The 56292-nt window shown below is 63.1% G+C and carries 52 protein-coding genes and 1 riboswitch (1 of these 53 only partly in view); of the genes, 31 read left to right on the forward strand and 21 right to left on the reverse strand.

Features of this window, described 5'->3' with window-relative positions; translation table 11 throughout:
* Both BLX42_RS04680 and upp read right to left on the reverse strand, forming a co-directional pair.
* Window positions 1-727: uracil-xanthine permease family protein (locus BLX42_RS04680; RefSeq protein WP_306092917.1), on the reverse strand; the 727-nt coding region annotated here is incomplete at its 3' end.
* A 2-nt stretch (window positions 728-729) separates the two neighbouring features.
* Complete coding sequence (gene upp, locus BLX42_RS04685; protein ID WP_011532223.1) at window positions 730-1368, reverse strand: uracil phosphoribosyltransferase; 639 nt, start codon at window positions 1366-1368, stop codon at window positions 730-732.
* Between the two features lie 160 nt (window positions 1369-1528).
* On the opposite strand from upp, the gene BLX42_RS04690 reads away from it, so the two are divergent.
* From BLX42_RS04690 to BLX42_RS04705, 4 genes are all read left to right on the forward strand, one after another.
* Window positions 1529-2086 (forward strand): hypoxanthine-guanine phosphoribosyltransferase, encoded by a 558-nt coding sequence (locus BLX42_RS04690; protein WP_012316248.1) that lies wholly within the window; start codon window positions 1529-1531, stop codon window positions 2084-2086.
* Between the two features lie 2 nt (window positions 2087-2088).
* Complete coding sequence (locus BLX42_RS04695) at window positions 2089-2562, forward strand: WbuC family cupin fold metalloprotein (protein WP_161871246.1); 474 nt, start codon at window positions 2089-2091, stop codon at window positions 2560-2562.
* Between the two features lie 54 nt (window positions 2563-2616).
* Window positions 2617-3087: a hypothetical protein gene (locus tag BLX42_RS04700; RefSeq protein ID WP_046784550.1), complete on the forward strand. Its 471-nt coding sequence runs from the start codon at window positions 2617-2619 to the stop codon at window positions 3085-3087.
* Between the two features lie 67 nt (window positions 3088-3154).
* Window positions 3155-3445, forward strand: coding sequence for a PA4642 family protein (locus tag BLX42_RS04705; RefSeq protein ID WP_119687769.1), 291 nt, complete (start codon window positions 3155-3157; stop codon window positions 3443-3445).
* Window positions 3446-3555: 110 nt separating this feature from the next.
* Here BLX42_RS04705 and mqo read toward each other — a convergent pair whose 3' ends face one another.
* Complete coding sequence (mqo, locus tag BLX42_RS04710; protein WP_119687768.1) at window positions 3556-5061, reverse strand: malate dehydrogenase (quinone); 1506 nt, start codon at window positions 5059-5061, stop codon at window positions 3556-3558.
* 604 nt (window positions 5062-5665) lie between these two features.
* Window positions 5666-5899 carry a hypothetical protein gene (locus tag BLX42_RS04715; protein WP_161871247.1) on the reverse strand — a complete coding sequence of 78 codons (234 nt, stop codon included), beginning with the start codon at window positions 5897-5899 and terminating at the stop codon, window positions 5666-5668.
* Between the two features lie 204 nt (window positions 5900-6103).
* Here BLX42_RS04715 and BLX42_RS04720 point away from each other — a divergent pair, with 204 nt between their 5' ends.
* On the forward strand, window positions 6104-6688 hold the full coding sequence (locus BLX42_RS04720; protein ID WP_039603065.1) for a YajG family lipoprotein: 585 nt from the start codon (window positions 6104-6106) through the stop codon (window positions 6686-6688).
* A gap of 74 nt (window positions 6689-6762) precedes the next feature.
* On the opposite strand, the gene BLX42_RS04725 is transcribed toward BLX42_RS04720, so the two are convergent.
* Entirely contained in the window at window positions 6763-6969 is a 207-nt protein-coding gene (locus BLX42_RS04725) for a hypothetical protein (protein WP_046784546.1), read from the reverse strand.
* Window positions 6970-7129: 160 nt separating this feature from the next.
* On the opposite strand from BLX42_RS04725, the gene BLX42_RS04730 reads away from it, so the two are divergent.
* On the forward strand, window positions 7130-7390 hold the full coding sequence (locus BLX42_RS04730; RefSeq protein ID WP_012316240.1) for a hypothetical protein: 261 nt from the start codon (window positions 7130-7132) through the stop codon (window positions 7388-7390).
* 31 nt (window positions 7391-7421) lie between these two features.
* Here the strand turns inward: BLX42_RS04730 and BLX42_RS04735 are convergent, their stop codons facing one another.
* Window positions 7422-8591 carry a 1-acyl-sn-glycerol-3-phosphate acyltransferase gene (locus BLX42_RS04735; RefSeq protein WP_161871248.1) on the reverse strand — a complete coding sequence of 390 codons (1170 nt, stop codon included), beginning with the start codon at window positions 8589-8591 and terminating at the stop codon, window positions 7422-7424.
* Window positions 8592-8713: 122 nt separating this feature from the next.
* On the opposite strand from BLX42_RS04735, the gene BLX42_RS04740 reads away from it, so the two are divergent.
* The 4 genes from BLX42_RS04740 to BLX42_RS04755 all read left to right on the forward strand — a co-directional run bounded on the left by BLX42_RS04740 (window position 8714) and on the right by BLX42_RS04755 (window position 10708).
* Window positions 8714-8899: a CPXCG motif-containing cysteine-rich protein gene (locus BLX42_RS04740; RefSeq protein ID WP_012316238.1), complete on the forward strand. Its 186-nt coding sequence runs from the start codon at window positions 8714-8716 to the stop codon at window positions 8897-8899.
* The gene (locus BLX42_RS04745) at window positions 8899-9159 is read left to right on the forward strand and encodes a putative signal transducing protein (RefSeq protein ID WP_115273872.1); all 261 of its coding nucleotides are present in this window, start codon (window positions 8899-8901) and stop codon (window positions 9157-9159) included. The genes BLX42_RS04740 and BLX42_RS04745 overlap by 1 nt, the downstream gene beginning before the upstream one ends.
* A 15-nt stretch (window positions 9160-9174) precedes the next feature.
* The gene (locus tag BLX42_RS04750; RefSeq protein WP_046784543.1) at window positions 9175-9795 is read left to right on the forward strand and encodes an SOS response-associated peptidase; all 621 of its coding nucleotides are present in this window, start codon (window positions 9175-9177) and stop codon (window positions 9793-9795) included.
* 97 nt (window positions 9796-9892) lie between these two features.
* Window positions 9893-10708, forward strand: coding sequence for a M48 family metallopeptidase (locus tag BLX42_RS04755; RefSeq protein WP_012316235.1), 816 nt, complete (start codon window positions 9893-9895; stop codon window positions 10706-10708).
* 65 nt (window positions 10709-10773) lie between these two features.
* Here BLX42_RS04755 and BLX42_RS04760 read toward each other — a convergent pair whose 3' ends face one another.
* The 3 genes from BLX42_RS04760 to BLX42_RS04770 form a co-directional block, all read right to left on the reverse strand.
* Complete coding sequence (locus tag BLX42_RS04760; RefSeq protein ID WP_174141606.1) at window positions 10774-11355, reverse strand: TMEM165/GDT1 family protein; 582 nt, start codon at window positions 11353-11355, stop codon at window positions 10774-10776.
* A 91-nt stretch (window positions 11356-11446) separates the two neighbouring features.
* Window positions 11447-11566: riboswitch (yybP-ykoY riboswitch) on the reverse strand.
* Between the two features lie 42 nt (window positions 11567-11608).
* The gene (locus BLX42_RS04765; protein WP_046784542.1) at window positions 11609-12604 is read right to left on the reverse strand and encodes a class I SAM-dependent methyltransferase; all 996 of its coding nucleotides are present in this window, start codon (window positions 12602-12604) and stop codon (window positions 11609-11611) included.
* Window positions 12605-12657: 53 nt separating this feature from the next.
* On the reverse strand, window positions 12658-13623 hold the full coding sequence (locus tag BLX42_RS04770) for a 2-hydroxyacid dehydrogenase (RefSeq protein WP_046784541.1): 966 nt from the start codon (window positions 13621-13623) through the stop codon (window positions 12658-12660).
* Between the two features lie 160 nt (window positions 13624-13783).
* On the opposite strand from BLX42_RS04770, the gene BLX42_RS04775 reads away from it, so the two are divergent.
* From BLX42_RS04775 to BLX42_RS04810, 8 genes are all read left to right on the forward strand, one after another.
* Entirely contained in the window at window positions 13784-15466 is a 1683-nt protein-coding gene (locus BLX42_RS04775; protein ID WP_161871249.1) for a fatty acid--CoA ligase, read from the forward strand.
* A gap of 331 nt (window positions 15467-15797) precedes the next feature.
* Window positions 15798-17717, forward strand: coding sequence for a DUF1302 domain-containing protein (locus BLX42_RS04780; protein WP_046784539.1), 1920 nt, complete (start codon window positions 15798-15800; stop codon window positions 17715-17717).
* A 25-nt stretch (window positions 17718-17742) separates the two neighbouring features.
* Window positions 17743-19107 (forward strand): DUF1329 domain-containing protein, encoded by a 1365-nt coding sequence (locus BLX42_RS04785; RefSeq protein ID WP_046784538.1) that lies wholly within the window; start codon window positions 17743-17745, stop codon window positions 19105-19107.
* 273 nt (window positions 19108-19380) lie between these two features.
* Window positions 19381-22098: a LuxR C-terminal-related transcriptional regulator gene (locus BLX42_RS04790; protein WP_161871250.1), complete on the forward strand. Its 2718-nt coding sequence runs from the start codon at window positions 19381-19383 to the stop codon at window positions 22096-22098.
* A gap of 159 nt (window positions 22099-22257) precedes the next feature.
* The gene (locus BLX42_RS04795; RefSeq protein ID WP_046784536.1) at window positions 22258-23865 is read left to right on the forward strand and encodes a tetratricopeptide repeat-containing response regulator; all 1608 of its coding nucleotides are present in this window, start codon (window positions 22258-22260) and stop codon (window positions 23863-23865) included.
* Complete coding sequence (locus BLX42_RS04800) at window positions 23862-24554, forward strand: sensor histidine kinase KdpD (RefSeq protein WP_046784535.1); 693 nt, start codon at window positions 23862-23864, stop codon at window positions 24552-24554. The genes BLX42_RS04795 and BLX42_RS04800 overlap by 4 nt, the downstream gene beginning before the upstream one ends.
* A gap of 116 nt (window positions 24555-24670) precedes the next feature.
* Window positions 24671-25315, forward strand: coding sequence for an MBL fold metallo-hydrolase (locus BLX42_RS04805; protein ID WP_161871251.1), 645 nt, complete (start codon window positions 24671-24673; stop codon window positions 25313-25315).
* Window positions 25316-25424: 109 nt separating this feature from the next.
* Window positions 25425-26147 carry an OmpA family protein gene (locus tag BLX42_RS04810; protein WP_012316222.1) on the forward strand — a complete coding sequence of 241 codons (723 nt, stop codon included), beginning with the start codon at window positions 25425-25427 and terminating at the stop codon, window positions 26145-26147.
* A 121-nt stretch (window positions 26148-26268) separates the two neighbouring features.
* Here the strand turns inward: BLX42_RS04810 and pta are convergent, their stop codons facing one another.
* Window positions 26269-28356, reverse strand: a complete 2088-nt coding sequence (pta, locus tag BLX42_RS04815; RefSeq protein ID WP_119687765.1) for a phosphate acetyltransferase — start codon at window positions 28354-28356, stop codon at window positions 26269-26271.
* A gap of 31 nt (window positions 28357-28387) precedes the next feature.
* A complete protein-coding gene (locus tag BLX42_RS04820) occupies window positions 28388-28690 on the reverse strand; it encodes a DUF3565 domain-containing protein (RefSeq protein WP_080952066.1) in 303 nt (100 codons plus the stop codon).
* Here BLX42_RS04820 and BLX42_RS04825 point away from each other — a divergent pair.
* From BLX42_RS04825 to BLX42_RS04835, 3 genes are all read left to right on the forward strand, one after another.
* Entirely contained in the window at window positions 28689-29174 is a 486-nt protein-coding gene (locus BLX42_RS04825; RefSeq protein WP_012316220.1) for a peptidylprolyl isomerase, read from the forward strand. The two genes, BLX42_RS04820 and BLX42_RS04825, sit on opposite strands and share 2 nt — an antisense overlap.
* A 141-nt stretch (window positions 29175-29315) precedes the next feature.
* Window positions 29316-29798 carry a glutathione peroxidase gene (locus BLX42_RS04830; protein ID WP_046784531.1) on the forward strand — a complete coding sequence of 161 codons (483 nt, stop codon included), beginning with the start codon at window positions 29316-29318 and terminating at the stop codon, window positions 29796-29798.
* Window positions 29799-29922: 124 nt separating this feature from the next.
* Window positions 29923-31026, forward strand: a complete 1104-nt coding sequence (locus tag BLX42_RS04835) for an NADH:flavin oxidoreductase (protein WP_161871252.1) — start codon at window positions 29923-29925, stop codon at window positions 31024-31026.
* On the opposite strand, the gene BLX42_RS04840 is transcribed toward BLX42_RS04835, so the two are convergent.
* Window positions 30995-32209, reverse strand: coding sequence for a glycosyltransferase family 1 protein (locus BLX42_RS04840; RefSeq protein ID WP_046784529.1), 1215 nt, complete (start codon window positions 32207-32209; stop codon window positions 30995-30997). The genes BLX42_RS04835 and BLX42_RS04840 overlap by 32 nt on opposite strands.
* A gap of 174 nt (window positions 32210-32383) precedes the next feature.
* Here BLX42_RS04840 and BLX42_RS04845 point away from each other — a divergent pair, with 174 nt between their 5' ends.
* Complete coding sequence (locus tag BLX42_RS04845) at window positions 32384-33700, forward strand: PAS domain-containing methyl-accepting chemotaxis protein (RefSeq protein WP_161871253.1); 1317 nt, start codon at window positions 32384-32386, stop codon at window positions 33698-33700.
* A 102-nt stretch (window positions 33701-33802) separates the two neighbouring features.
* Here BLX42_RS04845 and cysZ read toward each other — a convergent pair whose 3' ends face one another.
* Window positions 33803-34531, reverse strand: coding sequence for a sulfate transporter CysZ (cysZ, locus tag BLX42_RS04850; RefSeq protein ID WP_012316215.1), 729 nt, complete (start codon window positions 34529-34531; stop codon window positions 33803-33805).
* Window positions 34532-34860: 329 nt separating this feature from the next.
* Between cysZ and trxB the strand changes: the two genes are divergently transcribed.
* The gene (gene trxB, locus BLX42_RS04855) at window positions 34861-35823 is read left to right on the forward strand and encodes a thioredoxin-disulfide reductase (protein ID WP_003247318.1); all 963 of its coding nucleotides are present in this window, start codon (window positions 34861-34863) and stop codon (window positions 35821-35823) included.
* Between the two features lie 74 nt (window positions 35824-35897).
* On the opposite strand, the gene nadC is transcribed toward trxB, so the two are convergent.
* On the reverse strand, window positions 35898-36746 hold the full coding sequence (gene nadC / locus BLX42_RS04860) for a carboxylating nicotinate-nucleotide diphosphorylase (RefSeq protein WP_046784526.1): 849 nt from the start codon (window positions 36744-36746) through the stop codon (window positions 35898-35900).
* A 243-nt stretch (window positions 36747-36989) separates the two neighbouring features.
* Between nadC and BLX42_RS04865 the strand changes: the two genes are divergently transcribed.
* The 4 genes from BLX42_RS04865 (at window position 36990) to BLX42_RS04880 (ending at window position 42755) form a co-directional block, all read left to right on the forward strand.
* The gene (locus BLX42_RS04865) at window positions 36990-39155 is read left to right on the forward strand and encodes a DUF1631 domain-containing protein (RefSeq protein WP_161871254.1); all 2166 of its coding nucleotides are present in this window, start codon (window positions 36990-36992) and stop codon (window positions 39153-39155) included.
* An 85-nt stretch (window positions 39156-39240) separates the two neighbouring features.
* Entirely contained in the window at window positions 39241-39813 is a 573-nt protein-coding gene (ampD, locus tag BLX42_RS04870) for a 1,6-anhydro-N-acetylmuramyl-L-alanine amidase AmpD (RefSeq protein ID WP_046784524.1), read from the forward strand.
* Complete coding sequence (gene ampE / locus BLX42_RS04875) at window positions 39810-40640, forward strand: regulatory signaling modulator protein AmpE (RefSeq protein WP_046784523.1); 831 nt, start codon at window positions 39810-39812, stop codon at window positions 40638-40640. The genes ampD and ampE overlap by 4 nt, the downstream gene beginning before the upstream one ends.
* 102 nt (window positions 40641-40742) lie before the next feature.
* Window positions 40743-42755 carry a methyl-accepting chemotaxis protein gene (locus BLX42_RS04880; RefSeq protein ID WP_161871255.1) on the forward strand — a complete coding sequence of 671 codons (2013 nt, stop codon included), beginning with the start codon at window positions 40743-40745 and terminating at the stop codon, window positions 42753-42755.
* Window positions 42756-42761: 6 nt separating this feature from the next.
* Here BLX42_RS04880 and BLX42_RS04885 read toward each other — a convergent pair whose 3' ends face one another.
* Window positions 42762-43538 (reverse strand): TatD family hydrolase, encoded by a 777-nt coding sequence (locus BLX42_RS04885; protein ID WP_046784521.1) that lies wholly within the window; start codon window positions 43536-43538, stop codon window positions 42762-42764.
* A 2-nt stretch (window positions 43539-43540) separates the two neighbouring features.
* On the reverse strand, window positions 43541-44536 hold the full coding sequence (gene cra / locus BLX42_RS04890; protein WP_012316208.1) for a catabolite repressor/activator: 996 nt from the start codon (window positions 44534-44536) through the stop codon (window positions 43541-43543).
* Between the two features lie 296 nt (window positions 44537-44832).
* Here cra and ptsP point away from each other — a divergent pair, with 296 nt between their 5' ends.
* The 3 genes from ptsP to BLX42_RS04905 are packed head-to-tail and all read left to right on the forward strand — an operon-like array spanning window position 44833 to window position 50369.
* Window positions 44833-47685, forward strand: coding sequence for a phosphoenolpyruvate--protein phosphotransferase (ptsP, locus tag BLX42_RS04895; RefSeq protein WP_161871256.1), 2853 nt, complete (start codon window positions 44833-44835; stop codon window positions 47683-47685).
* On the forward strand, window positions 47686-48633 hold the full coding sequence (gene pfkB / locus BLX42_RS04900) for a 1-phosphofructokinase (protein ID WP_161871257.1): 948 nt from the start codon (window positions 47686-47688) through the stop codon (window positions 48631-48633).
* Window positions 48630-50369, forward strand: coding sequence for a PTS fructose-like transporter subunit IIB (locus tag BLX42_RS04905; RefSeq protein WP_115273890.1), 1740 nt, complete (start codon window positions 48630-48632; stop codon window positions 50367-50369). The genes pfkB and BLX42_RS04905 overlap by 4 nt, the downstream gene beginning before the upstream one ends.
* 118 nt (window positions 50370-50487) lie before the next feature.
* Here the strand turns inward: BLX42_RS04905 and BLX42_RS04910 are convergent, their stop codons facing one another.
* Window positions 50488-50709 (reverse strand): DUF3820 family protein, encoded by a 222-nt coding sequence (locus BLX42_RS04910; RefSeq protein ID WP_012316204.1) that lies wholly within the window; start codon window positions 50707-50709, stop codon window positions 50488-50490.
* A 200-nt stretch (window positions 50710-50909) separates the two neighbouring features.
* Between BLX42_RS04910 and BLX42_RS04915 the strand changes: the two genes are divergently transcribed.
* A complete protein-coding gene (locus tag BLX42_RS04915) occupies window positions 50910-51386 on the forward strand; it encodes a PA2169 family four-helix-bundle protein (protein ID WP_046784517.1) in 477 nt (158 codons plus the stop codon).
* Here BLX42_RS04915 and BLX42_RS04920 read toward each other — a convergent pair.
* The 4 genes from BLX42_RS04920 to BLX42_RS04935 form a co-directional block, all read right to left on the reverse strand.
* On the reverse strand, window positions 51383-52879 hold the full coding sequence (locus BLX42_RS04920) for a diguanylate cyclase (RefSeq protein WP_161871258.1): 1497 nt from the start codon (window positions 52877-52879) through the stop codon (window positions 51383-51385). The two genes, BLX42_RS04915 and BLX42_RS04920, sit on opposite strands and share 4 nt — an antisense overlap.
* Window positions 52880-53054: 175 nt before the next feature.
* Window positions 53055-54389: an OprD family porin gene (locus BLX42_RS04925; protein ID WP_161871259.1), complete on the reverse strand. Its 1335-nt coding sequence runs from the start codon at window positions 54387-54389 to the stop codon at window positions 53055-53057.
* Window positions 54390-54593: 204 nt separating this feature from the next.
* Window positions 54594-54815, reverse strand: a complete 222-nt coding sequence (locus BLX42_RS04930; protein WP_161871260.1) for a hypothetical protein — start codon at window positions 54813-54815, stop codon at window positions 54594-54596.
* Window positions 54816-54946: 131 nt separating this feature from the next.
* A protein-coding gene (locus BLX42_RS04935) for a heavy metal sensor histidine kinase (RefSeq protein WP_046784513.1) crosses the window boundary here: on the reverse strand, window positions 54947-56292 show its 3' portion. The gene runs 67 nt beyond the window's last position; 1346 of the gene's 1413 nt are visible here — the last part of the coding sequence; the start codon falls outside the window, past its right edge; the stop codon is at window positions 54947-54949.

Raw genomic sequence — 56292 nt, forward strand, 5'->3', positions numbered from 1 at the left:
CGCCGATATGTTCGATCGCCGGGGCCAGGGCGACCGGTACGATGAACAGGATGGCCTGCCAGTTGAACGCTGGTGCGGTGAAATTAGGGATCTCAAGCCAAGGCGCGGCGGCAATCTTAGCGGTATCGACCACGCCAAAGGCGAACGCCAGGGCAAACCCTACCAGCACCCCGGAAATGATCGGCACCAGGCGGAAGATGCCTTTGCCAAATACCGCGACGATCAGGGTGGTGAGCAACGCCGGCATGGAAATCAGCATGGCGGTCTTGTACGGCATAAGTACCGCGCCGTCACCGCCCTTGCCCATTGCCATGTTGGCCGCGATCGGTGCCATGGCCAGGCCGATGGAGATGATCACCGGGCCGATCACCACGGGCGGCAGCATGCGGTCGATGAAGCCGGTGCCCTTGATCTTCACCATCAGGCCCATGAAGGTGTACACGAAGCCTGCGGCCATCACGCCGCCCATGGTCTCGGCCAGGCCGAACTGGCCTTTGGCGAGGATGATCGGAGTAATGAAGGCAAAGCTCGAGGCCAGGAATACCGGGACCTGACGGCCGGTGACCAGCTGGAACAGCAGGGTGCCGATACCCGCGGTGAACAGCGCGACGTTAGGGTCCAGGCCGGTGATCAGCGGCATCAGCACCAGCGCGCCAAATGCCACGAAGAGCATCTGCGCGCCCGAAACGACCTGGCGCCATAGCGGGTCGTTGAAGCCGTCCTGCATGGTCAGGCGTCCTTCTGCTTGGTGCCGAAGATCTTGTCACCGGCGTCGCCCAGGCCCGGAACGATATAGCCGTGTTCGTTGAGGCGCTGGTCGATCGAGGCGGTGTAGATCTGGACGTCCGGGTGGGCTTTCTCCACCACTTCGATGCCTTCAGGCGCTGCAACCAGCACCATGGCGCGGATTTCCTTGCAGCCTGCCTTCTTCAGCAGGTCGATGGTGGCGACCATCGAGCCGCCGGTGGCAAGCATCGGGTCGATGATCAGCGCCAGGCGCTGGTTGATGTCCGGGGCGAGCTTTTCCAGGTAGGTGTGTGCTTCGAGGGTCTCCTCGTTGCGTGCGACACCCACGGCACTGACCTTCGCGCCCGGGATCAGGCTGAGCACGCCGTCAAGCATGCCGATGCCGGCGCGCAGGATCGGTACCACGGTGATCTTCTTGCCAGCGATTTTTTCAACTTGCACCTTGCCACACCAGCCATCGATCTCGTAGGTTTCCAGTGGCAGGTCCTGGGTGGCTTCGTAGGTCAGTAGCGCGCCGACTTCCTGGGCGAGTTCGCGAAAGTTCTTGGTGCTGATGTCGGCACGGCGCATGAGGCCGAGCTTGTGGCGGATCAGCGGGTGGCGGATCTCACGAGTGGGCATAGGGGGGCTCCGAAAGGCGGGCAAAAAAACCGCGCTAGATTAATCTATTCAGCCTTTGCTGTCGTGCAGTCCTTTTGCACGTTAGTCCATAAATGCTTGATCTGTGACGAGCGGATGCGTACCTTTGCCCGCTTTTCCAAAATCCCCCCTGGAGAGCGCAATGTCCGCTGATCTCGAGCACATCCGTCAAGTCATGCGCGAGGCAGACTGCCTTTACAACGAAGCCGAGGTCGAAGCGGCCATTGCCAAGGTTGGCGAGCAGATCTGCAAGGACCTGCACGACAAGAACCCGGTGGTGTTCTGTGTGATGAACGGCGGCCTGATCTTCGCTGGCAAGCTGCTGACCCACCTGCAGTTCCCGCTGGAGGCCTCGTACCTGCATGCCACGCGCTACCGCAACCAGACAAGTGGCGGTGAACTGTTCTGGAAGGCCAAGCCTGAAGTGTCGTTCATCGACCGTGACGTGCTGATCGTCGACGATATCCTCGACGAGGGTCACACCCTCAGCGCCATCATCGAATTCTGCAAACATGCCGGGGCCCGCTCGGTGCACACTGCGGTGCTGATCGACAAAGACCATGACCGCAAGGCCAGCCCGGACCTCAAGGCCAGTTACGTCGGCCTGCCTTGCATCGATCGCTATATCTTTGGTTACGGCATGGACTATAAGGGTTACTGGCGTAACGCGAACGGCATCTTCGCCGTCAAGGGACTTTGATCATGAGCCAGCCTGCTTTCATCGACCAAGCGTTGTTTGCCGGGCTGGCGCAGAAAGCCGCCGACGCACCGCGTGGTCGCTACCATCACACTTTCCATGAGATGCAAGACCCCTGTCACCGCTTGGTAGTGGGCTTGCAGCCGTCCACCTATATTGCGCCTCACCGGCACCTGAGCGAGGACAAGGCCGAGACTTTGTTGGCGCTCAAAGGCCGCTTGGGGCTGCTTATGTTCGATGAGCAGGGCGCAGTGATCGACAAGCGCGTCCTTGAAGCCGGTGGCGAGTGCCTTGGCGTGGACCTGCGCCCGGGCCTCTTCCATTCCCTGGTGGTGCTCGAGGCAGACAGCATTCTGTTCGAATGCAAGGCCGGCCCGTACCGGCAGTTGGCCGACGGCGAGCATGCCCCTTGGGCGCCGCGTGAAGGCGAAGAGGGTGTTGCCCGGTATCATGCCTGGATGCTCGCGCAGTTCGATTGACAGCCCCCCGTTGTGCAGCATGCTAGAGTGCTCCTTCATGCCAAGGAGCCTTACATGCGAGCGATCGTTCCCCTGTTGCTGGCAGTCAGCCTGCCTCTTGCCGCCGCACCGCTGCACAGCCAGTTTCTCCCGCCCGATGACCAGGCCCTGCGCCAGGAAGCGCCGACAGGCCAGCAACTGTTGCAGGTAACCGACTACTCGGTAGTGGTTGGGGCGCAGCGCCCATCTGATCAACAGCCAATTCCGATCACCGCCTCCTTGCAGATGCGCCTCAAAGGCAAGCCGTTGAGTAAAGGTGCGACGATCAGCCAGGTGTTGCTCACCTTCGATGGCGAGGCGGGCAAGAGCCTGAAAAAGCCTGTGTATGACGACAAGACCCGCACGTTGAGCCTGAACTACCCGGTCAGCGACTACCGCGTGATCATGGACCTGCTGCGCAACGAGACGCTGTATGTGCAGTTTCTGACCTACTCCAACGGCCATGTCTGGGCCGACTTGCACACAGGTACCGTACGTACGCGTTGAGGCGTGCCGCGTGTGGGGGGTAAACTGCCGGCCTTCGAAATTCGTGATGGTCCAGTTGGAGCCGGCAATGCGCAAAGACAAGAAGCAGGTGATTGGTGACGAAATCAGCGACGACTACATAAAGTCGTTTCTCCAGTTTGAGCCTGCAGATGGTGTGACTTCGCCTTCTCAGCACAAGCTGATCAAGGCTTACCGCGGCCTGCGTGTCGACGATTTCGAGCGCTTCGTAGGGTTCTTCGTCGAAGCCGGGCTGGACCTGGACGGCAAAGACGAACAGGGCAAGACCTTCGTCGAAGTGATCGCCGACCAGCGCAATGCGGCTGAATACATCGAGATCATCGAAAAAGCCCGCGCCTGATAGATCCCCGCCAGAAAAAACGCCCTAGGGGCATTGCCAGTCAGTTAGCGTTATCAGGGCCGCAAAGCGGCCCTGGATCGCCTACCTGACTGGCATTACCCCGAGGGGCGTTAGGCGTAGTGCTTGGCCGGGCTGTTCTCTACCAGGTCCAGCGCCTCATCGTTGTCGGCACTGATCTTGTGGTACAGGGCTGCATCGGTGGCCAGGGTCTTCTCGCGAGCCGGGAAGATTTCCTTGAGCTTGGCAGCCCAGGCGCCCTTGGCCTGCTCGGGGAAGCAGCGCTCGATCAGTTCAAGCATGATCGACACGGTCACCGAAGCACCAGGGGATGCGCCGAGCAGTGCCGCGATACTGCCGTCCTGTGCCGACACCAACTCAGTACCGAACTGCAGGATGCCGCCTTTTTTCGGGTCCTTCTTGATGATCTGCACGCGCTGGCCAGCCACTTCCAGGCGCCAGTCTTCAGCCTTGGCCTGCGGATAGAAGCGGCGCAGCGACTCGAGGCGCTGTTCCATCGACTGCATCACTTCGCTGACCAGGTACTTGGTCAGGTCCATGTTGTCGCGGGCCACGGCCAGCATCGGGCCGATGTTGCCCATGCGCACCGACAGTGGCAGGTCCATCACCGAGCCGTGCTTGAGGAACTTGGTGGTAAAGCCTGCGTACGGGCCGAACAGCAGCGATGTCTTGCCGTCCACCACGCGGGTGTCCAGGTGCGGCACCGACATTGGCGGCGCGCCAACGGCGGCCTGGCTGTAGACCTTGGCCTGGTGCTGCTTGACGATTTCCGGGTTGTCGCAACGCAGCCACTGGCCGCTTACCGGGAAGCCGCCGAAGCCTTTGCTCTCCGGGATGCCGGACAGTTGCAGCAGCGGCAGTGCCGCGCCGCCGGCGCCGAGGAACACGAAGCGGGCGTCCACTTCACGGCTGCCGCCGCTGTTGACGTCCTTGATGCTGACGGTCCAGCCAGCGCCGTTACGGCGCAGGCCGACGACCTTCTTGCTGTACTTGACCTGCGCATTCTGCGAGTCGCCCAGCAGCTTGAGCAGCTTGTTGGTCAGTGCGCCGAAGTTGACGTCGGTACCTTTGGTCACGCGGGTGGCGGCGATGTGCTGGTCGGCCGGGCGGCCGGGCATCATCAGCGGCATCCATTCATTCATCACCGCCTTGTCTTCGGTGTATTCCATCTCGGCGAAGGCATGGTGCTGCTTGAGCAGCTCGAAACGCTTCTTGAGGAAGGAAACGCCCTTGTCACCTTCGACGTAGCTCAGGTGCGGGACAGGGTTGATGAAGGCACGGGCCGGGCCGAAATTGCCTTTTTTGCTCAGGTAAGCCCAGAACTGGCGCGAGACCTCGAACTGGGCATTGATGTGCACGGCCTTCTTGATGTCGATGCTGCCATCGGCGGCCTGGGGCGTGTAGTTCAGCTCGCACAGGCCGGCATGGCCGGTGCCTGCGTTGTTCCAGGGGTTGGAGCTTTCCGCGGCCCCGGAGTCCATCGCCTCGACGACCTCAAGCTTCAGGGTCGGGTCGAGCTCCTTGAGCAGTACGGCCAGGGTGGCACTCATGATGCCCGCGCCTACCAGTACTACATCAACCGATTCGTTCTGCGCCATTTAACGCGTCTCCACAATCTACAGCTACCTAATTGACAGCATAGGACCCCAGGTGTGCCAGGATCGCCATGTCCGACTCTTCGCAGTTCTTGCAACTTCCGCGGACACCGCCAAATCAGTCTTCGGGTTCGTCTATTGAACGCCGTTTGCCACAGGTGCGGCAATTCGACTTATGGTCAAGGTGTCGTGCGTGCGTTATGGAGCGGTTTCAGACACCCATGTGAAATGAGCGTATCAGCCGCCTGTTCAGGGCTGTTCGGGACACATCTGTCGCTATTGCACATGCCAGACTGTTCATTTGCTCGCCACACTCTCGTGAAGTTGTGAAAACCGTTTTTTTCACGCTCTTTTGGAGACGTGAACCTCAAAAGGGGACTGCGCGATGGCAACCCGCAGGTTCATGCAGTGCGAAGGGCCGGAAAAGCAGGCACGACAGCCGATGCAAGACCTGAGTGGAAGGCTCTCTGTGGGCGAAGCGGTGAAGGTGCCGGGGTCAAACGGCAAATGCGGGGCCCGATCAGGAGACGTCCTTATAATCGGGGGGAGATTATAACGATGTCGCGGGCAGAAAGGTCGTTATTCGTGCTTTTTATTGCAGCGTTTGTCAGGCGGGCAGGATGCGCCGCTGCCAATGGCCGCTTGCATGGGCGCAAACCCGGGCGTTGGCGGGCAGCGGGCGGCCCAGCCAGGCAAGCTGGATTTCTTTGACCTGCACCCAACCGTTGCTGCCTGGTGGCTGGCTGCATTGCTTGAATCCCAGGCAGTTGCCGTCGCCATCGAGGCGTGCATAGGTATTGTGGCGCGGGCGTTGGAAGAGCAGGGTCCAGAGCGAGGCCATGGTGTCGAGTCCTGTGTGTTAGGGCTTGCAGCGAAGATAACAGCAGGACCATGAACCGCGTGTGACAGAAGGGCCTGGCTTCAACCGGCAAGCCTCAAGAAGACGCCTGCGCCCCGTGCGGTCTGCTTTTACTTGTAGCTTGCCGCTTGTAGCGTGCCGCTAGGTATACTGTGGGCCTTTGCCGCTTTTTCTGGAGAAACACGCATGTTGCAACGTCTGTTGTTCGGTTTGCTTGCCGTGGCCAGCCTGAGCCTGGTCGGTTGTGCCCACAGCCCGCAACAACTCAGCCCGCAACCCAAGCTCAACGCCCAGCTCGCCCCGGTCGGCCACGGCCAGCCGGTGGTGGTCAAGGTGGTGGACGGCCGGGCTTCGCAGTCCCTGGGCACTCGTGGTGGCATGTACCCCGAGACCAGCACCATCAGCGTCAATGGCAATGACATCGTGCCCAAGCTGCAGGCTCAGGCCGAGGCGGCCGTACGCCTGTTGGGCTTCACCCCTTCGGCCAACGCCTCCAACGCGCCGCAACTGACCGTGACCCTGGCCGAATTGAAGTACCAGTCGCCCAAGGAAAACCTGTACGTGACCGAGGCCACCATCGGCGCCACCTTCCGTGCTGATGTGTCGAACGCCAACCGCCGTTACAGCGGCCGTTACGGCGCCTCGTTGGACCAGCGCTTCGGCATGGCGCCCAACCAGGAAACCAACACCAAGCTGGTGGGGGATGTGTTGAGCGATGCGTTGACCCGCCTGTTCAAAGACCCGACCATCGGCCAGGTGCTGGGCGAATAAGCTTTTCGCTGTACCGAGAACAAACCCGCTGCCTGCGTGCCTGGCAGCGGGTTTTTTTTGGTTTTTCGAAGGCCTCAGGCTGCTTGGATATGAAAATCCAGCACGCTCACGCCCGTCAGCAGGTCCACCTCTGGCAAATGCTCATGCGCATGCCCGCCCAGGGCGCAATACACCAGCCACTGGCGGTCCTGGACATTGATGGCAAAACCATCGATCAACGCCTGCTGTTCATCACTCTGGGCAATGAGATAGAGGCGGTCCTGGTTTTCGGCGTGCAGCATGTACTCGCTCCGGTTCGGGAAAAGGCCGACAGGGTGGCCTGCCTTGATGACGAGCGTGTGACAGATGAAATTTAGTGACACTTTGTCGCCAAGTCCGGGCGCCAGGGCCGGTCTTCGGTAGAATGCCGGCCTTCGCTGACGTTCTGACCGAGGTTGCGTGATGTCCTTGCAAGTGCTTTGGGGGGTTCTGGCCGCCCATCCGACCAAGCTGATCAATCTGCTGGCATTGTTGATGACCTGCCCGGGCGGGTTGCTGCTGCACAGTGCACGGCGTCGCCAGGCCATCACCCGCGAAAGCCTGGCAGTGGATGACGGGCTGGTGGATGCATTCGACCAGCGGGTGCCGCGCTATTACTACATTCTGGGCTTTTCCTGCCTGGCGATGGCCTTGCTGCTGTCCTGGTTCAGTACCTGGATCTGAAACATGCGGGGCCGCCAAGCGGCCCCTGTGGTCAGGCAACCGGCGCCTGTTGCCTGACCTGATACTGGTTGCGCACCGGCGTGGCGTATTGCAACACCAGGTATGGCCGCTGCTCCTGCGGGCAGGCGTCCAGGCGGCGTTGCCATTCTTCCTTGGCTTTTGCCAGCTCCTCGGCCGGGAACAGCTTCTCGGCGCTCGGCACCTGTAGTGCCTCATCCTTTTCGCCCCACATTGCGTAGGCCAGGTAGTGCACCGGGAACAGTCGGTAGCCACCCAGAATTTGCCGGTCGATCTCCTGCGCCAGCTGCTTGGTGTCCTCGTAGAACGCGGTTACCGGCGGGGCGAAGTTGATGTGTACCCGGCCCTTGTAGCCGGTGATGCCTTTGGCGATGCTGTTGTCGTCTTCACCTGGCGCCTTCTGATAGGTGCCGGTAGTCGCACGGATATACAGTTCGCGCGCCTTGGCCTGGTCGCAGGGGTCGTACTCGTAGCTGATCGACACCGGAGTAAGGTTAAGGCCCTGTATCACCGCACCGAAAGGCTCATCCTTGCGGCTCATGTGGAACATCTTGAGGATGGCCGAGTCGGTGCGGTCATCGCCATCTTTGGCACGGCCTTCGGCCTGGGCGATCCAGATCGAAGCGCCGTCGTTGCGGATCGAATGGTTGATGTAGGCCGAGAGCAGTTGGTAGGCCGCGAGCTTCTCGCGCCGGCCAGTGAGCGAGCGGTGGACGATGAAGCTCTTGTTCAGGCGCATCATGTCGCTGACGAACGGCTTTTGCAGCAGGTTGTCGCCAATGGCGATGCGTGGCGTCGGCAGGCCTGCGTGGTACACCGCGTAGTTGACGAAGGCCGGGTCCATGACGATGTCACGGTGGTTGGCCAGGAACAGATAGGCGGTACCGGATTTGAGTTGCTCGACGCCTGTGTACGTGACCCCGTCGGTAGCGCGCTCGATGGTGTGGTCGACGTAGTATTCGACCTTGTCCTGCAATGTGGACACGCAGGTAACCCCGGCGAACTCCTTGCGCAGGCGGCGGGCGATCAGCGGCTTGAGCAACCAGCCGAGTGCCCCGGCTGCGCGCGGGAAGCGGAAGTGGGTGAGGATATCGAGGAATGCCGGGTCGCTGAGCAGGCGTGCCAGCACGGCAGGGACCTCAGCATCGTCGTACGGTCGGATGGCATCGAATTCGCCCATCATGCTCTCTTGTTGGAAACGGCTAGGGTAATAAAGTAGGGGTGGGGCCCGAAAAACGGCTCGGACACACGCAGGCCCTGTAAACAGACCGGCAATTATACGCATAAGTCACTGCGGAGGCCGCGATGCTGGAAACCGACTTCTACGATTGCCCTTATTGCGGCGAGCGCGTGGAAACCACCGTGGACATCTCCGGTGGCGACCAGATGTATACCGAAGACTGCCAGGTATGTTGTCAGCCGGTGGTGTTCATCCTGCAGGTGCACGGCGACGAATGGATGCTCGAAGTCAGACGCGAGGACGATGCCTGATGCGGCGGATCTACGAACCGGAAACCTTGCTGGAGGCAGAAATGCTCGCTGGCATGCTGGCCAGCGAGGGTATCGAGGTGCACCTGATCGGCCGTGACCTGATGGGCGGTGTTGGCGAGTTGCCGATGCAAGGCTTGCTCGGGCTCGCCGTGGCCGATGAGCAGGCAGGTTACGCACGGCAGCTGATCGATGCGTACAATGGCGCCCAGCCGCTTGTCGGCGACGAACCGGAGAGCTATCCCGGTACCTTGATCTGCTAGGTTCTGAAATCGCCCATGTGTGGACGCTATGCCCTGTTTCGCTGGCCCCAGGTGCTGGCAAGCCTGCCAGGCTTTCCTGCCGGCCAGCCGGCGCAATGGAATATCTCGCCCGGCGCTTCGGTGCTGATCCAGCGCCAGGTCGACGGCCAGATGCAGTTGGCCAAGGCGCGCTGGGGCCTGACCCCGGCCTGGCTCACTGACCTCTCACGCACCCCCGCGCATGCCCGGGCCGAAACCTTGGCCGAGCAACCGATGTTCCGCGAAGCGTTACGTCTGCGGCGCTGCCTGATGCCAGCCAACGGTTTTTACGAATGGCGTGGCACGGTCCGCAAACGGCCTTACTGGTTGACGCCGGGGGAGGGTTCGTCGTTGTATTTCGCGGCCATATGGGAAGCCTACCCGGTCCAGGACCAGGTGTGGCTGAGCTGTGCGGTGGTGACCCAGGCGGCGATGAACCAACGCCGGCCGTTGATTCTCGATGAGGCGGGGCAGGCCGCATGGCTGGACCCTGACACACCGCTGCCGCGTCTGCATGAGCTGCTCGCCAGCCCACCGGCCACGCTACGTGAGCGGGCGCTGGCGAATTTCGTCAATGACCCGAAGCTGGATGCGCCCGAGTGCCTGACGCCGGCCTGATGAGGCCGGTACTGGCGAAGAAAATCTTCCCTGCGGCTCTGGTAGCCCATGGGCGACTCGGCCTAGGATATCCCGCATGTAAAAAGGGAGTGTTTTCATGCGTAAGTCTTTTGTCGTCAGCCTCTTGAGCGCTGGCATCCTGCTGGCTGGCTGCCAGGCGGTCAATACCACCAGCGGCGGTGCTGTCGGCGTCGAGCGCAAGCAGTACATGTTCAGCATGCTCTCGACCGATGAGGTCAACCAGATGTACGCCCAGTCGTACCAGCAGACCCTTGGCGAGGCGTCGAACAAGGGCGTGCTGGACAAGTCCAGCGCCGATGCCAGGCGCGTGCAGGTGATTGCCGACCGGCTGATCGCCCAGGCGCCGAAATTCCGCCCGGATGCCGCCCAGTGGCAGTGGGAGGTCAATGTGATCAAGAGCGATGAGCTCAACGCCAACTGCGGCCCTGGCGGCAAGATCATCGTCTACACCGGCCTGATCGACCAGCTCAAGCTTACCGATGCCGAGATTGCGGCAGTGGTGGGGCATGAGATCGCCCACGCGCTGCGTGAACACAGTCGCGAAGCGATGTCCAAGGCTTACGGTGTGGAAATGGCCCGCCAGGGCGCAGGTGCGCTGTTTGGCCTTGGCCAGAACAGCATTGCGCTGGCAGACCAGGTGGTGAACTACGCCATGACCTTGCCCAACAGCCGCGCCAACGAGAACGAAGCCGACCTGATCGGCCTGGAACTGTCGGCGCGTGCCGGCTACGACCCGAACGCCGCGATCACCTTGTGGAACAAGATGAGCAAGGCGTCCGAGGGCGCGCCACCTGAGTTCATGAGCACTCACCCGGCCTCTGACAGCCGGATCGCCTCGTTGCAGGCGGCAATTCCCAAGGTCATGCCGCTGTATCAGGCCGCCAAGAAGTAAGAGCAGCTACAAGCTACGAGCAAGAGCAGTACGCGTACATCTGCTCTTTCTTGCAGCTTGCAGCTTTACCCCACCCACCCACTGGTTTTCATTGCCGAGTAGACGGCGACGATCGCCAGTACGATGAAGGCCGTCGCGGCCAGGCGGCGAATCAGCGTCAGCGGCAGCTTTTCTGCGGCGAAATTGCCCGCCAGGACTACTGGCACGTTCGCAATCAGCATGCCCAGCGTGGTACCGATGATGACCATGATCAGGTGCGGGTACTGGGCTGCCAGCATCACCGTGGCCACTTGGGTCTTGTCACCGATCTCGGCCAGGAAGAACGCGATCAGCGTGGTCAGGAACGGGCCGAAGCGACGCGCAGGGTTTTCATCATCATCCATCTTGTCCGGCACCAGGGTCCACAGGGCCGTGGCGGTAAAGCTCGCGGCGAGAATCCAGTGCAGCGTCGACTCGCTGAAGAACCCGCTGACCCAGGCGCCCACGGCACCTGCGGCGGCATGGTTGGCCAGGGTGGCGGCGATGATGCCGGCGATGATCGGCCAGGGCTTGCGGAAGCGAGCAGCCAGAATGAGCGCGAGCAATTGCGTCTTGTCGCCGATTTCGGCAAGCGCGACGATCGCGGTGGGTACGAGGAGAGATTCCAGCATCAGGGTTCCTGTGGGGGCGGGTCGACACGGCTATGACACGTACAGCCTCCCCGCCCCGGGTAAGGTGTGCGTGTCATAGGTCTTGTCAAACCCTGGACCTGTCTGCGCAGATCGTGGGTCGCACGCGCCATGGCCTGTGGGCCAAGTGTGTTGACGCGTGCCGGGCAAGCAGGGTGCTTGCGGGAGACTACTCCCCTAGGACGGTGCGGATTCTGCCTAGCCGAAACGCTTTGGGCAAGCCCTGTTTTTATCAGCGTGTTGCCTGATAGATGCGAAAACCGTCTGCCTCGGCACAGGTCCGGCAGTTGCCCAGAGCGCTTTCGATCAGTGGCTGGTAACGCAGGAAGCTGTTGGCGACCAAGCGCATTTCGCCGCCTTTTCGCAGATGTTGGCCTGATTTTTTCAGCAGGTTTTCCGATGCCTGGTAGTTGGTGTGCACACCGGTATGGAACGGCGGGTTACTCAGGATCAGGCTCAGGTCGCCGGGTGCAGCATCGATACCGTCGCCACTGATGACTTCACCTTCCAGCTGATTGGCCGCCAGCGTCAGGCGGCTGGCCGCCACGGCGAAGGCGTCTACGTCCAGCATCGTGACCCGGCTCTGTGGGTAACGGCGTTTGACTGTGGCGCCGAGTACACCGGCACCGCAGCCAAAGTCCAATACATGGCCCACTGGCAGGTTATCCAGGTGCTTGAGCAGCAACGCTGTGCCGCGGTCCAGGCGGCCGTGGCTGAACACGCCAGGCAGGCTGACCACCTGCAGCGGGCCATCTTCCAGTTCAAGCGCGAAGCGTTCGGCCAGGCTTTCCAGTGGCTTGGCTTCGGGCGCGTTGTCCACGGTGACCTGCCACAGCTGGCAATGCCGGGCACTGTCGAGCTTGCGTGGCTTGCCCAAGGCCTGCAAATGCTTGGCCGCGCCTTCGATGCCGCCGCGCTTTTCGCCCACCAGGTAGAGTTCGCCGCCGCCCAGGCGTGACGCCAGTGCGTTTAGCAGGTAGGCCGCCAGTTCGCGCGACTTGGGCAGGAACAGTACGGCCGCCTCGAAGGCGACCGGCGGCACGTCCACGCCGTAATGGCTACGCCCGGCAAAGCGAGCGTCGAGCATGGCCTGATCACCCGCGTGCCAGGTCCAGGCATTGGCCTTTGGCAACTGGCCGAGCAGGTCATCGGCGGGGGCGCCGGCAATCAGCAGTGGACCCTGGAACAGGTCCGCCTGGCGGAGCAAAACTTCACTGCGCGGGTCCATGGACGACGCCTCCTGAAAAAAGTGGCGCAGTGTAGCAGAGCCTGCCCTTGCGCTCAGCTGACCACGCGGCGTGGCTGGCCGGCAAAGAATGCCTGGGCGTTCTCGCTGAGCTGCCCGACGATGCGCTGGCGCGATTCCACCGCGCCCCAGGCGCTGTGCGGCGTGATCAGCAGGCGCGGGATGTCGCCGGCCAGCAGCGGGTTGCCGTTGACCGGCGGCTCGACGCTCAGCACGTCGGTGGCGGCGCCGCCCAGATGGCCGCGACGAAGGGTGTCGGCCAGGGCCTGCTCGTCTATCAGGCCGCCACGTGCGGTATTGACCACCAGCGCGCCGGGCTTGAGCAATGCCAGCTCACGTGCGCCGATCATGTGCCGTGTGTGTTCGTTGAGGGGGCAGTGCAAAGTCAGGGCATCGACCTGCGGCAGCAGTTCGTCCAGCGGCAGGCGATCGTTGCGCGCCGGGCGCCCGGGGATCTGCCCGCTCAGCACGCGCATGCCAAAGGCTTCAGCAAGCCGCGCGACGGCGCCACCGAGTTCGCCATGGCCGAGCAGGCCTAGGGTTTTGCCTTCCAGTTCCACGATCGGGAAGTCCAGCAGGCAGAACTGGCTGGCCTTGGCCCATTGGCCATCGGCCACCGCCTGGTTGTAGTCGCACAAGCGCGTGGCCAGCGCCAGCAGCAGGGCCAGGGTGTGCTGTGCCACCGAGGGCGTGCCGTAGCCTTGGCAATTGCAGACGGTGATGCCCTGGGCGCGGGCGGCAGCCAGGTCGACGTTGTTGGTGCCGGTGGCAGCGACCAGGATCAGCTTGAGCTGTGGGTTGGCAGACAGGGCGTTGGCGTCGAGCATGACCTTGTTGCTGATCACCGCAACGGCGCCCTGCAGGCGCTCGGCTACCTGATCCGGGCGGGTGGCGTCGTACAGTTCGAACGCGTCGAACTGGCTCTGCAAAGGTGAGAGGTCGAGGTCACCAAGGTCCAGGGATTCATGATCGAGAAACACAGCGCGACGCGGGCTGGGCATAGGTACGGCTCCAGTGGCAGGGCAAGGGTTGATCCATCGACCGAACAATGCCACTCATACCTCGCGCAGCCAAATCATTCCTTCGGCTGATTTGACCGTCACATTGGCGAACTACAGTAGACACAGACTTGTCCGGCTCGCTTTTCAAGAAGGGATAACCATGCTGCAGACCCGCATCATCAAGCCCGCCGAGGGCGCCTACAGCTTTCCTCTGCTGATCAAACGCCTGCTGATGTCCGGCAGCCGCTATGAAAAGACCCGCGAGATCGTCTACCGCGACCAGTTGCGGCTGACCTATCCACAGCTCAACGAGCGTATTGCCCGCCTGGCCAACGTGCTGACCGAAGCCGGGGTCAAGGCCGGTGACACCGTGGCGGTGATGGATTGGGACAGCCACCGTTATCTGGAATGCATGTTCGCCATCCCGATGATCGGCGCGGTGGTGCACACCATCAACGTGCGTCTGTCGCCTGAGCAGATCCTCTACACCATGAACCATGCCGAGGACCGCTTCGTGCTGGTCAACAGCGATTTTGTCGGCCTTTACCAGGCCATTGCCGGGCAGTTGACCACGGTCGACAAGACCCTGCTGTTGACCGATGGCCCGGACAAGACCGCCGAACTGCCGAACCTGGTGGGCGAGTACGAGCAGTTGCTGGCGGCGGCCAGCCCGCATTACGACTTCCCGGATTTCGACGAGAACTCGGTCGCCACTACGTTCTACACCACCGGCACCACAGGTAACCCCAAGGGCGTCTACTTCACCCACCGCCAGTTGGTGCTGCACACCTTGGCCGAGGCCTCGGTGACCGGGAGTATCGACAGCGTCCGCCTGCTTGGCAGCAATGATGTGTACATGCCCATCACGCCCATGTTTCACGTGCATGCCTGGGGCATCCCGTATGCGGCGACCATGCTCGGTCTGAAACAGGTGTACCCGGGCCGCTACGAGCCCGACATGCTGATCAAGCTCTGGCGGGACGAGAAGGTCACCTTCTCGCACTGCGTACCCACCATCCTGCAGATGCTGCTCAATTGTCCGAGCTCCCAGGGCCAGGACTTCGGCGGCTGGAAGATCATCATTGGAGGCAGTGCGCTCAACCGCTCGCTATATCAAGCGGCGCTGGCCCGGGGCATTCAGCTGACTGCAGCCTATGGCATGTCCGAAACGTGCCCGCTGATTTCTGCCGCGCACCTGAACGATGAGCTGCAGGCCGGCAGCGAAGACGAACGCGTGACCTACCGCATCAAGGCCGGTGTCCCGGTACCGCTGGTGGAAGCTGCGATCGTCGATGGCGATGGCAATTTCCTCTCGGCAGATGGCGAGACTCAAGGTGAGCTGGTGCTGCGTGCGCCTTGGTTGACCATGGGCTATTTCAAGGAGCCGGAGAAAAGCGAGGAGCTGTGGCAGGGTGGCTGGCTGCACACCGGTGACGTCGCCACGCTCGACGGCATGGGTTACATAGACATTCGCGACCGCATCAAGGACGTGATCAAGACTGGGGGTGAATGGATATCTTCCCTGGACCTCGAGGACCTGATCAGCCGGCATCCTGGAGTGCGCGAGGTTGCAGTGGTTGGGGTCGCCGACCCGCAGTGGGGGGAGCGCCCGTTCGCCCTGCTGGTGGTGCATGACGGTCAGGCTGTCGATGCCAAGGCGTTGAAGGAACACCTCAAGCCATTTGTAGAGCAAGGGCACATCAACAAGTGGGCGATTCCCTGCCAGATCGCCGTTGTTACAGAAATTCCCAAGACCAGTGTCGGGAAGCTCGACAAGAAGCGCATCCGCCAGGACATCGTCCAGTGGCAGGCGAGTAACAGCGCCTTCCTTTCCACGCTGTAACCGCGTTGCGGGTCGTGTACCCCGGGGCACGACCCGCAGGCCAGAGCGGCCGTCACCTTGCCAATCGGTAAAAATCGGCCATGCTTGGGCACTGCCGGTGCGTAACCTGGGAACACGCCAGGGCGAATTGGCCAACGGTGTGCAAATCACACTTTAGAGGGATCAAGCACCTTGGTCTGCTGGCTATAGTCGGGGCCAGGGGATTTTCAGGAATGGGGGAGGGCGACACGCGCAACACGTGTCGCCACGGGCGCAAGCCTGAACACCGGTCGCACGGGCCGTTCTTGAAAGGACTCACTGCCATAACAAAAAAGTACATGGAGTAGCGTCGATGACATCTGCAAACCCGTTCTGGCGTCGGGCCAAGCTACCTTTGGCCGTCAGCCTTGCTTCCACGCTCGCAAGCCCTGCTTTCGCGGTCAGTTTCAACATCGGGGAAATCGAAGGCCAGTTCGACTCGTCGCTCTCCGTCGGGGCCAGCTGGTCGACCGCCAACCCCAACAGCAACCTGATCGGCGCCAACAACGGCGGCAAGGGTCTTTCGCAAACCTCGGACGATGGTCACCTCAACTTCAAGAAAGGCGAAACCTTCTCGAAGATCTTCAAAGGTATCCACGACCTTGAACTGAAGTATGGCGACACCGGCATCTTCGTGCGGGGCAAGTACTGGTACGACTTCGAACTCAAGGACGAGAACCGCGAGTTCAAGGACATCAGCGATTCGAACCGCAAGGAGGGCGCCAAGTCGTCTGGCGCCGAACTGCTCGACGCGTTCGTCTATCACAACTACGCCATCGGTGATCAACCCGGCTCGGTGCGTCTGGGCAAGCAGGTAGTGAGCTGGGGGGAGAGTACCTTCATTGGCGGCGGCATCAACGCAGTCAACCCGATCGACGTTTCTGCGTTCCGCCGGCCAGGGGCTGAAATCAAGGAAGGCCTGATCCCCGTCAACATGTTCTACGTCTCGCAAAGCCTCACCGACAACCTGTCGACCGAAGCTTTCTACCAGATCGAGTGGGACCAGACCGTTGTCGACAACTGCGGCACATTCTTCTCCCAGCCCGACGTGATCGCCGACGGCTGCGACAACAACCTGGCCGTGCTGGCCACGCAGAACACCTTGGCCAGCCGGCTTGGGCCGCTGGCTGCGCCAGTCGCGGCCACTCTGGCCGCACGCGGCGTGAGTTACGGCTCCCCCGATGAGGGCGTGATCGTCCGTCGTGGCGCGGACCGCGATGCTCGGGACAGTGGTCAGTTCGGCGTTGCCCTGCGCTACATGTACGAGCCGCTCAATACCGAATTCGGTGGCTACTTCATGAACTACCACAGCCGTGCGCCAATCTTCAGCGGTCGCGGTGCCGATGCCCAGTACTACAGCACAAGCGGCCTGGCGGGCGCGCTGGTCAGTGCGGGTGTGCCGTCTGCTGCGCTGGCGAGCCTGTTGCCAAGCCTCATGCCGTTGCAGGTGGCAGGCAACTCCAGCTACTACGTGGAGTATCCGGAAGACATCCGTCTGTATGGTCTGAGCTTCTCGACCACACTGCCTACCGGTACCGCCTGGAGTGGCGAGATCAGCTACCGGCCGAACGCTCCGGTGCAGTTGAATACCACCGATATCCTCTATTCGGGCCTGACGCCGCTCAATCCGGATGTCTCTGTGTTGCAGGGAACACCGGGTGCCGACCAGCCTGGTTATCGTCGCAAGGAAATCACCCAGCTGCAGACAACCTTCACCCACTTCTTCGATCAGGTGATGGGGGCAGAGCGGCTGACCATGGTCGGCGAAATCGGCTGGACCCACGTCGGCGGCCTGGAAAGCACATCCAAGATGCGTTACGGGCGTGACCCGGTGTTCGGCCCGGGGCCTCTGCCCAATGGCCAGTGCGAGGCGCTCAACAGCAGCACCCTGGGCACCACCGATGCCAACAACGTATCGCGCTACTGCGAGAACGATGGCTATACCACGTCTGATTCCTGGGGCTATCGCGTCCGTGCGATCTGGGACTACAACAACGTCATTGCCGGTGTGAACCTGCGCCCCAGCGTAGCCTGGTCGCATGACGTCGATGGTTACTCGCCGGGCCCTGGCGGCAACTTCGAGGAAGGCCGCAAGGCAGTCAGCCTCGGGCTGGACGCCGAGTACCAGCAGACCTACACCGCGAGCCTGTCGTACACCAACTTCTTCGACGGCAAGTACAGCACCGTGGATGATCGCGACTTCCTCGCCCTCAGCTTCGGCGTGAACTTCTAAGCACACAGATCCAGGACGACACGACATGAACAAGACCAGAAGTCTGCTGCAAGCCGGAGTACTGGGCCTGTCCCTGCTGGCAACCGGCGTCATGGCTGCGGTTTCCGCTGATGAAGCGGCAAAGCTGGGCAGCACCCTGACCCCGATGGGCGCGGAAAAGGCCGGTAACGCCGATGGCTCCATCGGCCCGTGGCAACCGTTGTCAAAGACCGCAGGCAGCGTCGATGCCAAGGGCTTCCTTTCCGACCCGTATGGCAGCGACAAACCGCTGTTCACCATCACCGCGCAGAACGTCGACCAGTACAAGGACAAGCTGTCACCAGGCCAGGTGGCGATGTTCAAGCGCTACCCGCAAACCTTCAAGATCCCGGTGTACAAGACCCATCGAGGCTCCACGGTGCCTGACGATGTGTTCGCCGCAATCAAGAAGAATGCCACCGCGACTACGCTGGTCGAAGGCGGCAACGGGCTGAACAACTTCCAGACCGCAGTACCGTTCCCGATCCCCAAGAGTGGCATCGAGGTTATCTGGAACCACATCACCCGCTACCGTGGTGGCAGCGTCAGCCGTTTGGTAACCCAGGCTACGCCGCAGCAGAGCGGCTCCTACAGCCTGGTGTACTTCGCCGATCAGTTCGTCTTCCGCGACAAGATGAAGGACTTCGACCCGAACAACCCGGGCAACGTCCTCTTCTACTTCAAACAGGAAGTGACCGCGCCAGCGCGTCTGGCCGGTACCGTGCTGCTGGTGCACGAAACCCTCGACCAGGTGAAAGAACCGCGCAAGGCGTGGATCTACAACGCCGGCCAGCGTCGCGTGCGCCAGGCGCCGCAGGTGTCGTATGACGGGCCGGGTACCGCAGCGGATGGCCTGCGTACTTCGGACAACCTGGACATGTACAACGGTGCGCCAGACCGCTACGACTGGAAGCTTGAAGGCAAGAAGGAGATGTACATCGCCTCCAACGCTTACAAACTCGACGATCCGAAGCTCAAGTACGCCGACATCCTCAAGGCCGGTCACATCAATCAGGACCTGACCCGCTATGAGCTGCGCCGGGTCTGGCATGTGGTCGCAACGCTCAAGCCGGGGCAGCGCCACATCTATGCCAAGCGCGACTTCTATATCGACGAGGACACCTGGCAGGCAGCGGTGATCGACCAGTATGACGGCCGCGGCCAGCTATGGCGGGTTTCCGAGGCGCATGCCCAGGACTACTACAATGTTCAGGTACCGTGGTACACCCTGGAGGCCATCTACGACCTGCAATCGGGCCGTTACCTGGCCTTGGGCATGAAGAACGAAGAGAAGCGCGCCTACGACTTCGGCTTCAGTGCCAGCAAGGCAGACTTCCAGCCAGCTGCGCTGCGCCAGTCGGGTATTCGTTGAACCGCTAGTGCTGCACACCTTGTGATACTCCCAGAACGCCCCGGCTTGCCGGGGCGTTTCTGTTCCAGCCCCTTGTTGTACTGGCCGGCGCAGTCATAAAACGGGTGAATACCTCGCCAAACCCCGCGCCAGCCCTCTGTCCATCAGGCTTGTCGTTTTTTGTCGTAGTCTTTTACAGGCCATTTGCGCCCATCATCTTCAAATGCGCCGCGTTACCCGCTAGTCTCGGAACAATCCGTACCGCCGTAGTCTTCCAACCAGAACGAGCCGGCCATGACTGATTTGTCCCGTACGCATGGAGTCGCCAGCCAGGCCGTGGGCCTGCTGGACGGGCGTTTCTTCCGGCCGCCGCTGCCGCACGGCCACGTGCCGCGTGCGCGCCTGTGCCAGCGTTTGCAGGCCGGCCTCAGCGGCCGTTTGTTGCTGGTCAATGCCCCGGCAGGCTTCGGCAAGAGCTCCCTGGCCATCGAATTCTGCGAGGCGCTGCCCGACCATTGGCGCAGCCTCTGGCTTGGGCTCAGCCAGCGCGATGCTGACCCGGGCCGTTTTCTCGAACGCTTGCTTGAGGGGCTGCAGCAGTACTGCCCGGCGTTGGGCGGCCAAGCCATGGGCCTGTTGAAAATGCGCCAGCGCCACCAACCCTTCGCGTTCGAGGAATGGATCGACGGCCTGCTCGACGAATTGGCGTTGTACCTGCAAGCCGATACACCCTTGCTGCTGGTACTGGACGACTATCACCTGGCCCAGGGGCCGGTGCTCGATCGCTGCCTGCAGTTTTTTCTCAACCACTTGCCGGGCGGCTTGGTGTTGCTGGTCACCAGCCGCCAGCGGCCAGACTGGCACCTGGCGCGGCTGCGGCTCTCACGGCAACTGGTCGAGATCAACGAGCAGGAACTGCGCCTGACGCCCGACGAGGCCCTGGCCGTTATTGGTCGCCAGCCTACAGGCCTGCGCGGCCAGGCCTTGGACAACCTGATCCAGCGCAGCGACGGCTGGGTTGCCGGGTTGCGGTTCTGGCAACTGGCGGCGAGCGAGTCCGGCGACGAGCATGCGCTGCCCCAGGCCCTGCATGGCGGGGAAGGCTTGATCCGCGACTACCTGCTGGAAGAAGTCATCGAAATCCTGCCTGAGGACGCGCAGGCGTTTCTGTTCGACACTGCGTGCCAGGAGCGCTTCTGCGCGGCGTTGTGCGATGCCCTGCGTCAGCGCGACGACAGCGCGGCCATCCTTCGTTACCTGCAGGCGCACCAGGTGTTTCTGGTGCCGCTGGACGAGCATGGGCACTGGTATCGCTACCATCACCTGTTCTCCGACCTGTTGCGCAGCCGCCAGTCCAATGAACCGCAGGCGCGCCTGCACCTGCGTGCCTGCCGTTGGTTCCAGGCTCAGGGGCTGCTTGACGAAGCGGTGGAGCAAGCCCTGCGGGCTGGCCATCTGGACGTTGCCGCCGACCTGGTGCAGAGCCTGTCGGAGGAGCAACTGCTGGCCGAGCAGAACGTCGGCATGCTGCTGCGCTGGAAGATGGACTTGCCCGACAGCCTGCTGATCAGTACGCCCCGGCTGATCGTGCTGTACAGCTGGGCGCTGGGCCTGGCCTGCCAATTGGACGCAGCCGAAGAGCTGGCAAGCTACCTCAGCCGCTTTTTGCCAGCGCCTTCAGCCACCGCGCAAAGGTCCATGCTGGCCCAGTGGCTGGCCTTGAGCGGGGTAATTGCGCGTGGCCGCGGTGATCGCGAACGCACCCTGGCCTATTGTGGTGAGGCGCTGCAAAGCCTGCCGTGCAAACGTTATGGGCAGCGTCTGGTGTGCCTGTCGACGCTGTCCAACCTGGCCATCGCCGATGGCGACTTCTGGCGAGCGCGTGGTTGGAACCGCGAGGCGCTGGAGTTGGCCCAGCGGGTTGGCAACCCCTTGTTCGAAGCCTTGGCGCACTACGACCGGGCCCGGGTGCTGCATGCCAGGGGCGAGGCGCTGCGCGCGCTGGACGAGGTGCGCCAGGGGCTGCAACGCCTCCAAGGCCTTTCGGCCCAGCGGCTGTATGCCGTGCGCGCGCGGCTGACCTTGTACGAGGGCTACCTGCTGGTGACGCGCCTGCAACCTGCGCAAGGGCGTGCGCGCTTGCGTGCGGGGCTGGGCGAGGCGCGCGCCTGTCGCGATATCAGCGTGCTGATAGGCCACTGTGTGATCGCTACCCTCGACGGGCGTGAAGGGCGCTACGCCGACGCCTTCGCCGAGCTGGCCGAAGCCGAGAGGCTGATGCATATCTGGGACGTGCCGCCGATCTTCTACCTGGCCATGATCACGCTGGTGAAGTGCGAATTGTGGCTGGCGCAGGGGCGTACCGACCTGGCCGAGTCCTGGTTGCTGCGCCTGGGCCAGACCTACGGTGGCGAGCAGCCTGCGGCGGCGCCGGAGTTCCACCCGTTGTTAGCGCTGCACATCGAGTTGCAGCAGGCCTTGCTCGAACGCATCCAGGGCCGCAGTGAGGATGCCGCTGCGCGCTTGCGCGGCCTGGTCGAGCGCGGGCAGGCCGGCGGTGGCATGATGCTGACCTTGAGCGCGCTGTGCCAGTGGATCACCTTGTCCTTGGAGCACGGTGGCGAGGCGCAGGCTGCCGAGCGCTTGCCCATGGCTCTGGCAGCGGCCCAGGGCGGGGTGATGCAGCCGTTTCAGCGGTTGATCGAGCTGCACCCGCTGTGGCTTCGCGAGCAGTTGCTCGCACGTCCTGCCTGCAAGGTTCAGGTCGAGCTGCTGGCTCGTCTGCCCGAGCAGGCCGCGCCGAGCAGCGGCACGTGCGAGGCGCTCAGTGGTCGTGAGCTGGCAGTGCTGGAATTGATCGCCCAAGGCTGCTCGAACCAGCAGATCAGCGAGCGCCTGTTCATCTCGCTGCACACCGTCAAGACCCACGCCAGCCATATCAACAGCAAGCTCGGGGTGGAGCGGCGTACCCAGGCGGTGGCACGGGCCAAGTCGTTGGGCCTGCTGGCCTGATGCCGGTCGTTGGCGGCCTGGCCGGATAAACAACGGCCCAGGCCAGCCTCTCGCTGCAGCACTGCCTGCCCTCATCTTTTGCGCCTGGCTGCCGATACACGTTTCGGCGGTATGCATCGCCGCACGCCATCCTCCCATCATCCAATACAGGTCGTGTTGATGCTGCAGTACGGGCAAAAGAGCTTTCTGATCGTCGATGACTTCACCGACTTTCGCACGTCGACGCGCTCCATGCTGCGCGAGCTGGGCGTGCGTGACGTCGACACTGCCGACAGCGGTGAGCAGGCCCTGCGCATGTGCGGGCAAAAGCGCTATGACTACATTCTTCAGGATTTCCACCTTGGGGATGGCAAGAAGAACGGCCAGCAAGTGCTGGAGGACATGATCCTCGACAAGCTGATCAGCCATGAGTGCGTGTTCATCATGGTGACCGCCGAGAGCAGCCAGGCCATCGTGCTCAGCGCCCTGGAGCACGAGCCCGATGCCTACCTGACCAAACCGTTCAACCGGGTGGGCCTGGCCCAGCGCCTCGACAAGCTGACGCAACGCAAGACCTTGCTCAAGCCGATCCTGCAGGCCCTGGACCGTGGCCGCCCGGCCGAAGTGCTGGCTGCGTGCGCCGAGCTGTGCAAGAAGGACCCGCGTTTCGCGCCCCTGTGCCTGCGTTACCGGGCCGATGCCCTGCGAGACCTGAACCGCTTCGACGAGCTGGAAAAGTTCCTCAAGGGCATTCTCGCCAGTCGTCCGCAGCCGTGGGTGTATGCGGCGCTGGGCAGCCTGATGCACAAACGGGGTCAGCACGCGCAGGCCCAGGGCGTTTATGAGCAGGCGCTCAAGGCGTTTCCAATCATGCCGAGCCTGTACGACGGCATGGCCGACGTGCTGGTGGCCCAGGGTGAGACCAAGCGCGCGCAAAACATGCTTGAAGAAGCCGTGCGCCTTTCACCCCTGGCGGTGAGGCGCCAGGCCGCGCTGGGCAAACTGGCGCTGGACAACGAAGACTTCGAAAGCGCCTCGAAGGCGTTTCGCCATGCGGTGAACCAGGGCCAGAGCTCGCGCTACAAGGATGCGGAGAGCAACCTTGGGCTGGTCGAGGCATTGATGAACAAGAACGCCGGCTTCGGCCTGGATGCACGTACCCGGGTCGAGATCAATACCGTGCTCAGCGAGGTGGCCAAGGACAATGTCGAGGATCAGGGCCTGCAAGTGCGTGCGCGCTTGATGAAAGCTGCCAGCCTGCAGCAGGCCGGTGATGCAGAGACTGCAGCCAAGCTTACCGAGCAGGCCCTGCAGCGGCTGGACAAGATGGATCAGTTCTTCTCGGTCGAAGCCGCCCTGACCGTGGCCAAACAGCTGCAGGCGCTGGGCCAGGAAGGTGCCGGCGGCACCATCCTCAAAGGCTGTGTGGAAACCTACGGCGATGACCCCAAGGTCATGCAGAGTGTCGCCAAGCTGACGGATGACCCCACGGTGCTCGGCGCCGTCACCGAAGCTGTCGACCTCAACCGCCAGGGTGTGCGCAGCTATCAGGCCGGGCAGCTCAATGAAGCCTTGCAGATGTTCCGCAAGGCCCTGTCACTGCAACCGAAGAACATCAGCATTGCCCTCAACACTGCCCAGGCGCTGTTGCGCATCGGTGGCGAAGCCACGCCGCCGGCAATCCTGCAGGAGTGTCGCAACTGCCTGACCAGCGTCGCGGGTATTCCTGCCAGCGACAGCCGGTATGACCGCTACCGCAAACTGCACATCAAGGTGTTCGGCGCATGAGCCAGGACAACCAGGGGCTGGATTTTTCCACGGTGATCGCCTCCACCGTGCACGACCTGAAAAACTCGTTGTCAGCGCTGATCCAGTCCCACGACCAGTGGCTGGCGCGCCTGCCCGAGGAGTTGCGCGGGGGCACCGAGCTGGGCGTGATCGAGCACGAATTCCGCCACCTCAATGGCATGCTGGTGCAAATGCTGGGGCTGTACAAACTGGGCGTCAACCAGTTGCCGGTGTGCCCGGACTATCACGAGCTGGACGACTTCGTCGAAGCGCAGCTGGCGGCTCATCAGCAAGTGCTTGAGCACAACGATATCCTCGCCACCTGGCGCATCGACAGCGAAAATCCGCTGGGTTTCTTCGATCGGGAACTGGTCGCCTCGGTGATCGCCAATGTGATCACCAACGCCACCCGCTATGCCGGGCATGCGCTGTTGATCAGCATCGCGCAAGAGAACGAGCAATTGGTGATCAGCGTCAACGATGACGGCCCAGGCTACCCGGCGCGCATGCTCGAGCGGCAGCAGGATTATGTACAGGGCATCGATGCGCAGAGCGGCAGCACCGGGCTTGGCCTTTATTTCGCGGCGCGCATCGCTGCGCTGCATGAGCGCGATGGCGTGCGCGGGCGAATCGAGATCGCCAATGGTGGGGCGCTTGGCGGGGGATTGTTCAGGTTGTATCTGCCTTAGGCTCGATTTCATAGGCCCTGAAAATTTCCAGGCAAGCACTCCATCCTCGACAAAACCGCATAATTGCCTCCCTGGGGCGGGCAACGATAACATCCAGGCAGTCGTCAGGAGTCCCCATGAACACTGTCCCAACCACCCTCATCCGCGAAACCTTCCCCGTCGGGCCTTTGCAGTGCAACTGCACCCTGATCGGCGACCCGCTTACCAAAAAGGCCATCGTCGTCGACCCGGGTGGTGATCCGGACAAGATCCTCGCCCGCCTGCAGGCCCACGGCCTGACCTTGGTGAGCATCATCCACACCCATGCGCACTTCGATCATTTCCTCGCCTCGGGCAAGCTCAAGGAGCTCACTGGTGCGACCTTGCACCTGCACAAGGACGACCAGGTGCTGTGGGACAACCTGGAGATGCAGTGCCAGATGTTCGGCGTCCCGTATACCCCGGTGCCCCCACCAGACCGCTGGCTGGGTGACGATGAAGCGCTGGCCTGCGGCTGTGGCGTGGCGTTGCACACGCCCGGGCATACGCCGGGTTCGATGAGCTTCTGGTTCGCTGACGCCAAGCTGTTGGTTGCCGGTGACACCCTGTTCCGACGTGGCATTGGCCGCACCGATTTGTGGGGCGGCGATCAGCGGGCTATCGTTCGCTCGATCAAGGAGCGGCTGTATCGTCTGGATGAGGATGCAATCGTGGTCACCGGCCACGGCCCTGATACCCGACTGGGTGACGAAATGCGCGAGAACCCCTTCGTGCGGGCCTGAGCCGGCATAAACAGCCTGTCATGGAATTTTTTCGCTCAAGCGCGATCCAAGGCTGGCATAAATGCATTCATGATTTGCCGCACACACGAATTCTTGTAGGAGCTTGTCCATGTTCACCATGCGTCGCCTGATTATCGTCGCAACCGCTGCAGCCCTGATGACCGGTTGTGCCGGCCAGAACCCCTACGACAGCCAAGGTCAGGCGCAGGGCGGGTCGACCGGGATGAGCAAGACCGCCAAGTACGGCGGCCTGGGTGCGCTGGCCGGCGCCATCGCCGGTGCCGCCATCGACCACGACAACCGGGGCAAGGGCGCGCTGATCGGCGCCGCTGCGGTAGGTGCTGCCGCTGCCGGTTACGGTTACTACGCCGACAAACAGGAAGCCGAACTGCGTGCACAGATGGCCAATACCGGCGTCGAAGTGCAGCGCCAGGGTGACCAGATCAAGCTGATCATGCCGGGCAACATCACCTTCGCCACCGATTCGGCGAACATCGCGCCGAGCTTCTACTCGCCGCTGAACAACCTGGCGACCTCGTTCAAACAGTTCAACCAGAACACCATCGAAGTGGTGGGCTTCACCGACAGCACCGGCAGCCGCCAGCACAACATGGACCTGTCGCAGCGCCGTGCCCAGGCAGTGAGCGCCTACCTGACCTCGCAAGGCGTGGACGCCTCGCGCGTGTCGGTGCGCGGCATGGGCCCGGACCAGCCGATTGCCAGCAACGCCGATGCCAATGGCCGGGCGCAGAACCGTCGCGTCGAGGTCAACCTCAAGCCTATTCCCGGCCAGCAGTATGATCAGCAGGGTCAGGTGCAGCAGTATCCGTAAACCATGAGGGCCGCTGTGCGGCCCAATCGCCGGCAAGCCGGCTCCCACCGGGATCGCAAGCGCCACACATCCCGGTGGGAGCCGGCTTGCCGGCGATTGGGCTGCAAAGCAGCCCCAGGTTTCAACGCACCACGCTGGCCTGTATGGCTGTAAGCGCGATCGTGTGCACGATATCGTCCACCTGGGCGCCGCGCGGCAAGTCGTTCACCGGTTTGCGCAGCCCTTGCAGCATCGGCCCCAGGCTGACCCCATCGGTACTGCGCTGCACCGCCTTGTGGGTGGTGTTGCCGGTGTTCAGGTCAGGGAACACGAACACCGTGGCGCGCCCGGCCACTTGGCTGTTGGGCGCCAACTGGCGGGCGATTGCCGGGTTGGCGGCAGCGTCGTACTGCAGCGGGCCGTCAATCACAAGGCCCCGCTCGGCTTCCTGCGCCAGGCGCGTTGCTTCGCGCACTTTCTCGACTTCTTCGTCGCTCGCCGAGTCACTTGAATAGCTGATCATCGCCACCCGTGGCGCGATGCCGAAGGCTTGCGCCGATTCGGCGCTCTGCCGCGCGATTTCAGCCAGCTCGCTGGCGCTGGGGTGCGGGTTCATCACGCAGTCGCCATACACCAGCACCTGCTCGGGGAACAGCATGAAAAAGACCGAAGATACCAGGCTGGCGCCTGGCGCAGTCTTGATCAACTGCAGGGCAGGGCGGATGGTGTTGGCGGTGGAGTGCACCAGGCCGGAGACCAGGCCGTCGACCTCGTCCAGCGCAAGCATCATGGTGCCGATCACCACCGGGTCTTCCAGCTGTTGCTCAGCCATCGGCGCATTGAGGTTCTTGCTTTTGCGCAGGTCGACCATCGGCTCGACATAGCGCCCGCGAATCAGCTCAGGGTCAAGGATTTCCAGGTCCGCCGGCAGGGTGATCCCCTGCGCACGGGCCACCGCTTCGACTTCCTCGGGCTTGGCCAGCAGCACGCACCGTGCGATGCCGCGTGCCTGGCAGATCGCAGCCGCCTGCACCAGCAATGGCTCGGCGCCTTCGGGCAGGACAATGCGTTTGTTGGCCTGCTGCGCCCGCTGTATCAGTTGGTAGCGGAACACCGCAGGCGACAGGCGCAACTCACGCGGCGTACCGCAGCGCTGGTGCAGCCATGCAGCGTCGAGGTGGCTGGCGACAAAATCGGTGATGAATTCGGCGCGCTCACGGTCGTCCACCGGGATCTCGCGGTTGAGTGAGTTGAGCTGGTTGGCCGTGTCATACGAACCGGTGCTGACCGAGAGGATCGGCAGGCCCGCCTGCAGGGCGCCGCGGCACAAACCGAGGATGCGTGCATCGGGCTTGCTGTCGCTGGTCAGTAACAGGCCGGCCAGCGGCACGCCATTGATCGCGGCCAGGCTCACAGCAAGGATGATGTCGTCGCGGTCGCCCGGGGTCACCACCAGGGTGCCTGGGGTGAGCAGCGGCACGGTGTTGGCCACGGTGCGCGCACAGATGATGATCTTGTTCATGCGCCGTTGCTCGTAGTCACCGGCGTTGATCACCTGGGCGCCAAGCAGGTCAGCCACATCGCGGGTGCGTGGGGCGTTGAGTTCGGGTTGGTAGGGGATGCAGCCGAGCAGCTTGAAGTCGTTGCCGCGCAGCAGCGGCGAGTGCTCGCGCAGGCGCGCGGCGAACTCGGCCATGCTTTCGTCGGTGCGAACCTTGTTGAGGATCACCCCGAGCACTTTCGGGTCGCGCGGGCCGCCGAACAGTTGAGCCTGCAGCTCGACCCGCCCGGACAGTTCGCTGAGCACTTCGTTTTCCGGTGCCGACACCAGGATCACTTCGGCATCCAGGCTTTTGGCCAGGTGCAGGTTGACCCGCGCTGCGTAGCTGGCGTGACGGGTCGGCACCATGCCTTCGACCACCACCACGTCATTGCCCACGCAAGCCTGCTGGTAAAGGCGGATGATTTCTTCGAGCAGTTCGTCCAGCTGGCCATCGCCGAGCATGCGCTCGACCTGGGCAAGGCTCAGCGGCATTGGCGGTTTGATACCGTGGGTGCGTGCGACCAGTTCGCTGGAGCGTTCCGGGCCGGTATCCCCGGGGTGGGGCTGGGCGATCGGCTTGAAAAAGCCGACCTTGAGCCCGGCGCGTTCCAAAGTACGCACCAGGCCGAGGCTGATGGATGTCAGGCCGACACCAAAGTCGGTCGGCGCAATGAAAAATGTTTGCATGCGTGCTTCTCGGAATAAGCGTTGCAAGGAATCAACGGCCAAGGGTATCGCTATCAGCCGCTTGTGCACACCAGCCACAGGCGAAAGCCTGGCCAATTCGCAGCGCACGCTGGCGGGGGTCGAGCACCCACGGGCGCGCCTGCCACGGTGGCTGGTGGCGCAGGTGCTGGGTGTGGCCGCAGGACAGGTCGACCACCCAGTGGCCTTCGGTGTCCTGGTGAAAGCCCATGATCCGACTGATGGGTCTTCCCGCAGCCGCGCTGCGTTCGCAATCGGGCGATGCGTTGGTTACACTTGTGCGCTCTACATTCTTTTGCAAAAGGTCTTGCCCCATGCTGATCGCCGCCAACAAGGCAGTCTCCATCGACTATACCCTGACCAACGACGCCGGGGAGACCATCGACAGCTCCGCCGGTGGCGCGCCGCTGGTCTACCTGCACGGTCACGCCAACATCATCCCGGGCCTGGAAAAAGCCCTGGAAGGCAAACAGGCTGGCGACGAACTGAACGTCAGCATCGAGCCTGAAGAGGCCTACGGCGAGTACCTGGCCGAACTGGTCAGCACCCTGAACCGCAGCATGTTCGAGGGTGTCGACGAGCTGGAAGTGGGCATGCAGTTCCACGCTTCGGCACCGGACGGCCAGATGCAGATCGTCACCATCCGTGACCTGGACGGCGACGACGTGACTGTCGACGGCAACCACCCGCTGGCCGGCCAGCGTCTGACCTTCCAGGTCAAGGTCGTCAACGTGCGTGATGCCAGCGAAGAAGAAATCGCTCACCGTCACGTCCACGGCGAAGGTGGCCATCACCACTGATTTTCTGCGCTAAGCTCAGAAAGTCGCCAGGCGCTCGGACAAGCCGACAAACCTCCCGGGAGGTGCACGGCTTGGATGAGCGCCTTTTTAGTGGGCGCTGTTCGCCCCAGCGGCAACCGGGAACCTGAGAGGGGATTCAACATGAGTGCATTTCACGACCTGACGTTGAAGGCGCTGAACGGCCAGGACCTGCCCTTGGCACCATTCAAGGGCCAGGTAGTGCTGGTGGTCAATGTCGCCTCCAAGTGTGGCCTGACGCCGCAATACGCTTCGCTGGAAAAGCTGCAACAGCAGTTCAAGGGTAAAGGCTTCAACGTGCTTGGCCTGCCTTGCAACCAGTTCGCGGGCCAGGAGCCCGGCAGCGAGAAGGAAATCCAGGAGTTCTGCAGCCTAAACTATGGCGTGAGCTTCCCGCTGGGGGCAAAGCTTGAGGTCAACGGGCCGCAGCGCCATTCGCTGTACCGCCTGCTGGCGGGTGAGGGCGCCGAGTTTCCCGGCGATATCAGCTGGAACTTCGAGAAGTTTCTGGTGGGCAAGGACGGGCGGGTGCTGGCGCGCTTCGCGCCGCGTACAGCGCCGGATGATCCAACCGTGGTGCAAGCCATCGAGAAAGCGTTGGGCTGACTATCCCTGGGGCCGCTTCGCGCCCCCAGCGATACCGCAGAATCACCCCGATCAATAATGCTGGGCCACGCCTTCCACTGGCCCTAACCTCAGGCGTATTTCCTCATCCAGACGGAAGCGCCCAATGTCCACCAACCCTCTTTTCAAGCCTTTCACCCTCGGCGCGCTCGAGTTGCCGACCCGCGTCGTCATGGCGCCGATGACCCGTACCTTCTGCCCCGGCGGCGCACCCCATGATGGCATGGTCGAGTACTACCGCCGCCGCGCCGCCGCAGGTGTGGGCCTGATCATCACCGAAGGCACAACGGTCGAACACAAGGCCGCCAACGGCTATGCCAATGTCCCGCGTTTTCATGGGGAAGACGCCTTGGCCGGTTGGAAGCGCGTAGTCGATGCTGTCCATGCCGAAGGTGGGCGTATTGTCCCGCAGCTGTGGCATGTGGGCGCGGTACGCCGCCTGGGTACCGAACCGGACGCCGGAGTGCCGGGCTATGGGCCAAGCGAAAAGGTCAAGGATGGGCAGGTGCTGGTGCACGGCATGACACAGGGCGATATCCGTGAGGTGATCGCCGCGTTCGCCGCTGCAGCACGCGATGCCCAGGCCATTGGCATGGACGGCGTGGAGATCCATGGCGCCCACGGCTATCTGATCGACCAGTTCTTCTGGGCCGCCAGCAACCGTCGCGAAGATGAGTACGGCGGCGACCTGGCGGGCCGCTCGCGCTTTGCCATCGAGCTGATCCAGGCCGTGCGCGCCGCTGTGGGCCCTGACTTCCCGATCATCTTGCGCTTCTCGCAATGGAAGCAGCAGGACTACAACGCTCGCCTGGTTGAAACACCTGAGGCGCTGGCCGCTTTCCTTACGCCCCTGTCCGATGCGGGTGTGGATATCTTTCACTGCTCGACGCGACGGTTCTGGGAGCCGGAGTTCGAAGGCTCGGAGTTGAACCTCGCCGGTTGGACACGCAAGCTGACAGGCAAACCGACCATTACCGTGGGCAGCGTCGGGCTCGATGGCGAGTTCCTGCAGTTCATGGTCGATACCGACAAGGTGGCCAAGCCCGCCAGCCTCGAAGGCTTGCTGCGTCGCCTGGGTGATGAGGAATTTGACCTGGTGGCCGTAGGCCGGGCACTGCTGGTGGATGCCGAATGGGCGCAGAAGGTTCGCGAAGGCCGCGAAGCGCAGGTGCTGCCGTTCAGCCGCGAGGCGCTGTCGACCCTGGCTTGACCGCCAGAGCGGTGCCTGCAGGCTCGGTACCCGCAGGCGCTGCCAGGCACGCGCTGTACAGATGCGTCTCGAATTGCTCGACGATCGCCGGCCAGCCTTGGCGGCTGGCATGCTGGCGGGCATTGAGGCGAACCCGGCGCAGGGTTTCGCTTTCTTCGAGCAGCCAGCAGGCTGCATCGATGAACGCCGCCTGATCACCGGGCATGGCCAGCGCGCCACTGTGCCCGTGGCGGATATGCTGGGCGGCAGCGGCCTCATCATAGGCAACTACCGCCAGCCCCGAGGCCATGGCTTCGAGCACGACATTGCCAAAGGTTTCGGTCAGGCTGGGGAACAGGAACAGGTCGCCGCTGGCATAGTGTTCGGCCAGTGCTTCACCCCGCTGGGCGCCACAGAACACCGCATCGGGCAGCTGCTGTTCGAGAGCAGCACGCTGCGGGCCGTCGCCAACCACGACCAAGCGCAGCCGCGTGTGTGGATAAGTCTTCTTCAGGGCGTCCAGGCATGGCCGTAGCAGCCCCAGATTCTTTTCCGCCGCCAGGCGCCCGACGTGCAGTACGGCGATGTCTTCAGGGCCCAACCCCCAGGCGTCACGCAACGCCTGGCTGCGCCTGGCCGGGTTGAACAGGCAGGCATCGACACCACGGGCCATCAATGTAAGGCGTTCGAAGCCACGCCGCTCCAGTTCCAGCTTCTGGCTGGCGCTGGGCACCAAGGTGGTGGCCGTGCGTCGGTGGAACCAACGCAGGTAATGGGTGAGCAACCGCGCCAGCAGGCCAAGGCCATACCGGCCGCAATACTGCGGGAAATTGGTATGGAAACCACTGACCACGGCGATGCCCAGGCGCCGGGCCGCCCGTAACGCACTGAGCCCCAGCGGGCCTTCCGTGGCAATGTACAGCACATCCGGGCGCTGCCGGCGCCAGCGCCTCAACAGCTTGTGCATCGACACTTCGCCCCATTGCAGCCCCGGGTAGCCCGGCAGGCCCCAGCCGCGGCACAGCAAAAGGTCCTGATCGTCGCCTGCGGGCAATTCACCGGCCTGGCGTGGCCGCACGATCTCCACCTGGTGGCCACGCTGCCGCAAGCCATCGCCAAGTCGGCCGAGCGTATTTGCCACGCCGTTGATTTCGGGTGGGAAGGTTTCACTGACGAGGGTAATGCGTAGGGCAGGTGTGTTCATGAAAAAAGTTTCCGCTTGCTGCGTTGCGCTTATGTGACAGCCTTGTGACGTGCCGATGACGCCTGATTGCCGGCAGTTCCAGCGGGATGAATATTTCCTCGTGCAGCACTCAAGAGCCCTGCCAGGCAGCCGATGAAGATGCATTCGATCAGGTGACTCGCTCCGGGAGCGGTGATGTTCAACAGCAAGCTCAAAAAAGAAATCCAGCAACTGCGAGAGGAGCTTCATTCCATCGAGCAGATCAAGAACAGCCTGGACAGCGAAATGCTGGTGCTTCAGCTCGACCCCCAGGGGCGTATCGAACTGATCAACGGCAATTTCGAGAAAGAGATGCTTTACCGCAGCGAGCAGTTGATCGGGCGCAATATTGAAGACATCGTGCCGGAACATGTGAAGAAGCTCGATTTCTACCAACGCATGAAAAGCGCTATCAGCCGCGGCGAACACCTCAACGGTGCTTTCCGGTTGCTGCGTGGCAACGGCGAAGAAGCCTGGTTGCGCTCGATCCTGCAGCCGGTCAAGGGCAGTGACGGGCGCATCAGGCATTTTTCCATGCACTGCAGCGACCTGACCCGCACCATCGAGACCTCGCGCGAACATGAAAGCCTGATCAAGGCACTGATGCGCTCCACCGCGGTGATCGAATTCAACCTCGACGGTCAGGTGCTGACTGCCAATGACCGCTTTCTGCAAACGGTGGGCTACAGCCTGGAGCAGGTTCGCGGCAAGCACCACCGCATGTTCTGCGAGCCGGAAGAAGCCAGTTCGGCGGGCTATCAGGCGTTCTGGGACAAGCTGCGCCGCGGTGAATACGTGGCCGATCGGTTCAAACGGATCGACGCCCATGGGCGTACTGTATGGCTGGAGGCTTCCTACAACCCGATCATCGATGCCCATGATGTGCTGTACAAGGTGGTGAAGTTTGCCACCGTGATCACCGACCAGGTCAATCAGGAGCAGGCCGTGGCGCAGGCAGCCGACATTGCCTACAACACCTCGCTGGAAACCGACAACAGTGCGCACAAGGCTACCGATGTGGTGACCCAGACCGTCGAGGTGATGCGTGGGCTGGAAGGGTCGATGCAGGAAGCCGCAGAAGGCATCCAGGCGCTGGACAAACAGTCCAAGGTGATCGGCGCGATCATCAAGACCATCAGCGACATTGCCGGCCAGACCAACCTGCTGGCGCTCAACGCGGCCATCGAGGCCGCCCGGGCGGGTGAGCAGGGGCGCGGCTTTGCCGTGGTGGCAGACGAAGTGCGCCAGCTGGCTTCACGTACCAGCACCGCCACCGAAGAAATCGCCAAGGTGGTGCAGCAGAACGAGCAGTTGGCCCAGGCGGCGGTGGACATCATCGATACCAGCAAGCGCCAGGCCGAACAGGGGCTGGCGCTGGCGGCTGATACCGGCGGGGTGATCGTCGAGATTCAGGAAGGGGCGAAGAAAGTTGTGGATGCGGTCGGGCAGTTTTCCAGCCGGTTGGGGCAGTAAGGCCCAGGATTCGGCGGTGATGCACATGTTGCTGGGGCCGCGTTGCGGCCCTTTCGCGATACAAGGCCGCGCCTACGGCGGGCCGCGCATGCGGGCCGGGGATCAGTTGCGCTCGCGTACCCAGAACAGCGTGGCCCCTGCCACCGCAGCCGGCATCATCAGCACGTTCACCACCGGCACCATCAGCGCCAGGTAGGTGATGCCGCCAAAGCCCAGGCTCTGCCAGCGCTTCTGGCGCAGCCAGGCGAGCATGTCCTGCCAGCTCATCTTGTTGTTGTCCGCCGGGTAGTCGATGTACTGGATGGCCATCATCCACACACCGAAGATCAGCCATAGCGGCGCTGCGATCACGTTCACCACCGGGATGAACGAGAGGATGAACAGCGCGATGGCCCGTGGCAGAAAGTAGCCAAGCTTGCGCATTTCGCGGCCGAAGGTGCGTGGCACCATCGCCACCAGCTCGCCCCAGCTGAACGCCGGGAAGTTATCCTCGCCACGTACCACCACCTCGACCTTTTCGGCCAGAAAACCATTGAAAGGCGCGGCGATGATGTTGGCCACCAGGGTGAAGGTGAAAAACACCATCAATACCAGCAAGGCGACGAACAGCGGCCAGAGGATGTAGCTGAGGAAGCTCAGCCAGTCCGGCAGGGTAGGCATCAGGGCATCGAGCCAAAGGCCGAACTGGTGGCCGGCGAAGTAGATCATGCCGCCGAACAGCAGCAGGTTGATCGCCAACGGCAGCAGTACGAACAACCGCAGATTGGGGCTGAGCACCAGTTTCAGGCCTTCGCGCAGGTACTGGGGGCCAGAGAGGACAGGGGCTTGCATCGAGACGCTCCGCAGAGAAGGGAAAACGCGCTGACCTTACCGGCTTTGCCGCGCCGACGAAAGGCGGGCAGAGGATGGGAAACTGCCTGTAACAAAAGCACCACGGCCTTTTCCATAGGAGAAATTGACGTATAGAGGATGCCTATGAGGTGGATTGTCGAAGGATATTTCCTTAATCTCTGCCACCTCGCTACAGTGCGCTCAACTTTCAGGTTTCGGACCTGCGCGTTGTAGCCTTCCCCAAGTGCTGCGTGGGTCCTTTTTAATTTCAGCTGGCGCAGCCGGTATACCGATGCCGGCCCCTGAGGCCCGCTCGACAGGAGTTCGACATGTCTGAAGTACGTCATTCGCGCGTCATCATCCTCGGTTCCGGCCCTGCCGGTTACAGTGCCGCGGTGTACGCCGCCCGCGCCAACCTCAAGCCGCTGCTGATCACCGGCATGCAGGCCGGCGGTCAACTGACCACCACCACCGAAGTCGACAACTGGCCTGGCGACCCCCATGGCCTGACCGGCCCGGCGCTGATGCAGCGCATGCAGGAACACGCCGAGCGTTTCGAGACCGAGATCGTCTTCGACCACATCAACGCCGTCGACCTGGCCAACAAGCCCTTCACCCTGCAGGGTGACAGCGGCAAGTACACTTGCGATGCACTGATCATCGCCACCGGTGCCAGCGCGCGATACCTGGGCCTGCCCTCGGAAGAAACCTTCATGGGCAAGGGTGTGTCGGCCTGCGCTACCTGCGACGGCTTCTTCTACCGCAACAAGCCGGTGGCTGTGGTCGGCGGCGGCAACACTGCCGTTGAAGAGGCGCTGTACCTGGCCAATATCGCCAGCAAGGTAACCCTGGTGCACCGCCGCGAAACGTTCCGTGCCGAAAAGATCCTGGTCGACAAGCTCAACGCCCGTGTCGCCGAAGGCAAGATCGAGCTCAAGCTCAACGCTACCCTGGACGAAGTGCTGGGTGACAACATGGGTGTGACCGGTGCGCGCCTGAAGAACAACGATGGCAGCAGCGACGAAATCAAGGTCGACGGCGTGTTCATCGCCATCGGCCACACGCCGAACACCTCACTGTTCGAAGGCCAGCTCACCCTGAAGGACGGCTACCTGGTGGTCAACGGCGGCCGTGAAGGCAACGCTACCGCCACCAATGTCGAAGGCGTGTTTGCCGCAGGCGACGTGGCTGACCACGTTTACCGCCAGGCGATCACCTCTGCCGGTGCCGGCTGCATGGCTGCGCTGGACGTCGAGCGCTACCTGGACGGCCTGGCCAACGCCTCGTTCTGATCCGCAGCGCACAAAAAAACCGGCCATCTGGCCGGTTTTTTTGTGTCTTGGGTTTTGTGCAGGTTTCGCCCCCTTCAGAGGCTCAGGCGCATCGACAGGTCGACGGCCTTCACATCCTTGGTCATCGCACCAATGGAGATGTAGTCCACCCCAGTCTCGGCAATCACCCGCAGGGTGCTTTCGGTCACCCCGCCACTGGCCTCCAGCTTGGCTTTGCCAGCGGTAATGCGTACCGCTTCGCCCATTTCGTCCAGGCTCAGCTCGTCGAGCATGATGATGTCGGCACCGGCGCTCAACGCCTGGCGCAGTTCATCCAGGCTTTCCACCTCGATTTCCACCGGCTTGCCCGGAGCAATGCGGTGGGCTGCCGCTACTGCTTCGGGCACACCGCCGCTGGCGGCAATATGGTTTTCCTTGATCAGGAAGGCATCGAACAGGCCGATGCGATGGTTGTGGCAGCCGCCGCAGGTCACTGCATATTTTTGCGCCAGGCGCAGGCCGGGCAGGGTCTTGCGGGTGTCGAGCAGTTGCACCCGGGTACCTTCGACCAGGTCGGCAAGCGCACGGGCACGTGTGGCCACGCCCGACAACATCTGCAGGAAGTTAAGCGCACTGCGCTCGCCGCTGAGCAGTGAACGTGCCGGGCCTTCGAGGTGGAACAGCACCTGGTTGGCCGTGGCGCGGTCACCATCGGCCACCTGCCAGTGCACCGCCACACGCGGGTCGAGTTGACGGAACACGGCATCGACCCAGGCGGTGCCGGCAATCACGCAATCTTCGCGGGTGATGATGGTGGCCTTGGCCAGGCGCTCGGCCGGAATCAGCTGCGCGGTGATGTCGCCGCTGCCGATGTCCTCCAGCAGGGCGCGGCGCACGTTGGCTTCGATCTCGGCGGTCAGGTCGGCAAGGCGTAGGTTCGGCATGGTCGGCTCCACAAGCAAGTTGCCGGCGATTATAGGGCAGGGGGCCGCTGTTTACAGCCGCCTTGCACCTGACCTTTGGTCAGGCGGAGTGAGCATTTGGCAAAAAATACAGTCATTTACCGGCGAGTGAAGAGGTGCTGGCAGGTATCGGCATTTTTACCGATAATGGCGCCCAGTATTTGGCGTCATAGCTTTGACGATTTTTCACTTTTATCGAACACGTCGCCCAGCAAGGAGTTCGGGATGCATAAAGAAGGCAAGGTGGTGCCCCTGGCGGCCGCCATTGATCGGGGTGCGCGCACGCCCTTGCCTTGCCTGCCGATGCTGTTGCTGCAGGTGCGCGACAAGGCGGCCCTGCAATTGCGCCAGGGCTTGCAGGCTTTGTTCGACAACGCTGACGATACCCTCTTTGAAATGGCCGAGAAGGCTGCTGACCGTTTCGATCAGAACCTGTATTTCGAGGCCATGCGCGACTTGCGCCTCAAGCGCAAGAGCATCGAGCGCGGCTTTCTCGACAGGTTCTACGAGAGGTTCGCCCGCATAGGTGAGGCCGAGCCACTGGGCTTCGTGGCCATTACCGATCACCCGAAAAACAAGGCGCAACAGGAGCGGGCAGCGACCGTCGAGGGTATGGTTGCGCGCGTGCTGTCGCGCGACGCAATTGCCCTGGAGCAGTTGACCCTGCGTTTGCAGGCCCTGCTCGAATGTACGCTGGACCTGCAAAAAAGCCCCCTGGCGCCTGGCGCATTGTGTGGCTACTTCCTTGATGCCGGGCGTAACCTGGGTGTTGGCCTGCGGGTCAAACTGGTCCTGCTGAAGTTGTTCGAACGTTACGTGCTGCGTGATACCGACGTGCTCTATGGCGAAGCCAACCAGTTGCTGGCCGCTGCCGGCGTGCTGGCAGAGCTGCCGCCTGCGCCGCGCCGGCGTGCCGAGGACTGTCGCCTGAGCTCGCGGCGGACGCCGGCCAGCCTGGGGCCTGACGAGGCCATCGGCGCGGACAGTGCCGGCCAGGCTTTCTTCACCTCGGTGCAAGGGCTGCTGGCACCGGCCCGCGGCAGGATCGCGCCACGCTTGCAATCCATTGCCACAGCCCAGCCGATAAGCACCGCCGACCTGCTGCGCCTGCTCACGCATTTGCAGCACTATGTGCCGGCCACCTTCGACGAAGAAGATTTCGACCTTGGCCAGCAGCTCGAACAGTTGCTGTTGCGGGTCAGCGTGCGCAGTGGCACCCGCCGGCGTATTGCCACGGCCGACATAGACATGATCAACCTGGTCGGCCTGCTGTTCGACTACGTCCAGGCCGATGACAACATGCCGCACAGCCTGCGGGCGCTGATTGCCCGCCTGCACATCCCACTGCTCAAGGTGGCATTGCTCGACAAAGGGCTGTTCAGCCGCGCCAGCCACCCTGCTCGGCGCTTGCTCAATGAGATCGCTGCCGCGTCGATCGGCTGGGAAACCGGTAGCGAAGGCCTGCGTGACAGCCTGCACCTGCGTGTAGGGCGCATCGTCCAGCGTCTGCTCAATGACTTCACCGAGGACTCGGCCCTGTTCGCCGAACTGCTGGAGGACTTCATGGCCTTCAGCCAGGATGAACGGCGGCGCAACGAACTGCTCGAACAACGCACCCGCGATGCCGAAGAAGGGCGTGCGCGCGCCGTGCAGGCTCGCCAGCAGGTGCAACAGGTACTCAACCAGCGCTTGCGCGGTCGGGTGCTGCCTCAAGCAGTCGTGCAGATGCTGGTGCAAGCCTGGAGCCAGGTGCTGCTGCTGGCATGGCTCAAACAGGGTGAGGGCTCCGCGGCGTGGATCAACGCCCTAGCGACCATGGACACATTGCTTGCCAGCATCATTCCCCGGCGTGATCCGCAGGCCCTGCTGCAGCAAGTGCCCGGCCTGCTCAAGGCATTGCGTGAGGGTTTGGCCGGCGTGGCGCTGGACTCGCAGGCGACCCGCGACTTTTTCCAGCAACTCGAGCAACTGCACCTGCGTGCCTGTGCGGGGGCCGAACTGCCGCTAACCCCAGACGGTCAGGCTCTGGCCGAAGTGCTGGTGGCTGAGGACATCGTGCTGGCCATGGCCGAAGAGCCCGCTTGTGCGCCGCTGCACCCGCACGACGAGCAAGCCGCACAACTGCGTGCGGTACAGCGCCTGCGCATCGGCGCCTGGATAGAAGTGCTCGACGATGACGAGCCGTTGCGCTGCAAACTGGTGGCGCGTATCGACAGCAGTGACCGCCTGGTATTCGCCAACCGCACCGGGATGAAGGTCCGCGAGTGGAACATGCTGGGCCTCGCCCAAGCACTGCGCCTTGGTGAGGTGCGGCTGCTGGACGATGGCCTGCTTTTCGAGCGGGCGCTGGAGACCGTGCTGGAAAGCTTGCGCCAGCAGCAGGTTCATTGACCTGCTACTGCAGATTCACATGCAAAGCGCGATACTGGCAGGGCATACTGCGCCTCTGTACCCAGCGTTCTTCAGGAACTGCCCCATGCAATTGGACCGTGCCACCGGCTGGTTCCACGGAAACGGAATCACCCACTGCCCTTCGCCGAACTTCAACGCGCGACCCGAGGGCGAATCGATTTCCCTGCTGGTGATCCACAACATCAGCCTGCCGCCGGCCTGCTTCGGCAGCGGCAAAGTCCAACAGTTCTTCCAGAACCGCCTGGACCCCAGCGAACATCCCTACTTTGCCAGCATCAGCCACCTGACCGTATCGGCGCACCTGTTCGTGGAGCGCGACGGTGCGGTGACCCAGTTCGTGTCGTTGCTGGACCGTGCCTGGCATGCCGGCGTGTCATGTTTTGACGGGCGAGAAGGCTGTAACGACTTTTCCATCGGTATCGAGCTGGAAGGGACCGACGACCTGCCGTACAGCGATGCCCAGTACCGTGTGCTGGAGCAACTCACCCGGCAGATTCAGGCGGCCTGGCCGGTTATCGACCTGGGCCGGATCCAGGGCCATAGCGATATTGCCCCGCAGCGCAAGACCGACCCTGGCCCGGCATTCGACTGGCAGCGTTACCGCGCAGCCGTGCAGCACAACGAGGACAAGGCATGAGTTTTCTGGTGTTGATACTGGCGTTGTGGGTCGAGAAGTTCTCCGCCCTGCGCCATCAGGTACAGCGCGATGGCTTCTTCCTGGGCGAGCTGGTGCGCCTGGAGCGCAGCGGGAAGGTGCACCCTTGGTGGAGCCTGGCCATCCTGGTGCTTGCACCCGTGGCGGTGCTGGTGTTGCTGCTGCACGTGCTCGACCCGGTGGCCTATGGTTTGCTGGCCCTGCCGGTGCACCTGCTGGTGCTGATCTACAGCCTCGGCCGTGGCGATGCCAAGGCCGCCCTTGGGCCGTTTCGCGATGCCTGGCGGCGCGGCGACGACCAGGCCGCGCTGCATGTGGCCGAGCGCGACCTGGGCCTGGTGGCTGATGAACCCCAGGCTTTGCTGGTGCGCGTGCAAGGCTACCTGTTGTGGCAGGCCTATCAGAGTTTCTTCGCCGTGATCTTCTGGTACTTCGTGCTCGGCCCCGGGGCGGCGCTGGCCTATCGCCTGCTGGCGCTGACAGGCGATAACAGTTGCCAACCGGCGCTCAAGGCCCGGGCCGAGCAGCTGCGGCACATCATGGACTGGCTTGCGGTACGCGTGTTGGCCCTGAGTTTCGCCCTCGTCGGCAATTTCGTCGCAGTGACCCGCGTGATGCTGCACGAACTGCTCAACTGGCACATCAGCGCCGGGCACCTGGTGGCCAGGGTCGGGCGGGTTGCCGATGACATTCCCGAACAAGAGGACAGCCAGCGCGGTCTGGCTCGGCTCGATAGCCTGTGGGAGCTGCTGCTGCGCTGTGCGGTGCTGTGGTATGCGGGCTTTGCGCTGTGGACGGTGCTGGTCTGAGCGCCGGTTAACCTTAAGTTACAAACCTCCGGTTCGATCTGCGCTATACAGGTGGCCTAGTGCTACCCCTCGCAGAACAACAAGAATCCAAGGAGGTGCCCCGTGAAGCGTCTGCTCTACCCGGCAATCGCACTGATGAACCGGCTGAGCTTCGGCCAGAAGTTCAGCCTCATCAGCGCCCTGTTCTTCCTGCCCATGCTCGCCACCAGCAGCTACCTGGTGCGCGACGCCTATCAGCAGTTTCAGGCAACCCGTGCCCAATTGCAGGGTATTACCCCGCTTAGCGGCAGCTTGGCATTGCGCACCGACCTGGAAGCCCTCGGCAACCTCATGCAGATCAATGCCGTGCTCGGGCAGTCGGGCCAGGCCGGCGACCTGGAGTCACGCATCGCTGCGTTGCAGGACAAGGTCCAGGCACAGGTGCAGGCCCTGCATGGCCATGAGTCGGTTCCCCAGGCCAAGCTGGACGAGCTGGCTGGCGCTTTTGCCAGCGCCCAGGCCGAAACGTCCTTGCAGGCCAAGGTCGCCCTGTTCGACAAGCTGCTGGCTCAAGCACAGGTGCTGAGCAAACTGGTGGCCAGCCAGTCCGGCCTGAGCCAGGACAGCCAGGTTTCGGTGCGCCAGTTGAGCGAACTGCTCGGCACTGCCACCGCCCAGGTGACCCTGGCCTTGGGCGAGGGCAGGACGATGGGTGCCATCGCGCTTGGCCGAGGGTTCATCGACTCATCCGGTAGCGTCCGCTTCGAAGACCTGCTGCAACGCCTGGAGCGTTTGGCGGCGGACTATGGCATGCGGGTGGATGAAGCCCTGGCCAGTGACCCCGGCGTCCCTGCCGACATGATCGCCGCGGCACAGGCCAGCAAGCTTTCCGTCAAGCAAGCCGCCGCGTTGTTCGAGGAGCGTGTGGTGGTCGCTGAAACCCTTGATGCGCCCTGGCCCGCCTTCTATCGACAGGTGAGTGAGCTGATGGCTCACACCTACCAACTGAACGAACAAGTCCTTGGGCATCTGCACCTGCAGTTGCAGGAGCGTCTTGGCCAGCAGCGCCTGCGCATGGTCGCCTTGGGGGCCGTACTGGCGGGCGTTTTCGCGCTGATCCTTTACCTCTACGGGGGCTTCTATGTATCGATCCGCACGACCCTGCGCAAGCTGGGCGGCGCGATGGACAAGGTGGCGGCCGGTGACATGACGGTCAGTTTCAAGGCCAACAGCCGCGACGAACTGGGCGAACTGGCCCAGGGTTTCAGCGAAACCGTGCGCCGTATCCGTTGCCTGATCGAGCAGGTCGGCCACACCGTTGTGGCGGTCGAAGCGCAGGCCGGGCAGGTACTGGCGGTATCGGCACGCAGCAGCCAGTCAGTCAGCGGCCAGCGTGAACAGATCGAGCAGGTCGCCACGGCGATGAACCAGATGAGCGCCACTGCGCAGGAAGTGGCGCGCAGCGCTGCATTGGCCGCCGATGGTGCGCAGCAGGTCAACCACGAAAGTGCCAATGGCCGCACGTTGGTGCAAGAGCAGCAGGGCAGCATTGGCCGGCTGGCAGCCGAAATCGACCAGACGGTGCTGGCGATCAATCAGCTGGCGGACGACAGCCAGGCGATCAGCCAAGTCCTGGAGGTGATCCGCAGTATCGCCGAGCAGACCAACCTGCTGGCACTCAACGCTGCAATCGAGGCAGCTCGGGCCGGTGAGCAAGGCCGGGGGTTTGCCGTGGTCGCTGATGAAGTGCGTACCTTGGCCAAGCGCACCCAGGATTCCACCGCGCAGATAGCGCAGATGATCCAGCGTTTGCAGGACGGTGTCGGGGCAGCGGTTCGCGCCATGGGCAGTAGCCATCAGATGGCGGCGGGCACGGTCGAGGAGGCACGCCAGGTGCAGCAGGCGCTGGGCAACATCCTTGGCGCGGTTGGCGGCATTGTCGAGCAGAACCAGCAGATAGCGGCGGCGGTAGAGCAGCAGACGGCGGTGGCCCATGACATCGACCAGAACATCGTGGCGATCAATCAGGCGGCACAGGACACCTCGGTGGGGGCTTGCCAGGCCGAGGATGCCAGCCGGGCATTGTCGGAGCAGGTGGTAGAGTTGAAACGGTTGATCGGGGCGTTCAGGGTTTAGCCAGTACTACCAGCCAAACAGCTCACAGGCGTTCTTGCTGCTGGCCTCGGCCAACACGTGCACATCAATGCCCATTACCTCAGCCAATGCCCCGGCAATCTCCGGTAGATGCTCCGGGCTGTTTCGCTCACCGGCAAACATCGCCGGCGCCATGTCCGGGGCGTCGGTTTCCAGCACGATGCTTTCCAGCGGCAGGCGCGGCAGGGTCTTGCGCAAGCGCACTGCCTGCGGCCAGGTCCCGGCACCACCCAGCCCGAGCCGGAAACCGAGCTTGATGTACTCGCGCGCCTCTTCATAACTGCCCGCGAACGCGTGGATGATCCCGGCCCGCGCCGGCTTGTAGCGCTTGAGTGTGGCAATCACCTGGGCATGGCTGCGGCGCACGTGGAGCAGGGCGGGCAGTTCGAAGTCACAGGCCATCTGCAGTTGTGCTTCGAACAGCGCTTGCTGGCGTGCCTTGTCCAGGGTTTCGACGTAGTAGTCCAGGCCAAACTCGCCCACGGCGCACAGCCGCGGATCGCCCTGCAGGCGTTCAAGCCATTGGCGCAACTGCACCAGGTGCTCGGGGCGGTGCTGCTCCAGGTAGATCGGATGCAGCCCAAGCGCTGCGCGCACGCGCTCATCGCTGCAGGCCAGGTCCCACACCCGCTGGAAATTGGCCTGATAAACCCCCAGCACTACCATGCGCTCCACCCCACGCCCTGCCGCGTCAGCCAGCAGGCGCGTGCGGTCGGCATCGAAGTCGGGGAAGTCCAGGTGGGTGTGAGTGTCGATCAGGCGCATGTTCAGGCCACAGTAATACGTTGCTTGAAGGTTCGACCGATGGCATGCACGCCGGGTTCGTAGCGTTTGTCCTCGATGGCCGCCAAGGCAAGTTCCAGGGCGGTGGCGGCGATCAGGCCATGTTGCTGGGCCATGGCGTTGACCGGCAGCGGCAGAAAATCGAGCAACTGGTTGTCACCGAAGGTGCCCAGGTGCAGCAGGCGCGAATCGGCCGGGCGCGCCTGCAGGGTGTCGAACACGCCTTGCAGCAGCACGTAGGACGTCGTGACCAAGGCATCCGGCAGGCCGCCCAGCTCGTCGATCAACTGCTGCATCAAGCGCTGGCCGCATTCGCGGCTGAATGCCTCGCCTTGATAACGGCGCACGTCCCCGGCAAAACCCTGCATGGCTTCGTCGAAGCCGCCTGCGCGGGCCTGGCTGACCGACAGCTCCGGGCGCGCACCGATCAGTGCGATGCTGCGCGGTGCCGTGGCCAGCAGGCTATCGGCCAACTGGCGGCTGGCATCGCGATCATCGCTGATGACCGAACAAAAGTGTGCCGGGTTCAGGCGCCGGTCGATGGCGATAACCGGCAGGCCCTTGTCCTGCAGTTCGCGGTAGCTGTCATCTTCGGGGGGCAGGCAACTGGCGACGAACAGGGCATCGCAACGCCGGGCCCGGAACAGCTGCTGCAGTTGGCGCTCACTGTCGGGCCTGTCATCGCTGCTGGCGATCAGCAGTTGATAGCCACGGGCGCGGGCGCCTTGCTCCAGCTGCTTGGCAATGCGCGCGTAGCTGGGGTTTTCCAGGTCCGGCAGAATGAAGCCCAAGGTGCGGGTATGCCGGCTGCGCAGGCCCGCAGCCTGGGGGTTGGGCGTGAAGCCGTGGGCCTCGACCACCGCACGCACCCGCTCGACGGTGCTGTTGCTGATGCGCTGCTGTTCGGCCTTGCCATTGATGACGTAGCTGGCAGTGGTCACGGACACACCAGCCAGACGGGCGATATCGCTGAGTTTCACCGAATTTTCCTTGTTATTACCGGGGCGGGCTGTACAACCAGACCGGGCAGTTTGACCCGGGCCGGCCACCACGCGCAGACGACCATTGTCGCAATTGTCCGACAGGATGGGGCTTTTTCCCCGGAAGATTATCGAGTAACGTGGCCGCTTGGTCAGATTAAACGTTTCAGCTATTAATTTTTCTGCCTTCCCTGCCGCTCGTGCAAGGCCGTTGACTGGCTGAATACGTGAATTTCACAACAATACCTCAGTACCCGGTGCAAAAGTGCGCGCAGGGGCTGCAAAAGGAGAAGGTCATGCTCGAGCTCGCCAAAGAGCAGATAGCCATGGGCCAGACGGCCGTCGACAAAGGCCAGGCTCTGCGCCTGCTGGCGGATCGACTGGTCGCTGACGGCCTGGTCGCCGAAGGGTACCTGCAGGGCCTGCAGGCGCGCGAAGCGCAAGGTTCTACATTCCTCGGCCAAGGCATCGCCATCCCCCACGGCACGCCGCAGACCCGCGACCTGGTGTATGCCACTGGCGTGCGTTTGCTGCAGTTTCCTGAAGGCGTGGACTGGGGGGACGGCCAGATCGTCTACCTGGCCATCGGCATTGCCGCACGCTCCGACGAGCACTTGCGTTTGCTGCAGTTGCTGACCCGTGCCCTGGGCGAGACCGACCTGGCCGAAGCCCTGCGCCGTGCCAGTTCCGCCGAAGCGCTGCTCAAGCTGCTGCAGGGCGCACCCCAGGCGCTGGCGCTGGATGCGCAACTGGTCAGCTTGAACCTGCCCGCCGAAGACTTCGACGAGTTGGCCTGGCGCGGTGCCCGCCTGTTGCAGCGTGCCGGGTGTGTCGACAATGGTTTTGCCGCGGTGCTGCAGCAGGCCGAGCCCTTGCCCCTGGGCGAGGGGCTCTGGTGGCTGCACAGCGAGCGGCAGGTACGTCAGCCAGGCTTGGCCTTCGTCACCCCGCAGCAGCCGCTGCGCTACCGCGACCAGCCACTCAATGGCCTGTTTTGCCTGGCCAGCCTCGGCGCTGCCCACCAGGCGCTGCTCGAGCGCCTGTGCGAGGTACTGATCGAGGGGCGCGGGCAAACGCTTTACCAGGCCACCAGCAGCCGCGCGGTACTTGAGGTGCTGGTTGGTGAGACCGCTCCCGACTGGCCCAGCGCTCGTTTCGTGCTGGCCAACCCACATGGCCTGCACGCCCGCCCGGCAAAAATCCTGGCGCAGTTGGCCAAGGGTTTTGAGGGCGAAATCCGCCTGCGTGTGCTGGACAGCGCGCAACCTGCGGTTTCGGTCAAGAGCCTGAGCAAGCTGCTCAGCCTTGGCGCACGCCGTGGCCAGGAACTGGAGCTGCTGGCCGAGCCGTCCATTGCCGGTGATGCCTTGCCGGTACTGCTGGCGGCAATCGAGCAGGGCTTGGGTGAGGACGTTGAGCCATTGCCGAAAACTGCGGCTGCGGTGAACCCAGCGCCCGTCGAGGTGTTGCAGGCGCCGGCTGCCGGTAGCCGTATCCAGGCCGTGGCTGCGGCCCCCGGCATTGCCAGTGGGCCCGCCCATGTCTGCGTCGAGCGTGACATCGATTATCCGCTGCGTGGCGAATCGCCAGCGCAGGAGCGGGTCAAGCTGCGCCGGGCACTGGAGACGGTGAACGCCGAGCTGCAGGCCCTGGTGCAGCGCAGCGACAAGGCCGTCGGCGAGATCTTCGTCACCCATCAGGAAATGCTCGCCGACCCTGCACTGGCCGACGATGTCGAACTGCGTCTGGCCCAGGGTGAAAGCGCCGCCGCCGCGTGGATGGCCGTGATCGAAGCGGCGGCTTGCCAACAAGAGGCGCTGCATGATGCGCTGCTCGCCGAGCGTGCCGCCGACCTGCGCGACATTGGCCGCCGGGTGCTGGCGCAGTTGTGCGGTGTGCAGACGCAGGCCGAGCCTGAGCAACCTTACGTGCTGGTGATGGGCGAAGTCGGCCCTTCTGATGTGGCCCGCCTGGACCCGGCGCGGGTTGCCGGTATCGTCACCGCCCATGGCGGCGCAACCGCTCACAGCGCGATCGTTGCGCGGGCCTTGGGCATCCCGGCGGTGGTCGGCGCGGGGGCGGCGATTCTGCTGCTTGAACCAGGTACGCCGCTGTTGCTCGATGGCCAGCGCGGTGTAGTCAGCGTCGCCCCGCCAGCCGATGAGTTGCAACGTGCGCTGGCCGAGCGTGACCTGCGCGAGCAGCGCCTGCAAGCAGCCTGGGCCAACCGTCATGAGCCAGCGGTAACCCGCGATGGCCATGCCGTCGAAGTATTCGCCAACATCGGCCAGAGCGGCGGCATCGACAAGGTGGTGGAGCAGGGCGCCGAAGGTATCGGCCTGCTGCGCACCGAGCTGATCTTCATGGCCCACTCGCAGGCGCCGGATGTCGCCACCCAGGAAGCCGAATACCGCCGTGTGCTCGATGGGCTGGGCGGGCGGCCCCTGGTAGTGCGCACCCTCGATGTGGGCGGGGACAAACCGTTGCCCTACTGGCCGATCGCTGCCGAGGAAAACCCCTTCCTCGGTGTGCGGGGCGTGCGCCTGACCTTGCAGCGCCCGCAGATCATGGAAGACCAGCTCCGGGCCCTGCTGCGCGCCGCGGATCAGCGCCCGTTGCGCATCATGTTCCCGATGGTCGGCCAGGTGCATGAGTGGCGGGAGGCGAGGGCGATGGTCGAGCGCCTGCGCGAGGAAATTCCGGTAGCCGACCTGCAACTGGGCATCATGGTCGAAGTGCCGTCCGCCGCTTTGCTGGCGCCACAATTGGCCCGCGAAGTGGACTTTTTCAGTATCGGCACCAACGACCTGACCCAGTACACCTTGGCCATCGACCGTGGCCACCCCAGCCTGTCGGCCCAGGCCGACGGCCTGCACCCGGCCGTGCTGAGCCTGATCGACATGACCGTGCGCGCTGCCCATGCCGAGGGTAAGTGGGTAGGGGTGTGCGGTGAACTGGCCGCCGACCCGCAGGCGGTGGCGGTGTTGCTGGGCCTGGACGTGGACGAACTGAGCGTGGCCGCCCGCAGCGTTGCCGAAGTCAAGGCCCTGGTTCGCCAGGCCGATCATCAGACGGCCCGCGCCCTGGCGCGCGAGGCCCTGCAACAAGACAGCGCCGCAGCGGTTCGCGCGCTGGTGGAGCGTTACTGAATGGCCAAGATCCTTACCCTGACCCTGAACCCGGCGCTGGACATCACCATCAGCCTCGACGCCCTGCGCCCCGGGCACGTCAACCGTGCCCAGGACCAGCACAGCCATGCCGCCGGCAAAGGGCTGAACGTGGCCCAGGTACTGGCCGACCTGGGGCACAGCGTGACCGTCGGTGGTTTCCTTGGCCAGGGCAACCTGCAACCGTTCGAGGCGTTGATCGAATGGCGCGGCTTTGCCGATTGCTTCGTGCGTGTACCGGGTGAGACGCGCAGCAACCTCAAACTGGTCGAGGCTGATGGCCGGGTGACCGACATCAATGGCCAAGGCCCCCAGGTCGATGAGGCCGCATGTGAGGCCCTGATGCGCCTGCTTGAACAGGTCGCCCCCGGGCATGACGCCGTGGTGGTGGCTGGGAGCCTGCCACGCGGTATCAGCCCGGACTGGTTCGCCCGGTTGCTCGAACAGCTCAAGGGCCAAGGCCTGAAGGTTGCCCTGGACAGCAGCGGTGCGGCCCTGCGCGCAGGCCTGCAGAGCGCCCCCTGGCTGGTCAAGCCGAACACCGAAGAGCTGGGCGAAGTGCTTGGCCTTGACGTGCACAGCGCCGCCGAACAGCAGGCTGCCGCCCAGCGACTGCTGGCCACGGGTATCGAGCACGTGGTGGTGTCGGCGGGGGAGCAGGGCGTCAGCTGGTTTACAGCTGGCCACGCGCTGCACGCCCAGCCACCGCAGGTGCAGGTTGCCAGCACGGTGGGCGCGGGCGACTCGCTGGTGGCGGGCATGGTTCACGGCCTGCTGCTGGCTGAAGCGCCTGCGCAGACCCTGCGCCGCGCCACAGCCATCGCCGCCCAGGCCGTGACCCAGGTCGGTTTCGGTATCCGTGACCGCGAGCAACTGGCGCGCCTGGAGGCCGCCGTGCAACTGACAAAACAACAAGAGGCTCGCCGATGAACATTGCCATTGTCACCGCCTGCCCCAACGGCCAGGTGTCCAGCGTGCTGAGCGCGCGCCTGCTGGCCGCTGCCGCCCAGCGCCGCGGCTGGAAAACCTGCGTGGAAGTGCAGGATGCCGAGCATCCCGACCGCCAGCTGAGCGCCGCGCAGATCGCTGATGCCGACTGGGTGCTGGTTGTCAGCACTGGGCCGGTTGACCTGGCCCGCTTCGCGGGCAAGCGTTTGTTCCAGAGCACACCGGCGCAAGCGCTGGCCGACCGTGAAGGTTTCCTCGACGAGGCGGCCGCAAATGCCCAGGTACAGGCCGATACTCATCAAGCCGAACAGCCCCTGGCCACTGCTGCGGCCAAGCTCGTCGCGGTAACCGCCTGCCCGACTGGCGTGGCGCACACGTTCATGGCAGCCGAAGCGTTGCAGCAGGCCGCGCAACAGCTTGGCTATCAACTGACGGTAGAAACCCAAGGCTCGGTCGGCGCGCGCAACCCGCTGTCGGCCCAGGCCATCGCCGAAGCCGACGTGGTGCTGCTGGCCGCCGATATCGAAGTGCCCACGGCCCGTTTTGCCGGCAAACGGATCTACCGTTGCGGTACCGGCATCGCCCTCAAGCAAGCCCGCGCCACGCTGGACAAGGCCCTGGCCGAGGCCAAGGTGGAAAGCGCAGGTGACGCTGCAGCCGCTTCAAGTGCCGGCAAGGCCGAGAAAACCGGTGTTTATAAACACTTGCTGACCGGTGTTTCTTTCATGCTGCCGATGGTGGTGGCAGGCGGCTTGCTGATCGCCCTGTCGTTCGTCTTCGGCATCGAAGCCTACAAAGAACCGGGCACCCTGCCGGCTGCATTGATGCAGATCGGCGGCGAGGCCGCATTCAAGCTGATGGTGCCGTTGCTGGCGGGGTATATCGCCTGGTCCATCGCCGACCGCCCGGGCCTGGCGCCCGGCATGATCGGCGGCCTGCTGGCCAGCACCCTGGGGGCCGGTTTCATCGGCGGTATCGTCGCCGGCTTCCTCGCCGGTTACAGCGCCAAAGCCATCGCGCGCTGGGCACGCCTGCCGAGCAGCCTCGATGCGCTCAAACCGATCCTGATCATTCCGCTGCTGGCGAGCCTGTTCACAGGCCTGGTGATGATCTACGTGGTCGGCCAACCGGTGGCCGCCATGCTCGAAGGCCTGACGCAGTTTCTCGACAGCATGGGCACCACCAACGCCATCCTCCTCGGGCTGCTGCTCGGCGGCATGATGTGCATCGACCTGGGCGGGCCGATCAACAAGGCGGCCTATGCCTTTTCGGTAGGGCTGCTGGCATCCTCGAGCTACGCGCCGATGGCGGCGACCATGGCAGCCGGCATGGTACCGCCGATCGGCCTCGGTATCGCCACGTTCCTGGCCCGGCGCAAGTTCGCCCAGAGCGAGCGCGAGGCCGGCAAGGCCGCTCTGGTGCTGGGTTTGTGCTTCATTTCCGAAGGCGCCATCCCGTTCGCCGCCAAAGACCCGCTGCGGGTCATCCCGGCAAGTATCGCCGGCGGCGCATTGACCGGCGCGCTGTCGATGTATTTCGGTTGCAAGCTGATGGCGCCCCATGGCGGGCTGTTCGTGCTGCTGATTCCCAATGCGATCAACCATGCGCTGCTGTACCTGCTGGCCATTGTCGCGGGTAGCCTGCTGACGGCGGTGGTGTATGCGCTGATCAAGAAGAGCGAGCGGGTGGAAATGGTCGTGGCGCCGGCCAAGGGCTAGGGCGTTCGATCATCACCGGCCTCATCGCTGGCAATTCGGCTCCCCAGGTACCCCACGGCTCTCAAGGCCATGGGTGTACCTGTGGAAGCCGGCTTGCCGGCGATAGTCCGCAACAGGCTCAGCGCCGATGCTTTTGCCGCAACGGCACCAGCAAATCCCCCAGGCCGTTGTGATCGACCTCGTGCATCAACGCCAGCAACCCACCCAGCTCACCCGCCGGAAACCCCTTGCGCGCAAACCATGCCAGGTAGTCACCCGGCAGGTCGGCGATGATCCGGCCTTGGTATTTGCCGAAGGGCATGGTGCGGATTACCAGCAGTTCAAGGGTTTCCGGTTTCATCGGCAGTGCCTGGCAGTGGAAGTGCGCCGACCATACTGCAATCTGCACGAGCGCCCAAGCGGCAATCATGCATAACGCCGTTTTCCAGCGAGGCGTTATTTTTTTAACCTATTGTTTTTAAAGTAATTTTATTCAATGGAAAGCTTGGCACGAAGGCTGCTCCTGTTTACATGACTATTACCTGCCAAGGAGTTTTAGCCATGAGCGACCTCAACAAAGATGTAATCGACGTGCTCAACAACCTGATCGAGTACAGCAAGGACGGCGAGAAAGGGTTCAAGGAGTCGGCCGATGATGTGAAAAACCCGGAGCTCAAAGCGTTCTTCGTCCAGCGCGCTGGCGAATGCGCCAATGCAGCAGGCGAACTGCAGAGTGAAGTGCGCCGCCTGGGTGGCGACCCGGAAACCTCCACCAGCGTCAGCGGCGACCTGCACCGCGGCTGGGTAAACCTCAAGTCGATGGTTACCGGTAAGGATGAAGAGGCCGTGCTCAACGAAGTAGAGCGCGGTGAAGACCATGCCCTCAAAGCCTACAAGGAAGCGCGTGAGAAGCTGGTCAAGCTGGGCCGCTCCGTCAGTGATTCGAGCTATATGCTCGTGGAAAAGCAACTGCAGGGCGTACAGCGTAACCACGACCAGGTGAAGGCACTGCGCAACGCCGCACGCGCCCGCTCCTAATCCGCAGGGCCCTCTACCCGGTTTCGGCCTTTGGCCTTGGCCCGGTAGAGCGCCTCATCCGCGGCACCCAGCATGGTCGCGAGGTCTTGTTGGGTGCCGGGGGTGTGTACGCTGATGCCGATGCTCACCGTCACCGCGTGTACATCATCGGCAAAAGGTGCCAACGCCTCGACATGCGACCGGATCCTCTCTGCCAGCAAACGGGCACCGGCCAGTTCGGTTTCCGGCAACACCACCTGAAACTCCTCCCCCCCATACCGCGCCGCCAGGTCTGCCGGGCGTCGTATGCACTGCTCGATCGTCTTGGCCACTTCACGTAACGCGTGATCGCCTCCTGCGTGACCATGGCGTTGGTTGAATGCCTTGAAGTGATCCACATCCACCATCAGCACGGCCAACGGCTTACGGTTGCGCTGGGCGCGCGCCCACTCCTGGCGCAACACCTGATCCAGCCGGCGACGGTTGGCCAGCCCCGTCAGGCTATCCGTTGCTGCCAGTGTGGCCAGACCCTCTTCGGCCTCATGCCTGCGGCGCAATTCGCGGCCCAGCAGCAGGGTGAGCCAGAGAATACCGATGCACAGCACGCCTGTGGCGATACTGACCACCAGCGCCGTGCGGCGCCATGACTGGAACACCTCATCGGCAGAATGCACCACCAGTATGATCAACGGCAGGTCGGCGACCCGGGCGAAGGTGTACATGCGCTGGGTGCCATAGAGGCTGGAGCGGGCTGTAAAGCTGCCGCTGCGCTCGCCCAGGATGCGTTTGAAGTTGGGGCGGTCGGCAACGCTGGTGCCGACCAACGGGTCCTGATCGCGGCGCGGCTGGCGGGCGAGCAACTGGCCGTCGACGTTGAGCAGGTTGATGCTGCTTTCATGGCCGATATCAAGGCGCTGGAACAGTTCACTGAAATAGGAGAGGCGCAGGGCCCCGGCGGCTACCCCGGCAAAGCTGCCATCGGCTGCGGAGATGCGCCGGCTGAAACTGATGCACCAGTCGAGGTCGCCGAGCCGTGCCTTGAACGGCGGGCTGATCAACAAGCCCAGGCCAGGGTCGCGGCGATGGGCCCGGAAGTCGAAGGTGTCGGCGAAATTGGCCTGGCGCGGGGTGACGCTGGTGGAGTCGCCCACGACGTCGCCATTGGCATCGAGCCAGAGAATATCGCCGCGCACCGGGGCCGCGAACGTCTGGTTGAAAAGGATCTGCTGGCGCAGGTTGGGGGCGACCTGCAGCAGTTCGGGATGCTGCACGGCCCAGATCAGCCCGCGCAGGGATTGGTCGTAAAGTTCGACGTTGCGCAGGATGTCGCTTTCGATCAGCTGGACGATATTGCTGGAGGAGCGGATGGCCGATTGCTCGACACTCTCGCGCTCGCGCCCCAACAGATAACTGACGATGCCCACGATAGCGAGCACGGCGATGCAACTGCCCAGATTGAGGATCAGCTCGGGGTGCGACCTGTAGAGTGCGAGACGCGGTAATCGAGTGGGCATGCGCGCTACTGCTGAGGCAGGGCCGGTTGCGGCGGGCGGTATTCTATGGAAGTGATGATTGTCGGACAAGATTTGTCCGACGGAATCATGCATTGGGCTGCTGTGCAGCCCATTGCCGGCAAGCCAGCGCCTACCGGTCTGCACACACCGTGTGGCGCTGACTTGCGGTCCCAGGTCAGAACACGTTCAACGGATAGTCGACGATCACCCGCAATTCGTCGTTATCGCTGTTGTTGTCGATCGACGCATACCCCTGGCTGCCGCGGTGTACGGCATAGCGCACCAGCACCGACAGGTCCTTGAAGTCGCCTTCCTGGAACACGTACTTCACATCCAGGTCACGTTCCCAGTGCTGGGCGTTCTTGCCATCGGCGCGGTAGTAGTCGTAGTGGGTGTTGTTCTGGTCAGCCTTGGTCAGGTCCGCCTCGCCACGCGAGTACGATACGGTGGTGCTGAGCCCTGGCATGCCGAGCCCGGCGAAGTCATAGCCGTACTGCAGCTTCCACGAACGCTCGTTGGGTGCGTTGAAGTCCGAGTACATGCGTGAGTTGTCCAGGTACACGCTGTCGCCCAGGTTGATGTAGTCGAACGGCGTGTCGCCATTGACCCGCTGGTAGGCGGCGGTAACGCTGTGGTAGCCGGCGTTGACGGTGAAGTGCACGCTGTAGGTGTTGTTGTCGATCTTGCCCAGCAGCGCCTGGCCGGTGTCCTGGGTGTGGTAGAAGTGCACGCCCGGGTTGAGGCTGACCAGGTCGTTGACCACGTAGGTGTAGTCGAAATCTGCGTAGTACTGGTTCCAGATATCCTTCAGCTCGGCGGCGTAAAGGTTGGCAGTGATGTTCTCGGTGCCGCTCCACGACGCGCCAGCCCAGTTCAGATGCTTGCTTTTGTCGTGCTCATCCAGCGAGCCGTAGTAGGTGTCGATGCGGCGGTGGCCGCTCTGGTTGTACGGCTTGGTGAAGCTGACCTGGCCACCTTCGAGCAGCAGGCCGTCGATGCTGGTGTTGGTCAGGCTGACGCCACGGAAGGTCTGCGGCAGCATGCGGGTTTCGCCGCCGGCGATCACCGGGTTGGTAAGGAACAGGTCACCGGCTTTGAGTTCGGTGTCGAAGGCCTTGAGCTTGACCGCCGCGCCTGCGGTGGAGAACGAGTGCGGGGCGGCGCCCAGTTCACCGTTGTCCTTCACGTGCTTGGGCAGGATGCTGGTGCCGGCATGGCCGCCACCGCCATCGAGCTTCAAGCCCAGCATGGCGTGCGCATCGAGGCCAAAGCCGATTACGCCTGGCGTGTAGCCCGACTCGAAGCGGGCAACCGCGCCTTGGCCCCACTCGCGGGTGTCGCGCACGCCGCTGTTGTGGTTGTCGCGGTTGAAGTAGGCGTTACGAAAATGCAGGTTGAAGGACGAGCCTTCGATGAAGCCATCAGCCTTGTCTTCATCTGCCTGGGCGGCGAAAGGCATCGTTGCAGTCAATGCAATGAACAGCGGGGTAAAACGAAACGCGGAAGGCACCGGTACTAGCTCCTTTGATCTGACGGTGGGGCAGTTTTTATTTTTGAATGTGCAACTTTCTTGTTAGAGAAATAACGGCCGGGCTGATCGTCAAAGCACATAAAAAAAGCCGCTGATCGGCAGCGGCTTTAAAAGGCTAACATATCGGCACCGGCGGTGCCCATGGTGTAGCCGGGGGGAAACGGGAGCGGCATCGTTGCGCGATCAGCTCTCGGCATTGGCGTCGAGGGAAACCTTGGAAGCTGTCTGTTCTGCATCTTTGCCTGCGTCGGCCTTGTGCGCTACGGCCTCGCGGGCTTCCTGGTGAACAGCAGCAAGATGTGCATTACGGGCGACGAAAGCCGGGGATTCTTCGGCCATGGCCAGGGGCGACAACAACAGGGAAGACAGAACGAAAACGCTGGCAATACCCATACTGTTGGACATGTTGAAACTACCTTCTTGCGGTGCAAGTGCTAATGGAGACAGGGCTAAAGTTAGTCTCTTCATTGCCTTGGAAACAGCACCTGGCGCGATAAGCACTGTTGCGCAAAAGGTAACTATCCCTGAGAAAACCATTAGACCTTGGCCGCAAAACCCTGCAGTTGAGCGTTTGGCAGGCGAATGCCGAAGGTGTTGGCACCTGCCTCGCTGCGCACAAAAACCTCACCCCCGTGCATCAGCGCAATCGCCTTGACGATGGCCAGCCCCAACCCATGGTTGCCCCCGCCACTGTTGCTGCGCGCCGCATCCACCCGGTAGAACCGCTCGAACAGCAGTGGCAGGTGATCGTCATCGATAGCCGGCCCGGGGTTGCTCACGGCAATGCTGACCTGCTCCGGCCCGGCATCGATATGCACGCGGATCACCTGGTGCGGCGCGGTGTGCTGCACGGCATTGTTCAGCAGGTTGATCAACGCGCGGCGCAGCTGGGCTTTTTCGATGGGGGCCTGGGCATCGCCGCTGACAGTGACGCTGACCTGGGCGTCTTCGAGGATGTAGTCGAGGTAATCGAGGGTGGTGGCCACTTCGTCGGCCAGCGATACCTGGGTCAGGGCGGTGGCCTTGCTGCCCTGGTCGGCGCTGGCGAGGAACAGCATGTCGTTGATGATGCTGCGCAGGCGTTCAAGTTCTTCCAGGTTCGATTGCAGCACCTCGAAGTAGTGTTCGGCGCTGCGCCCCCGGGTGAGGGCGACCTGGGTCTGGCCGATCAGGTTGGTCAGCGGCGAGCGCAGTTCGTGGGCAACGTCGGCGTTGAACGCTTCCAGCTGCGAATAGGCCTGGCTGACCCGGTCGAGCGCCGCGTTGAAAGCACCGGCGAATTGCGCCAGTTCCGGGGCCAGGTTGACAGTTTGCAGGCGGCCATCCAGGCGCGGGGGGGCCAAGGCCTGCGCCTCGTTGGACAGCGCCAGCAACGGGCGCAGGCCAATGCGCGCCACCCAGTAGCCGAGCACCGAGGCCAGCAGCACTCCGAGCACCGCCAGCCCGACGATGGCCACCAGCAGGCTGTGCTGGGCCTGCCAGAAGGTCTCGGTATCGATGGCGATCAGAAAGCGCAGTGGCGGGCGAGCGGCCAGGGCCGGCAACTCGCTGACCAGCACCTTGTAAGGGTAGGGCCGGTCAGGCAGGCGCAGGTCGCGCATCCCCTCCGGGCCTTCGGCGAATGCGCGTACCCTTTCGCTGGGGTGGCCATATTCGAACGCCGGGTCGCTGCCGACCACCCAGAAGCGGATGCGTTTGTCTTCCTCGCTGAGCAGGTTGAGCTTGTTGCTGATCTTTGCCCAATGCTCCGGTGTGCCGAAGCGGTTGAGGGTGGATTCCAGCACGCTGAAGCGGGCGTCCAGTTCGGCCGCCGGCAGCATGTCCAGGCTGTGGTCGACCTGGCGGTACAGTGCCGAACCGATCAACAGGAACACGCCCATCG

Origin of the sequence: Pseudomonas sp. SG-MS2 (genome assembly GCF_009933855.1) — a bacterium.
GTDB lineage: Bacteria > Pseudomonadota > Gammaproteobacteria > Pseudomonadales > Pseudomonadaceae > Aquipseudomonas > Aquipseudomonas putida_E.

What these genes read in the sequence shown, in the direction of transcription:
- BLX42_RS04905 (WP_115273890.1), top strand. Translation starts at nt 48,630, where the DNA reads ATGAACATTGCCATTGTCACCGCCTGCCCCAACGGCCAGGTGTCCAGC.
- pta (WP_119687765.1), bottom strand. Translation starts at nt 28,356, where the DNA reads ATGCAAACATTTTTCATTGCGCCGACCGACTTTGGTGTCGGCCTGACA.
- trxB (WP_003247318.1), top strand. Translation starts at nt 34,861, where the DNA reads ATGTCTGAAGTACGTCATTCGCGCGTCATCATCCTCGGTTCCGGCCCT.
- BLX42_RS04700 (WP_046784550.1), top strand. Translation starts at nt 2,617, where the DNA reads ATGCGAGCGATCGTTCCCCTGTTGCTGGCAGTCAGCCTGCCTCTTGCC.
- BLX42_RS04805 (WP_161871251.1), top strand. Translation starts at nt 24,671, where the DNA reads ATGAACACTGTCCCAACCACCCTCATCCGCGAAACCTTCCCCGTCGGG.
- BLX42_RS04840 (WP_046784529.1), bottom strand. Translation starts at nt 32,209, where the DNA reads ATGAACACACCTGCCCTACGCATTACCCTCGTCAGTGAAACCTTCCCA.
- BLX42_RS04730 (WP_012316240.1), top strand. Translation starts at nt 7,130, where the DNA reads ATGTCCTTGCAAGTGCTTTGGGGGGTTCTGGCCGCCCATCCGACCAAG.
- pfkB (WP_161871257.1), top strand. Translation starts at nt 47,686, where the DNA reads ATGGCCAAGATCCTTACCCTGACCCTGAACCCGGCGCTGGACATCACC.
- mqo (WP_119687768.1), bottom strand. Translation starts at nt 5,061, where the DNA reads ATGGCGCAGAACGAATCGGTTGATGTAGTACTGGTAGGCGCGGGCATC.
- cysZ (WP_012316215.1), bottom strand. Translation starts at nt 34,531, where the DNA reads ATGCAAGCCCCTGTCCTCTCTGGCCCCCAGTACCTGCGCGAAGGCCTG.
- BLX42_RS04790 (WP_161871250.1), top strand. Translation starts at nt 19,381, where the DNA reads ATGACTGATTTGTCCCGTACGCATGGAGTCGCCAGCCAGGCCGTGGGC.
- BLX42_RS04780 (WP_046784539.1), top strand. Translation starts at nt 15,798, where the DNA reads ATGACATCTGCAAACCCGTTCTGGCGTCGGGCCAAGCTACCTTTGGCC.
- BLX42_RS04715 (WP_161871247.1), bottom strand. Translation starts at nt 5,899, where the DNA reads ATGGCCTCGCTCTGGACCCTGCTCTTCCAACGCCCGCGCCACAATACC.
- BLX42_RS04820 (WP_080952066.1), bottom strand. Translation starts at nt 28,690, where the DNA reads ATGGGGCAAGACCTTTTGCAAAAGAATGTAGAGCGCACAAGTGTAACC.
- BLX42_RS04920 (WP_161871258.1), bottom strand. Translation starts at nt 52,879, where the DNA reads ATGCCCACTCGATTACCGCGTCTCGCACTCTACAGGTCGCACCCCGAG.
- BLX42_RS04845 (WP_161871253.1), top strand. Translation starts at nt 32,384, where the DNA reads ATGTTCAACAGCAAGCTCAAAAAAGAAATCCAGCAACTGCGAGAGGAG.
- ptsP (WP_161871256.1), top strand. Translation starts at nt 44,833, where the DNA reads ATGCTCGAGCTCGCCAAAGAGCAGATAGCCATGGGCCAGACGGCCGTC.
- nadC (WP_046784526.1), bottom strand. Translation starts at nt 36,746, where the DNA reads ATGCCGAACCTACGCCTTGCCGACCTGACCGCCGAGATCGAAGCCAAC.
- BLX42_RS04750 (WP_046784543.1), top strand. Translation starts at nt 9,175, where the DNA reads ATGTGTGGACGCTATGCCCTGTTTCGCTGGCCCCAGGTGCTGGCAAGC.
- ampD (WP_046784524.1), top strand. Translation starts at nt 39,241, where the DNA reads ATGCAATTGGACCGTGCCACCGGCTGGTTCCACGGAAACGGAATCACC.
- BLX42_RS04775 (WP_161871249.1), top strand. Translation starts at nt 13,784, where the DNA reads ATGCTGCAGACCCGCATCATCAAGCCCGCCGAGGGCGCCTACAGCTTT.
- BLX42_RS04765 (WP_046784542.1), bottom strand. Translation starts at nt 12,604, where the DNA reads ATGGACCCGCGCAGTGAAGTTTTGCTCCGCCAGGCGGACCTGTTCCAG.
- BLX42_RS04810 (WP_012316222.1), top strand. Translation starts at nt 25,425, where the DNA reads ATGTTCACCATGCGTCGCCTGATTATCGTCGCAACCGCTGCAGCCCTG.
- BLX42_RS04695 (WP_161871246.1), top strand. Translation starts at nt 2,089, where the DNA reads ATGAGCCAGCCTGCTTTCATCGACCAAGCGTTGTTTGCCGGGCTGGCG.
- BLX42_RS04915 (WP_046784517.1), top strand. Translation starts at nt 50,910, where the DNA reads ATGAGCGACCTCAACAAAGATGTAATCGACGTGCTCAACAACCTGATC.
- BLX42_RS04800 (WP_046784535.1), top strand. Translation starts at nt 23,862, where the DNA reads ATGAGCCAGGACAACCAGGGGCTGGATTTTTCCACGGTGATCGCCTCC.
- BLX42_RS04825 (WP_012316220.1), top strand. Translation starts at nt 28,689, where the DNA reads ATGCTGATCGCCGCCAACAAGGCAGTCTCCATCGACTATACCCTGACC.
- BLX42_RS04785 (WP_046784538.1), top strand. Translation starts at nt 17,743, where the DNA reads ATGAACAAGACCAGAAGTCTGCTGCAAGCCGGAGTACTGGGCCTGTCC.
- BLX42_RS04725 (WP_046784546.1), bottom strand. Translation starts at nt 6,969, where the DNA reads ATGCTGCACGCCGAAAACCAGGACCGCCTCTATCTCATTGCCCAGAGT.
- BLX42_RS04740 (WP_012316238.1), top strand. Translation starts at nt 8,714, where the DNA reads ATGCTGGAAACCGACTTCTACGATTGCCCTTATTGCGGCGAGCGCGTG.
- BLX42_RS04910 (WP_012316204.1), bottom strand. Translation starts at nt 50,709, where the DNA reads ATGAAACCGGAAACCCTTGAACTGCTGGTAATCCGCACCATGCCCTTC.
- BLX42_RS04745 (WP_115273872.1), top strand. Translation starts at nt 8,899, where the DNA reads ATGCGGCGGATCTACGAACCGGAAACCTTGCTGGAGGCAGAAATGCTC.
- BLX42_RS04885 (WP_046784521.1), bottom strand. Translation starts at nt 43,538, where the DNA reads ATGCGCCTGATCGACACTCACACCCACCTGGACTTCCCCGACTTCGAT.
- BLX42_RS04835 (WP_161871252.1), top strand. Translation starts at nt 29,923, where the DNA reads ATGTCCACCAACCCTCTTTTCAAGCCTTTCACCCTCGGCGCGCTCGAG.
- BLX42_RS04865 (WP_161871254.1), top strand. Translation starts at nt 36,990, where the DNA reads ATGCATAAAGAAGGCAAGGTGGTGCCCCTGGCGGCCGCCATTGATCGG.
- BLX42_RS04795 (WP_046784536.1), top strand. Translation starts at nt 22,258, where the DNA reads ATGCTGCAGTACGGGCAAAAGAGCTTTCTGATCGTCGATGACTTCACC.
- BLX42_RS04770 (WP_046784541.1), bottom strand. Translation starts at nt 13,623, where the DNA reads ATGCCCAGCCCGCGTCGCGCTGTGTTTCTCGATCATGAATCCCTGGAC.
- BLX42_RS04735 (WP_161871248.1), bottom strand. Translation starts at nt 8,591, where the DNA reads ATGATGGGCGAATTCGATGCCATCCGACCGTACGACGATGCTGAGGTC.
- BLX42_RS04720 (WP_039603065.1), top strand. Translation starts at nt 6,104, where the DNA reads ATGTTGCAACGTCTGTTGTTCGGTTTGCTTGCCGTGGCCAGCCTGAGC.
- ampE (WP_046784523.1), top strand. Translation starts at nt 39,810, where the DNA reads ATGAGTTTTCTGGTGTTGATACTGGCGTTGTGGGTCGAGAAGTTCTCC.
- BLX42_RS04930 (WP_161871260.1), bottom strand. Translation starts at nt 54,815, where the DNA reads ATGTCCAACAGTATGGGTATTGCCAGCGTTTTCGTTCTGTCTTCCCTG.
- upp (WP_011532223.1), bottom strand. Translation starts at nt 1,368, where the DNA reads ATGCCCACTCGTGAGATCCGCCACCCGCTGATCCGCCACAAGCTCGGC.
- BLX42_RS04705 (WP_119687769.1), top strand. Translation starts at nt 3,155, where the DNA reads ATGCGCAAAGACAAGAAGCAGGTGATTGGTGACGAAATCAGCGACGAC.
- BLX42_RS04690 (WP_012316248.1), top strand. Translation starts at nt 1,529, where the DNA reads ATGTCCGCTGATCTCGAGCACATCCGTCAAGTCATGCGCGAGGCAGAC.
- BLX42_RS04830 (WP_046784531.1), top strand. Translation starts at nt 29,316, where the DNA reads ATGAGTGCATTTCACGACCTGACGTTGAAGGCGCTGAACGGCCAGGAC.
- BLX42_RS04755 (WP_012316235.1), top strand. Translation starts at nt 9,893, where the DNA reads ATGCGTAAGTCTTTTGTCGTCAGCCTCTTGAGCGCTGGCATCCTGCTG.